Source organism: Vibrio sp. TRT 17S01 (assembly GCF_050113695.1).
GTDB lineage: Bacteria > Pseudomonadota > Gammaproteobacteria > Enterobacterales > Vibrionaceae > Vibrio.
Genome location: NZ_JBNJOG010000005.1, coordinates 115344 through 170759, shown reverse-complemented (window position 1 = coordinate 170759; position 55416 = coordinate 115344). Strand labels below are relative to the sequence as shown.

Below are 55416 nucleotides of genomic sequence, written 5' to 3'. Positions count from 1 at the left end.
AAGAATGCCTGTAACCACCTAGCACAAAAACTGTCGAAACGTGGTATTACGGCTGAAGTTTTCCATGGTGATAAAGGGCAAGGTGCTCGTACTCGTGTTCTTGACGGTTTTAAATCTGGAGAGATTCAAGTCCTTATCGCTACCGATATTGCAGCGCGCGGTCTTGATATCGAAAAATTGCCGGTCGTTATCAACTTTGATCTTCCACGTAGCCCTGCCGACTATATGCATCGAATCGGACGAAGTGGTCGTGCTGGTGAAGTTGGTCTGGGATTATCTCTTATCGATTACGATGACTATCACCATTTTAAAGTGATAGAAAAGAAAAATAAGTTCCAGCTTGAGCGTGAGCAAGTTGAAGGTTTTGAAGTAGAAGACGACCAAAGTGAAGCTTACTTTTTACCGATGAAACCACGAGCAAAACCAGCCGGTACAGGAAAAAAGAAGAAAAAGCGTAATCAGTAATGTATGTAGGCCTTAAGTTGTTCAGTTTGAGAAAACGTCGGGAATTAAGCTAGTCAGTTGGTGTGCTCGCTTCCTCCGTTTTCTATAAAACGTAATAGAGCCTAGTTTGATCCCTCAAGCTAGGCTCTATTGTCATTTAGGGTGTCGTCTTAGCGGCGTGGAGAGCGACCGCGAGGTGAGCGGTTCTTAAATGCAGATGCCGCTTTGGCTTGTGACTTCAAAATCGAGTCAACCGTTAGCGCCATTGGCTCTTTTGGTTTAAGACCATGAGGGAAAGTGCGTGCTCTCGGTGGCAAATTGTACTCTTCTGCACTTGCACGTGGCATACGCTTAAATCGATAAAGGTAAAAGTTTTCTAACTTCTCTCTCGCCCATTCAGTTTTCTTTAAATACTTCACACTACTCGCAATCGATGGCTTGGTATTAAAGCAATTAAAGCGCATTGCTGTATCAAGAATGTCCCAGCCATAAAAATCCACCAACTCTTGCAACATAGTTTCTAGTTTTAGCCCATGCAGTGGGTTGTTTCGTTGCAGCTCGATTTTTTCTTCGTCAGTCATCATTTTAAGGGCCTTACTCAGTAAAGGATGGAGTGTAGCAAAGTATACAATGCGGAGATATCTATTGTTAGGCCGCAATGGTTTGAAAAGAAGCTTTCAAAGAAAGCTGGCTTGGTAAGAAAGGTTTGTCTTTTGGAGAGTTCAGTGCATGGCATAAGGTTATATGCCTAGTCTTGAAAATTGAAGGTTTAGATAGTGTCGTCAAGCCCTTAAAACGAATGTGATTTATTAGAGCTGCTAAGTCTTGATTCGTTTGACCAAGAAGGTTTTGAGTCGGGTACTAGGTCCATTCTATCAAAGAGACCCAACGCTGAGTTAGAGTGCTGCGTTGGGAATCATACTTTAAGCCATTTATTGTCAACTTCAGTTATGCCTTAACCGTAAATTTCAATCGCTTTATTATAAATCACCTCAACGTTGAATCTAGCTAATCAGGTTTTTCACCAATGTATTTCCAACTGATCTCTCCATATAAGATTTATGTATTAGTTAGCTAAATTGAGCACATTGGGTACTATAGCTGACTGTGTCGACCTAGGGCTTGTTAGCCAGCGATTTATGAAAAATTCTGCAGAGGTTGAATTGAGGCATATCGATCGCTCAATGCAGACATAGACACTAAATGAATAAGATTTTGATCAATTGGATTACCGTCTTGGTCTGGTAGTGGTCGTGTTGCACAAGCGTCTTCACACACAATAACGTCATAACCCAACTCTACAGCTTTGATAGTTGTTGCGGTAACACACATGTGACTCATAAAGCCAAGAATAATTAGCTGTTTGCGTCCTGTTAAATGCAACATCTCTTCCAAGTCAGTATTGAAGAACGAATTAGGTAATGTCTTATGCACCACTGTTTCGTTGTCATTGGGTTTAACAACATCTATAGAGTCAGACAAAGGTGAATCGCAGTTAAATACTGGTGATGCCGAACTTGCTTTGTGAAGTATATGGAATACAGGGGAATTCTTGCTTCGAGCGATCTCTAATAACTTTTCCGCGTTCTTCAAAGCTATTTCCCCAGCCTTACCTAGAGACAAAATACCATCAATATATTCATTTTGGTAGTCAACAAAAAGAACAGCAGCATTATTCCAATCAACAATATGTTCTTGTAAACCAGAGATATTTCGAAGTGTATTTAATTGAGTCATGTTTTTTCTCCTATAAAAATCAATTTAAGTATAACTCGATACATTTATCAGATTGATTTCTATTTGTGCAAATGCCATGTGCATAAATTATTGTGGACAAATGTTAATTAAAATAAAGTGTTGTTGTTATTAGCTGCACATGCTATGTGTAAAATTTATTATATTAATATATGATTTTTTTATTTTACTTTTTCGCAAACCATGGAGGGAATATGAATAGCACATCATTACCAATATATAATTCATTACATAATGCGAATGAAAAACTTAAAGGAAGTTTTCATCATGGCATTTCAAATGAATTTATCTATATATCGACGAATATCCTTCTGTGTTAGATAGACAAAAATATAAAGGAAAAATATAGAGTTATAAATACAATATTAGTGATATACGTGTTTATATCTACATTAATTTCTGAATGAGGTGCAATAATAAATTAAATGAATTGTCTTGTATTTGATAAAATAAAAGCACCGTAATTCTTGATAAATTTTATAGATTAAAGAAATTGAAGAGGGCTTTGGTCTTTTATGCGTAACTTCCGTGTTCATTCCTGAACATTTTCACCAATTCTTCCATGACAAGCTTTTTTGGTGTGGACATCGAAGTCTTCTTCGAAGTCAGCATCCATATCTCTCGAGTAATAGGGATTTCTGGTTCTACCATAATCAATGAACTTGAACTAAGTGCAAGTCTCGGTATAAGTGCAATACCGTAACCATGTTCTGCCGCTTTCTTCTGAGCAGAGATTGTATCTGTTTGGAGTTTTATCGCTTTGGTACCGAACTTCTCAATCAGGAATTTGCACTCTGTAAGGTGACTGAATTCTGCAGTATATGTAATGATATTGATTGGCTCATCGTATTCCAATCGTTTCATCCAGTAGTCAGTACCGCATAATACATACTCTACCTCTCCTAACTTCCTACAGATAGACTCCCCTTTTTCAGGAAGATCCAAACGAAGTGCTATGTCAGCCTCTTGTTTAGCAATATTCACGTTTCGACTCGATGTATCAATTTCAAATCTCAGTTCGGGAAATCGCGCATGCAACTTCTTCAAGTTTTCGATGACGAAATGTTCTGCTAAAAACGGAACCATAGAAATTTTTGCATACTGGTTAAACTTTGCTTCGGGTGAAAGTGACTCTGATAGGCTGTTGATTTTATCTCTTAGATCTACCGAACGTTCGTATAGTAGCTTCCCTTCAATCGTTGAATCAAATCCGTCAGCGGTGCGGTTAAATAATTTGAGTTTTAGAGAGTCTTCCAATCGATCTATGCGCCTCGAAACGGTAGCATAATTTACGTTCAACCTATGAGCTGCCGTACTTACTTTACCCGTTTCATAAAGTACTAAGAAAAACTTCAAATCGTCCCAGTTACTGTTGTTCATTTATCGTCCTTTTATTGAACTAATTATCGAATCCATTCTGGAAATATACAATCTAACAACCCTTAAGAGTGACGCTGAAGAAGGCATATCAACTCGTATCTGGCCGTCAGGCTATTCCGTATAGTCAGTGATTTCAATTTAACCCAATATAACTTATTTGAATACAATGGATTAGAGCATATGCACTTAACAGATTTTGTCTAATAGTAAGTTGTAGCAATAGAGAAAAAGAAACTCTAGAAGAAAGTTGCTTTTAACGAAGTGATAGTATTTCTTCTGTTCTTAAGGTAAGCACTTCATATCCGGTTTCAGTTACCAAGATGGTGTGCTCAGATTGTGCTGAAAGTTTTTTATCGCGGGTTACGACCGTCCAGCCATCCCTCTTTGTTTTTACTTTTGCCGTTCCTTGATTCACCATGGGTTCAATCGTAAAGATCATGCCTTCTTCAAGCGTTAACCCTGTATTTGGTAAACCATAATGTAAAACTTGCGGAGACTCGTGCATTTCTCGGCCAATGCCATGGCCACAATATTCCCGAACAATATTGTAACCATAAGACTCTGCAAACGACTGAATCGCATAACCAATATCGCCTAATTTCGCCCCGGGTTTGACTTGTTTGATCCCTTGCCACATCGTTTGATAGGTCACATCGACCAGTTGTTTGGCCAAAGGAGAGGCATTTGGCATTACATACATCTTGCTTGAGTCGGCAATGAAACCATCTTTTTCCAACGTGATATCAACATTGACAATATCCGTTGGTTTGAGGATTTGGTCGACTTTAGGAATTCCATGACATACCACTTCATTTAGTGATGTGTTGAGGACATATGGGTAACCGTACTGGCCTTTGCTTGCGGGACGCGCATTGAGTTGATTAACAATGAAATGCTCAACGTGATTGTTGATGTCCATCGTTGATATCCCAGGGCGAATATAGTCATCTAACATGTGAAAAACACGTGCAAGCAGTTTCCCTGAGTTCCGCATTAATACCACTTCATCTAAGGTTTTTATGGTTACCTTATTGCTCAAGATTATGTGCCTCTTTTGTGGTGATGTTGGTCGGTGAAACATCTGCAGACTTCATCAGGTCGGAGACGATTTCATGAAAGGAGAGTTGTGGATGCAGCTCTGAGAGCATACCGATTTTAATCCAAAACTCTGCTTGAGAATTAATTGAGCGAGACATGACGGAGCTGGCTTTTCGCAGCTCTTCATGGAGGTCATCTGAAATTTTAACTATACCCATGAACTATGAATTGTGTATGAAACGTATATAAATGATATGCACGATGTTTCAATTGTCAAATGATGTAAAAAACATAGGAGTATAAACCCGCTGTTGTTGAGGTATTTGGTATGGATAACCGTTATTATTCGTTTCTGTTTCTTTGGTATTTCTTGCTATGAACAACTACTTTGAAAGCCCTTTCTCGGGCAAATCTCTTAAAGAACAAGTCACGAACTCTAATATTATTGTGGGCCGTTACAGTTATTACTCGGGTTATTACCATGGGCATGGTTTTGATGATTGCGCTCGTTATTTGTCCGATGAAAGGGATGACGTTGATAAACTGATCATTGGCAGCTTCTGCTCTATTGGTTCCGGTGCCGTCTTCATGATGGCAGGGAATCAAGGACATCGACATGACTGGGTAAGTACGTTTCCTTTCTTCTACCAGCAAGATGAGTTGTTTTCACAAGCTCGTGATGGTTTTCAGCCTGTTGGTGATACTGTTATTGGAAATGATGTGTGGATTGGTTCTGAAGCGATGATTATGCCCGGCGTTAAAGTGGGGGATGGGGCGATCATTGCAAGTCGTGCTGTAGTGACGAAAGACGTGGAACCCTATCAAGTTGTCGGGTCTAACCCTGCGAAGCATATCCGTTATCGCTTTTCACCGAAGCAAATTAACCAGTTGCTGGAAATGAAATGGTGGCAGTGGTCAGATAAAGCGCTTAAAGACGCGATGCCTATATTAACCTCCGGCGATATTGAGGCCTTGTACCAATACTGGCAAGGGGTAAAGTGAAACAATACTCAAATTTGCGACGGTTGGATTTGTAATATGGGGCTAATTATATAAATACTGAGAAAGTTTATTTGCTCAGATATAATCTCATATTATTGACTTTATCAATATTGCTAGGAAAGCAGATGAAAGCCAAGGACTTTGATAAATGGTCACTAACACGTCGTAGAGGGTTCCTCAGTTACATTCTCTCAAGGATCTTTATATTCAGTATGTTTGTGGCGGTTTTACGTATTGTTGCGTATTTTGCGCTCGGCAGTGAGATGCCCATGATCCGTTTTATCAACGAACATACGCGATTATTGGTTATGCTAACGCTTACGTTGCCACTACTGTGTTCTGGTTGCTGGCTTTTTCGAGAGTATGAATACAGAAAAGAGTTAATGCGACGACAAAGTGCGTAAGTCAATATAATAAAAAGCCCGCTTGCAACAGCGGGCTTTTTATTATCAGTGGCTCTTTCTCGGGCCGTTTTTCACCAAATCTTGGCCGGATTTGAATATTTCATCGGTCACCCAGCGAGCTAGCAACAGTTGATGCTTGTCATCTAATACGGCGACAAAATGACGACCATCAGCATTGTTGGTTGCCATCGCAACGCCAGCGACGCCTTCTAGCCCCAATCCACCGTTTTCTACGGCGACCAAGAAGTGCTCAAGTTCTTCCAGCGTTGCAATTATATTATTGGTATGGTTCATCTGTATTCACTTTACATCGTTCACTTTAATAGGGGGATTATTTCACGCTTAAGCGAAGTATCAAAGTGTTCACGTGAACTTACTTTGCATTCATAAACCATTCTGGAGGGATCCAAGTTCCTTCGATATGTTTGTTCCCCCAACGAGAAATTGCTTGAAGGATGGGCAATGTGTCTTCACCTTTTGGCGTCAGCTGGTATTTATATCGCTTGGGTTTGGTTTGATACAGCTCTTTACGCAGCATGCCATTGAGTTCAAGCATTTTTAATCGGTCTGCGAGACGGTTTGTGGGGATCGCTTCAGGTGAGTTAGCAAACTCACTGTATGTGGTTTTACCACAGAGTAAGTCTCTTAGAATGATTAATGTCCATTTATCCCCGAAAATGTCTAAGCCATTTGCAATAGGGCAACCAGAGCGCAGAAAGTCATTGGTAGGCTTCACGATAACCTCAATGTTGTACTGATAATGAATAATAATAAGCGACTAACTTGCGAAATTGAAGTGACAAGACTAAGCTTTAGTAACTTCAATTTTGTAAGTGACTAAACTCAATCCTAATGTGAGGTAAACAATGAAAGGGATCTCGGGAAGATGTTTATGCGGGGAAGTACGTTATACCTGCTCGAAACCTGTAGTGATGGCAGGGTATTGTCAGTGTAAAGACTGCCAGAAACTGAGTGGTACAGGGCACACTGCCAATATAGCGGTACCTAAAGGCAGTTTAAGTTTTGTTGGTGAACTCGCGTATCATCAAAAGCAAGCCGACAGTGGTAATACCATTACACGTGGTTTTTGCCCAAAGTGTGGCTCACATATCTACGCGTCAAACAACGGTATGTCAGAATTTGAGTTTATTAGGGCGGGCAGTCTGGATGATTTGGAGTTATTTAAACCGTCGATGGTGGTTTATGCATCCAGCGGAGCTTCATGGGATCACCTTTCACAGGAACTCCCTAAGTTTGACAAGATGCCCGAGCTTTAAACCTAGTTGTTAGTATGACCAAGGAGGTTACGATGAAAACCATGACATGTGTACAGCTTGGAGGAGCTTGCGATAAATCATTTAGCGCAGACACTTTCGAAGAAATTGTTGAAATGAGTAAGCAGCATGGTATGGAAATGTACCAACAACAAGATGCCAAGCACCTTGAAGCGATGGGTAAAATTCAGCAGCTCATGCAAGACCCACAAGCAATGCAAGCTTGGTTCCAGAGCAAGAAAAATGAATTTGAATCATTGGCAGACGATTAGAAATCAATAAAGCACTGATGGAAACCATCAGTGCTTTTGGCTAATTAGTCAGTGATATTCACTTTATGGCCCAAGTATTGAACATCGATCGACGCATAGCCTAAATTGACAGATTCAAATTGTTTGCTTAGCTCGCGAGCGTGTTGTGCATCTTTGGCCAAAAAAGCGACGGAATATATCGGTCTTTCAACGCCATTACTCATTTTTTGTGTGTTGATGTAGGCTGATGTCACTAGTCCGGCTTGGTTAAGGCTGATCACGCGCTGAAGATCAATACCTAATACACGATCAATTTCAAGCGGTTCAATCTCTTCTTTCCATGTAAAGGTCACGCCATAGTTGTTATACACGGGCGTATTATCCAGCCATTTTGCACCTAAGTTTTGGATTTTGTGGATTTTAACCAGCTCCTTTTCATACATAGGTAAGCGATGAAGCTTTTCTGTTACTTCTTTCTCGCTATCACCAGTGATGACAAATTTAAGCAGTTGTGCTGGCTTACCATCGATATTGCTTTTCACCAAAAACATATCTTTGATCTCGCCTTTTTTGACGAGTTTGTGGAATTCATCTTTTTGTTCTGGAAGTACCTTTAAGACTTCTTCTGCATCTGTGGTGTTCCAAACTAATTCAACGCCAAAGTCGTCTGCTGTTGCGTACGCTGATGTTGCAGCAAGAGTACTGGCAAGCAAATATTGAAGTGCTTTGTTCATAGTGTTTCCTTTTCAGTGTCTGTTGTGGAGAGTTACCATCGAGAACGGTAGGTTCGGTGGCAGTTACGGCATGTTTTCTGGGCAGCTTCTAGCCCTTGTTGTGACAATGTTTGGTTTTGATTTTGAGCGCCAAGATTGAGTTGCGTGAAGCCCAGAATCATCTGGTGGAGTAAATTGTGAAACTTTTCAGAGTCTTGCCATATTTCAATTTTTGCTTTGCTGTTGGAGTCACTCCCTGTTGGAAATAACCCGGATAAGGATTGGCTGTGTGCGACTAATTGTTCACTGGCTTTGGTGATCTCATCCCATTGCAGATCGTGATTATCGAGCAAGCTTTCCACTCGTTCACTTTGCTGCTCAATTGATTTGAAGGCTTGCTGACGTTGCTCTATTTGAGAGTCGAAGTTTTGCGCTTGGCTCCAAAGCGGGGCAAGCAGCAAAACGCCAAGAAAATACTTTTTCATTTGATCCTCGTTCTTATTGGTAGCTTTTGTGAGCAGAGGTTAATTTACACAACAATAGTTGCGCGCGCAACTGTTGTTGTGTAAATTAATTTGAAATGACAAATACAATGATTGATAGGTATTGAAATATGAAAGTGTGGGATTTGGCGACACGCCTTTATCATTGGCTTCAAGCTGTTTTATGCATTGCTTTGTTAGCCTCAGGGTTTTCTGGAAATGGGCCTCATGTCCAAATTGGTTTAGCCATATTTACGTTAGTCTTATGGCGACTGATCTGGGGAGTTACCGGAAGCCAAACCAGTCGATTCCGTGAATTTGTTCGTTCTCCAACCACTGTTATTCGCTATTTGCGTGGTAAAGAGTCATCGGGCGTTGGTCATAATCCCGCAGGGGGATGGATGGTTGTAATGATGATCACCGCGCTATTGTTGCAGTGTATTTCAGGGATGGCGATCGCGGGTTTTCTTGACAATATTCCAGTGATTAATTCTCTCATAACAGACAACGTTTTTTCAGTGCTTGAATCTATGCATATGGCTTTGGCTCGCATAATCCCTGCTCTAGTCCTTATTCACGTTGGCGCGATACTTGTTTACAAGCTTCGTTCTAAACCGCTTGTTCTGGCGATGTTTACTGGTGTACAGAATGAAGCGTCTGATCGCGAAACACTGTATTTCGCCTCGAACCTTAAGGCACTTTTCGTGCTAATGGCGGCTCTATTGGTTACTATACTTCTCGTAGCTATAGCATGAGAGAGTTAGATGAGAATTAATGAGTGTAACATTTGATAGGCAAACTAGTTTTGGATGGATGATTAATGTAATTGCAAACCAGGCATCAAAGAAGTTTGATTCTGAATTAAAGAAACATGGTCTTACAATCGCCCTATGGCCAACAATGATGTGCTTATGGGAAGAAGAGGGAGTAACACAGAAAGATATTGCTATCAAATCTAAAGTTGAAAGTTCAACGACAACCAGAACATTGGATAAACTGGAAAAACTAGGTTTAGTCATACGCCAAGATGACCCAAATAGCCGCCGTTCTTTCAGAATATTCTTGACGGATGAAGGCAAGCAATTGAAGGATGTGTTATTGCCAATCCCTGTCGCGGTAAATAAAGAACTCATGAGCTCATTGGAGCCTGATGAGCAAAAGCAAATGATCGCTCTTTTGCAAAAAATGGTCGCGGCGATTTGATTGTCTGCTCAGATAAAGCTTAAAAAGCCATCACTGACTCGGTGATGGCTTTTTTGTTTGTGCGGCTGACTCTAACATGTGAAATGGATGGGCACACACAAGGATAATGAACGAGATAAAACTGAGAATGAGGCCAGTTTTGTGTCAACGATTAGCAAATTGATAAGGTGATCATCCTTAACGTGTTCGAAAAATGGAACTATAGAAACCAGCGGCGGTGAATCAAACAAAAAGGAACTCATATCAATGCTTAGTCCAATTAAAAATGTGGTTTTTGATGTTGGCAATGTGCTGGTGCGCTGGGCACCAGAAGAGATTGTGCGATTGACGTTTGGTAATGATGTTGATGTACAAGTAAAAGCTAAAGCGATTTTTGGTCATGAACTTTGGTTGGCGCTCAATCGTGGAGAATTTACCGAAGAAGACGTCAAAAAGCAGTATCAAATCGAGCTAGGGCTATCTGAAGATGAGTTAGACACGTTGTTTTTCTACGTTAAGGAAAGCTTAATTCCTATCTATGGTTCATTAGCGCTTTTAAGAACTCTCAAAAGTCAGGGGTATAAAGTCTATGCGTTGACCGACAACGTGCATGAAATTGTTACGTTTCTTAAGCAGCGTTATGAGTTTTGGCATGAGTTTGATGGTGCGATTGTTTCTGCTGAAGTGGGTTGTTTAAAACCGGGAAAAGAGATCTATCATCACTTACTTGCGCAATATGATCTAAACCCAGAACAAACGGTTTTTCTCGATGATATGTCGCCAAACGTTGAAGGGGCTCAACATGTTGGTATTCATGCTATTCAGTTTTTAAATGCGCAGCAAGCGACACAAGCGCTGAACAAACTTGGCGTCACGGTTTAGCCCTGAGTGAACGTGACCCACATTAGCCATTGATACCAATAAACTTTTAAAAGTATAGCTTTCTGGTATGTTTAATTGAAACAGCAGTTTGTTCTTGTGGTTTAAGAGGTATTAATGGCGACCATTTCAGATGTGTCTCGCATGGCTGGCGTATCCAAAGCAACAGTATCACGCGTGATTAATGGCACAGGACAAGTCAAAGAGAGCACGCGTCTTTTAGTCGAATCGGTGATGAAGGAGCTGAATTACAAGCCCAGCTCGGTAGCACAGGCTTTGGCGACTCGCAGTGGTAATAGCATTGGTCTGGTGCTGTCTGACTTTACGGGGAGTTATTTTGGGCTGTTGCTCAAACAAGCTTCCGAGAGTGCAGAACAAATGGGTAAACAGCTGCTGATTGCTGATGGACACAATCAAGCAGAAAGTGAGCTACATGCAGTGCATTCTCTTGTCGAGAAAAAATGCGATGTGGTTATTTTGTATAGCCGAATGCTTTCTGAAGAGCAGGTGATAGCGCTTAACCAATCTATTGATGTGCCTTTGGTTAACGTAGGTCGACGATTACCGCAGTCTGCGGGATTTTCTGTCAGTTTTGATCAACAGCATGCGGTGGCTATGGCTGTTGAACACTTGGTTTTATTGGGGCACCAATCCATCACTTATGTTGGCCCTGCGCCTAAAACACCTACATCAGTTTCTCGTTTAGCTGGGTTTCAATCGGCTATCCAGAGTTACGCTTTGCAAAAGGTATCAGGTAACCACGTGCCTTGTAATTTTGGCTTTATCGAAGGTTATGCTGCGGGTAAGGTTCTGCTCAATGAAGGTGAGTTACCTCCTGCTATTGTGACTGCGTCAGACGATATTGCGGTGGGCTGCATTAAAGCTTTCGCAGAGCAAGGTATTGTTGTCCCTGACGATGTGTCTATTGTCAGTATTGATAATGATCCGTGCAGCGCTTTTGTCACGCCATCTTTGACAACCGTGGATCTTCCGATCCAAGCCATAACCGAACGAGCAATGGAAGTTGCTCAGCAATTGATTCAAGGCCAACCTATTCCTCCAGTGGAAGTCATCCAAGGCAGCTTGGTCCCACGCGATTCTGCAAAATCGATTTCCCTATAAATCTAACCTTAGTGCTTTGTATTTTTGCAGGGCACGTTTCTCTTTCTTCTTCGATCCTCATTCTTGTTCAACTAGACATAAATTTAATTCGCTTTGGATAAAAAGTAGACATATGTAACAAATTTTATATTCGCGTCAGTTATTTTATTCTCTCTGTTGTATATATGTAACCGGTTACTGAAACCGGTTACATTTTGGCTAAGGAAGCAGTCAAAGGAGAGACAGTATGAAAGTTTTTTTATGTTGTGCGGCTGGCATGTCTACCAGCATGCTAGTCAGTAAGATGGAACAAAGCGCGAAAGAGAAAGGGGTGGAGTGTGAAATCTCAGCCCACTCGATCGCTGAGTTTGAAGAGTGCTTAAAGTGGAGTGATGTTTGTTTGGTCGCCCCACAGGTACGATTCAAATACGAAGAATTTAAGCGTGCAGCCAATGAGCAAGGGAAGGGATGCGGGCTTATCGATATGATGAACTATGGCTTATTGAATGGTGAAGCAGTACTTGAGCAAGCGATAGCACTTTTTAATGCACACAGTACAACAACGGAGAGCTAAGCCATGGCGTTTTTCGATAAGGTATTAAGTTTTGTAGAAAATGTAGTTGCACCGGTGGCGGGTAAAATCTCTGCCCAGCGGCATGTTAATGCGATTAAAGATGGCTTTGTATCAACCATGCCATTTTTGATTGTGGGCTCTTTACTTTTGGTGCTCGCGTTCCCGCCCTCTGAAGGTAATTTCTTTTTTGATGGCTGGCACGGTTTAATTGCAGCAATCGGTAAAGATAACATCATGGCACCTTTCCAACTGAGTATGGGGATCTTTGCTCTTTACGCGACCTTTGGTATTGCTTTTAGCTTGGCAGAGTCATACAAACTTCGTGCAATGAACACCGGTATGTTGGCGATGTTCGCCTTTTTGCTCTCGGTTGCACCGATGGTGAATGTAGAAATTGGTGGTGTGTTACCCGGCGCATTTTTAGGTGGCACAGGGGCATTCACGGCCATTTTATGCGGTTTATTAGTGCCAGAAATGCAGCGTTTGCTGATCAAATACAACATTCGTATCAAAATGCCGGATGCGGTACCGCCAAAGATTTCAGCATCGTTCGATTTGCTGATCCCTATTGTGTTTATTTCTGTGATCATCATGTCGATCAACGTGTTCCTTGGTCAGTACGATTTGAAGATCCCAACAGCAATCATGCAGCTGTTCCAGCCTCTAGTTTTAGCTTCTGATAGCTACATTGCCTGTTTAATTGCGGTACTGATTGTCCAAATTCTTTGGTTCAGTGGTATTCACGGCGGATCGGTAGTCGGCGGTATTATTGGTCCAATGTTATTAATTAACCTTGGCTTGAACCAAGATGCATTAGCCGCTGGTGAGCCGCTTCCTGCGATTTTCATTAACCCTGTTATGGACTTCTTTATCTTCGTCGGTGGTGCTGGTGGTACATGGGGTCTAGTGGTGCTAATGATGCGCTCAAAAGCGACCCAACTGAAAACCATCGGTAAGATGTCGATTGTTCCGGGTACATTTAACATCAATGAGCCTGTGATCTTCGGTACACCGATTGTCATGAACCCAATCTACTTCATTCCTTGGTTGCTAGCGCCAACCATCAATACATCAATCGTTTGGCTGGCGTTTAAGACAGGTTTTGTTGCCAAGATCATTGCTATCCCACCATGGACAATGCCAGCACCAATTGGCGCAATCATTGCGACCAACTCAGGTACAGCGGCACTTGTAGTATTGAGCAGTATCATTATCAGCGCATTGGTGTTCTACCCATTCTTGAAAATTCATGAGAGACAACTGCTGAAAGAAGAGAATGCAATGAATGAAGCTACTGCGACACCAACTGGTGCCACCGAAGCACAAGGAGAGTTGGCGCGATGAGTTTTGAAATTAAAGCCCCCGAAGATATTACAGAAGAGTTCTTGATGATGCTGCTATGCCAAGTAGGAGAGGCACGTTCAGCTTGTATGGAAGCCATGTCTCTTGCTCGTCAGGACAAATTTCACAAGGCAAAAGAGTTACTTGCGGCGGCAGATGACGCACTGATTGCCGTACACAAGTCACAAACCTCTTTGATTGGTTTTGATGAGGGAGCAGGCAAAGTGCCGATGACCTTGATTTTGACCCACATACAAGATCACATCATGACAACCATGTTATGCCGTGAGATGGCAGAAGAAGTCATCGCTATTCATAAGAAACTGGAAAAGGTAATTCAACATGAAGAAGCGCATATTTGATTACACAGCCGAAGACCTTCGTCATGCGTCGCGCAAGCAAATCGTCAACAGTATTCGTAATTCTGAAGGGCGAACACTGATGGTTGAAAATGTAGTCGCGATTACGCCACCACTCGATGTGGTTTCGGGAGCTGAGATTGCGGCGGCGTTTGGTGCTGATATGATCACGCTAAATTGTCTCGATGTGATGAAACCAGCAATTAAAATTTTGTCCGAGAATCCAGATGAAACCATGTCTATTGCCGAAGTGAAAGCGGCCACAGGCCGGTTGATTGGGTGTAACCTCGAGCCTATCCCCGATGATGTCAAACACGTTGATGTCGGCCGGACCGTGACAAAGGAGACTGTTCAAAAAGCAGTAGAACTGGGATTGGATTATGTGATGTTGACCGGAAACCCGGGTAACTGTGTCACACAGGAAACAATCCTAGATGCGATTTCTTTAGTCCGTAGTGTGTCGCAAGAGTTGATCATCGTTGCCGGTAAAATGCATGCAGGGGGCGTCGGTAACGACTATAACCTCAGTATTGTTCCTGCCTTTGCTGAAGCGGGCGCTGACATCATGATGTTCCCAGCGCCCTATACCACTCCGGGGGTTGACCCAACATTAGCACGTGAAATGATGTCTGCAGTTCATAAAACGGGCATGCTTGGAATGTTGGCCATTGGCACTTCTCAAGAAGGTGCCGATGAATCCTATATTGAACAAGTCGCCATCGCGGCTAAGGCTGCTGGTGCGGACGTGGTGCATATTGGTGATGGTGGCTACAGTGGTATTGCACCACCAGAAAACATCATGAAGCTAGGCATTACCTTACGTGGTCGACGCCATCAATATAAGCGAATGGCCAATCGGCGATAGCGCTTCGTTTTCTCTAATTATCGGCGGGTAAACATTAAGCAGTTACCCGTCGTCAATAGCAGAGATTGATTTGCACTCATAGCAAGCAAACCCTTTGATACTAATTTTTTGCGTTAACGTTTGTTGGCGTGGCTTGCTACACCTTAAACAAAGGTATTTTCATCAATCGCTGTTATTCAATCCGTGTCTTTCTCGTATCTGTAGTTTAGATCGCGAGGGGTTTTCTCGTCTGTAATTTGCTATGGAATATACAATTATGAATAAGGTTAAATTTCCTCTTAAACTCTTAACCATTGCGTTGGCATCGCAGTTTGCATCAGCACCTTTGGTATTTGCTGACACCCCCCATCCTCAAGCCGATAAGCTCGATTTGTTATGGCAAGTGATTGACCATGATATCGGTGAAAATATATTTCTGGGTAGCCTAACAATCACAAATAATGGTAATGAAGCATTAGGTGATAAAAATTGGTCTCTGTATTTTAACTCTGTCCGTCCACCTGCATCGGTATTACCTGAAACCGACCCTAATGGGGAGAATGCTCGTCTGCAACTTGCACAACAAAATGTTTCTGTTCGAAATGCAGATACAGCAAAAAGTGGTGATTATTTTGTGCTTGAGCCTGTTGCTGGCTTTGAACCTATTTATCCGGGTGAGTCTCGTGAAATCATGATCACCGCGCAATATTGGCAAATGTTGAAAAACGACTCACCATCAGGTTTCCACATTTCGTTTGATGGTGCTGCACCACAAGCTGTGTCTGTCGATGTGTTTATGGACCCTGCGAATCCTAAACACACGCGTCAAAGCATTCATGATACGAAACCCGTCGAAACACCAGCTCTTCGTTTTGCGGGTAATAATTCTGCTCAGGTTACGTTGTCGGTTCAGCACCAAGTGGTCCCTCAATTGCAATCCGTTGAACCAACAAATGGCGCGTTCCTGACCTTACTAGGTTGGGTGGCTTCTATTCAAGCGCCTGAAAGCCTCAGCACAGAAGCGGCATATTTACAAAGTGCGCTTAAGGATTTGGTTCAAGGTGAGTTTCCTATTAATGCCACCAATCCTGATCCCGGCCATTTGATCACATTGAAGGTCAATCCAAATCTGGATACGGATGGTGATGGTGCTGCTGATAGTGAAGGGTATAAGCTCGATGTTGACCCTTTTAAAGGCATTACCATTGAAGGTAAGGACGCTGCGGGTGTGTTTTATGGCATTCAAACCTTACGTCAATTGATTCCCGAAGATGTTTATAAAGACTCTGTTGGTGCTAACAAGAAGCAACATGCGGTGATCCCAGCGTTTAGTGCTAAAGATGCTCCGCGTTTTGAGTACCGTGGCATGATGTTGGATGTGTCGCGTAACTTCCAAAGTAAGGAAACAGTACTGAAGCTGATTGACTTGCTTGCCTACTACAAAATCAACAAGTTTGAGATGAACGTGGCCAATGACGAAGGTTGGCGAATTGAAATTCCGGGCATTCCAGAATTGACTGAATTTGGCTCAAAACGAGGCTACGATGTCGAAGAGAAGCAAATGCTGCATACTTTTATGGGGGCCAGCAATGGTTTTGCAGCCGGTGATGGTATTGAAGGCAAGCCTGCGAATGCCACGGAAGCAAACAAAGGTGTACCGCCGCAATTCCAAGGGTTTGAAATTGCTCAGCAAAACTATCTGGGTGAAGGTTGGGGTTATTATACGGTTGAAGACTTTAAAGAAATATTGAAGTATGCCGCTGATCGCCATATTGATGTGATCTTGGAATATGATTTCCCTGCGCATGCACGAGCGGCAATTAAGGCTATGGAATATCGCTATAACAAATACAAAGACAGCGATCCGGTGGAGGCAAATCGTTATCGCTTGATTGATCCATTGAACGAATCCAAATTCTATACGCCTCAATTTTACACCGACAACATGGTTAACCCTGCGCTGGAAAGCACTTTTGCATTCTTAGAAAAGGTCATCAGTGAAACCAAGAAAATGTACGATGCGGTTCCTGAAGCCAAAATGACGCGATTGCATGGTGGTGGTGATGAACTTCCACACCTTGGACCTAATGAATGGTGGTCGAAATCACCTTTGGTTCAGGAAAACCCGGCAACAGCAGGTAAAACTGACCCAGAGTTATTCGATTACTTCTTTACTCGTTGGGCATCCATTATTCGTCAAAATGGATTCCAGATGGCAAGTTGGGGTGACGTATTAACCCATAATGGGACTGGTCAAGCGGACTACGGTGAGCTGTATCCATTATTCTGGAACAACGTATGGGGCTGGGGTAATGAGCATCAAGCGTATGTGTTTGCAAATAAAGGCTATAAGGTGGTGCTGTCTCATGCAACCAACTTATATTTCGATTTAGCCTACGCCAAGCATCCGGAAGAAGTCGGTTATCACTGGGCTGGTTACACCGATACTAAGAAAGCGTTTGAGTATCGCCCATTTAATATTTATGCCAATGGTAAAACCGACAAGCTGGGTAACCCGGTTCCTTGGAATCCGAATTGGGTGAACTTAAGTGAAGAAGGGAAAAAGAATGTGGTCGGTCTGCAAGGTCAGCTATTTGCTGAAAACTTAAAGTCGCCAGAGATCATGGAATATCTTACTTTTCCTAAATTATTGGGTGTTGCTGAGCGTGCTTGGGTGACCAATATGCCAGTAGAAGACGCACCTGATGCAACAGGGAAAACCTCGATGGATCGAGCGTGGGATACCTTCACGAATACGTTGGGTCAGTATGCATTAGACAAGTTGGAATACGTCCAGCCTGTTGATATTTACAACCAAATTCCAAGTCAACACGGTGTGAACTATCGAGTTCCTCTTCCTGGTGCGGTTGTAGAAGCAGGAGTGTTGAAAGTGAATAATCGATTCCCTGGCTTAGAAACCCAGTATTCGTTGGATGATGGTGAAACGTGGATTCCTTACTATGGACCTGTCGATGTCAGTCATGCCGAAAAGGTAAAAACTCGAACCATTACGGCCTCTGGTCGCAGTAGTCGAGTGGATTACGTCGCGCAATAAACACGTCTATCAGTAGGAATAAGCCAGCTTGGTTCCCCCTAGGCTGGCTTTTTTCATTTGGCACTTTCTAACCTTTTTGGGATCGGAGTATCTATCTAAAGGGTGATCTCCGTTTCAAGGTTTCGTTATCTAATGGATATAATATGACCACTCAAATATAAATTTTAAACATGTCAGTGGTAGTTATGGAAAACAATTCTCAAGAAGAGGCTAATCGCAGGCCGCTTGCGGTTCGTGACGTTGCATTAACCAAACGCATTGCGGTGTGGCTTAGCCAAAAAAATGTTACCCCAAATCAGATCTCTTTAATGAGTATTGTGTTTGCCGTGATTGGCTATGGGGCCGTATCAGGCTTCTATTTTTTCTCCTTTCCTTTTTTCCTTCTTCTGGCGGCGCTTTGTATTCAGTTGCGGCTGCTGTGTAATTTGTTTGATGGCATGGTCGCAGTTGAAGGGGGTAAGAAAACTCCGGCAGGTGAACTGTTTAATGACGTGCCAGATCGCATCGCGGATCCGCTTTTTATCATCGCTGCTGGGCTGGCGACAGAAAGTGTGTTTGGAATGCCATTGGCTTGGAGCTGCGCACTTGTTGCGGTCTTAACCGCGTATGTTCGAGTACTGGGTGTCAGTATGGGATGCCCAGCAGATTTTCGAGGCCCAATGGCCAAACAGCATCGTATGGCGCTGCTAACGGGTGTCTTTGTTGTGTTATTTGTACATTATCAATTTGAGCTATTACCTACCGTATTTAATTACTTGATGGACATTGCCCTTGTGGTGATGTTAATCGCAAGTGTCTACACCACATGGCGAAGACTTGCTGGTATCTATGCATTTAAAGCGGACAATTTTGCCAATGAGCAAAACGGAGAAGCAAAATGAGTCGTATTCCTTCCCATTCTCTGTACCTAATGATTGCCATTGTTGCGGCGTTATTGGTTGGTACCGCCGTTTACTTGTGGCTGTCACGTACGCATCGAGAACGAGATTACCTTGAACTAAAACTGCGCATCCGCTCATGGTGGTGGATGGTCGGTATTGTATTCGTGGTGTTAAATTTACCACTGCAATACACTTTGTTTTTTGTCGGCTTCCTAAGCTTTATGGCATTAAAAGAGTTCTTTTCTATTGTGCCAACGCGTATGGCAGATCGCCGAGTGATTTTCTGGGCTTACTTATCCATCCCATTTCAGTACTACTGGCTATCTCTAGGTTGGTATGGAATGTTTATCATCTTCATCCCAGTGTACATGTTCTTGTATTTGCCGATGGTCGCGGTGCTCATCGGTGAGACCAAAGGCTTTATTCGTTCTGCCGGTATTATCCATTGGTCGTTGATGTTAACGGTATTTTGCATCAGTCACATGGCGTATCTGTTGGTACTTCCAAGTTTGAATGAACAAGCGGGTTCAATGGGGATGCTGCTGTTTTTATTGGTATTCACTCAGCTCAATGATGTTTGTCAGTATGTGTGGGGTAAGTCTTTTGGTAAACATAAAATTGTGCCGAAAGTAAGCCCGAATAAGACTTGGGAAGGCTTTATTGGTGGCGGTGCAACCGTTATTCTTGCGTCTTATTTTGTTGCCCCTTATTTAACCCCACTTAGCTCGGAACAGGGATTAGTTGCCGGGATGATCATTGCGTTCAGTGGTTTCATTGGTGATTTGGTGATCTCGTCAGTTAAACGAGACTTAAAAATCAAAGATACCAGCCAATTTATTCCCGGCCATGGTGGCATACTCGATCGCGTGGACAGCTTGATGTTTACAGCACCACTGTTCTTCCATTACATCTACTACCTCTATTACTAAAGCAAACATGGAAAAGTTACTTAAAATATTGTTTGTCCTGCTTATCGTCAAACCATTGGTGTTTATTGGGCTGGGGCTTAACATCATTAATCGTCCGAACCTACCAAGCAAAGGACCGGTCATTGTTGCGGCAAACCACAACAGTCACCTCGATACGCTCGTATTATTGGCGCTGTTTCCAATCCGCTTGGTTGGTCGGGTTCGGCCGGTCGCCGCTGCTGATTACTTTTTAGCGAATCCGCTGATTTCTTGGATTTCTCTTAATGTGATCGGCATTATTCCCATTCGTCGCTCGCCTTCCAAAAGCCAACGTGATGCCATTTTCGATGAGTGCCATAAGGCGCTTCATAATGGTGATATTCTGATCATTTTCCCAGAAGGCAGTCGTGGTGATCCCGAAGTCATGAGTGGTCTAAAAAAGGGCATTTTCCATTTGGTGAAAGACCACGAGCAATGCCCGGTGGTTCCGATTGTTATGAGAGGGCTAGGACTTGCTCTGCCAAAAGGAACAGCGATGTTTGTACCGTTTAATTGCGATGTTGTTCTTGGCGAGCCCATTGCGCATTTTGAAGATGCGGATGAATTTGTTGAGGTGATGCAGAACCAATATCGGGAGCTAGCGGAGATGTGTATTGTTCAGGTAGCAGATGCTGACTGAGAGAGTAAGAAAGACCGGATTTAAACCAGATAAAGTAAGCTAATCGACTGAAATTTGGGGAATTGATCTTACTTTAGAGACATGAAATTCGAATTTCATTTTCTCGACAACGGATTCGGTTAAAATCTGCTCTCATACTTATTGGTCAGGGAAGTACACATGCATTCTGTTTATATTGGGGAAAAGCCAGTCAAACCTTCTAAGGTGGTTTGTGTTGGACGCAACTATCTTGAGCATATCCACGAGCTAAACAATGCAATCCCTGACGAAATGGTGGTTTTCAATAAGCCCAATGCGTCGGTTACTTCCCGTCTAACTTCCTTCCATCAAGAATCACTGCACTACGAAGGCGAAATTTGTTTTGTCGTACAAAAGGGTGAGCTTAGTGCGGTTGGCCTAGGGCTGGATCTGACGAAACGTGAGTTGCAAGCAAGCTTAAAAAATAAAGGGCTCCCATGGGAGCGAGCCAAGTCGTTTGATGGCTCTGCCGTGTTCAGTCGGTTTGTGCCAATAAAAGGTCTTGCCATTGAAGAGCTGCAACTAGAACTGTTTATCAACTGTGTTCGCGTCCAGTGTGGTGGAGTAAAACAAATGATTTTCTCACCGCAAGCCATTCTTTCTGAACTCAAGAGTTACACTACGTTGTTTGATGGCGACATCATTATGACAGGCACTCCGCAAGGCGTGGGGGAGGTGCATCAAGGCGATGTGTTTCTTGGGCGTCTAAAGTGCGCAGACAAGACCTTGATTGAAATTGAATGGGTTGCCGAGTAGCAAAAGTCTTTACCTTACCCTTTGGACAAGCTTTAACCTCTAGTTGTTGGGTCAACCGGAGGTTTTTTATGGGATGTTGTAATCAAGCGCCAAATGGCGGAAGTTCAAATTTAGGATTGCTGTGTAAAACCATCGCCGTGATTGGAGTAGTGTTGTTGGTATTGGTTGTGTTATTTGGTTAGGGTCAGTTGATCTTTCGAACAAAATTTAACCGCGAAAGATCAACAGACCCTAATGCAAACATGACAAAATTGTCATGTTAGTGAGCGGTATTTGTCAGAGCTGAAAGGGCATTATGGCCTCAACAAAACAACAGCTCTGCTAGAGGCAAATACGATGAACACACTGAAAAAACTAACACTTGTTACCACGCTCGCTGTCCTAAGTACGGGTGCATTTGCATCTCAAGGTGCCCAACTTTCAAGTGGTGGCTACATCAATCGCACGTCTTCAACGTCATTGTTTACACCGGCACAAGAGAGTAAACAAGCTGCATTTGATAGCGCATATCAGGAACTGCAAGACCTTCAGGCAAGCTCAACTCGTGACTTGCGCCGTGCTCTGAATATCTGGGTTACCACACCACGTGAAGCAAACAGTGTTCGCCTTAAAGATAACGCATACATTACCGTAGACGAGCGTATGAACGGCCAAGGTGAAATGGAATATGTCGGTAAAATTAATGTGACTTACCAGTACCTAGAGCGTGACGACAACAACTAAGGGTAGTCGTCGTTATACCGCTTTCATCATGTTTCATGCTCAACAATCTCAAGGAAATTACCTCTAGGAGGGAGCCTTGAGATTTGTTGAGGAGATTTTATGAGTCTGAAAAAGGCTCATTTGTTATATTCAACGCCTTGTAATGACCCCATCAGATAAGAGTGGCTCGCGATGAAATTGCTGGTTATAGAAGATGAATTGAAAGCAGGGCAATACCTTCAAAAAGGTTTGTCTGAGTCTGGCTATACGGTGGATTTATCTCGTGATGGAGTGGATGGTTTATATCAAGCGACAACGCTGCCATACGACCTGATCATTCTGGATGTGATGTTGCCAAAGCTCAATGGCTGGCAGGTATTACAAACATTAAGAAGCTCAGGGATCATGGTTCCAGTGATCATGCTGACAGCAAAAGATCAAATAGAAGAGCGGGTCAAAGGATTTGATTTGGGCGCTAATGACTATTTGATCAAACCTTACGCCTTCGCAGAATTGCTTGCACGAGTGCAAAATGCATTGCGGCACACATCGGCAACATCCTCCAATATACATGAAAGCAACACGTTGCAAGTGAGTGATTTGGAACTGGATTTACTTAAACGTACGGCTAAACGTCAGGGGCAGCCAATCGCTTTGACAGCAAAAGAGTTTGCGTTACTTGAGCTATTTATGCAGAAAGAGGGTGAAGTACTGACTCGCACCTCCATTGCCTCTTTAGTTTGGGATATGAATTTTGACAGCGATACCAATGTGATCGACGTTGCTGTGAAAAGGCTGAGAGCTAAAATTGATAAGCCTTTTGATATGCCGTTGCTACACACGGTGAGAGGAATGGGGTACAAACTGGAATCGCCAGTATGAAGGCATTAAAACAATCTTCGATGAAGCGTTCATTAATGCTGATGTTTTTTGTGACCTCTGTTCTGGTATTGAGCTTGATTGGCGTGGTTGCGCAATTGATGGTCAAGCAGCACTTTGTCAAAGAAGATACTCAGTTTCTTAATCAAAAGCACGATGTGTTAGTGGAACTGATGAAACAGCCAGTGAATACACGCCAAACGATGTTTGAACTGTTCGTGAAAAACAACGTAGTGATCTGGCTGGTGGATAATGAGGGGCTGATCTACCAAAACTCCACGGCATTGGTGTCAGACGCACTTCTGAATGATGCTCGCCGTGTTAACGATTGGAGCTATGAAGGGGTCACTTATCGTACCAAGCTGTATACATTGGATGACCCAAAATATAAAAAAGCCCTGCTTGGCTTGTCGATTGATCATCATCTTGAATTTTATCGTAGCCTTAAACGAATTTTGCTCACACTCATGTCGGCGGCAAGCCTTTTTATTGCATTCGCTTGTTACGCCATTGTTCGTCGAGGGTTTAAACCCATGTCGACATTGCAGTCTCATTTGGCCGAAATTAATACGGAAAACATGGATAATCGGCTAGATGACCACTCCTTGCCTGAAGAGCTCCAACAGCTTGTTATGAGCCACAACCAAATGCTCGATCGGTTAGAACAAGGGTTTCAGCGGCTAAGTGACTTCTCCTCTGACATTGCTCACGAACTGAAAACCCCTTTGGCGAACATCACCACGCAGTCGCAAGTGATTCTATCTCGAGAGCGCTCTGTCGCAGAGTATCAAGATGCGTTGTGCTCAAACCTTGAAGAAATTGAACGTCTAAGTAAAACCATTAATGACACACTTTATCTAGCAAAATCAGAAAACCGGCTGTTAAGTAAACAAGAACAGGTGTTTGAGCTCGGAGAGCTGATGGCACAAAGTGCCAGCTATTACGGCATTATGGCAGAAGAAGAGGCGATCCAAATTGAAGTTATCGGCCAAGCATGGGTGACGGCGGATAAAGCGATGATGGCTCGGGTAATCAATAATTTACTCTCAAACGCCATCCGTCACGCCGCACAAAGCAGTACTGTTTTTGTTAGTGTTGTAGAGTCTTGTGACGGGGTGATTTTGTCTTTTATCAACCAAGGCGAGACGATCAGCTCTGATGATCTCCCTTACATCTTTAATCGCTTTTATCGTGCTGATAAATCACGGCAACACAGTGGTAGCGTAGGGGCTGGACTTGGTTTGGCTATCGTGCGCTCCATTGTAGAAGCGCATCAAGGCTGGATACGCGTGGACTCAAAAGAGGGCATCACCGAGTTTAAGCTCTGGTTGCCTACCAAAGCTTAAAGATAAGAAATGCTGTCATACTGATGAGGGTAGTAAGCAACACATTTTTGGTTTTCCACGCAATTACCGCCGCAAGTATTGCTCCAAGTAGGTAAGGGTTATTCGGGCTAAGCCAAAGTTCGTTATCGTGTGGCAGAAACACAATCGGAGCCCAAATTGCTGTTAGAACGGCAGGGCCAGAATAGCTTAGCAGTCGTTGTGCCTGAGGATTGAGTTTGAGCGGCAGCTTCGGTTCCAAAAAGAGGTAGCGACTGAGAAAGACCAAAGCCGTCATGGCGAGGATGGATAGCATGATCATGGCTGACCTCCTTTCATGGTTTCGATGAAGTAGCCAGCGAACATGCCACCAAGAGCGGCAAACATCAGTCCTGACTCGATCTTAAGGTAAGCGCAGATCACAGAGATCAATAGAGCAACTATCACTGAAACTAAAACCGCACTGTTTTTGATGGTGGGGATGACAATGGCAATAAACGTTGCGGCGACAGCAAACTCCAACCCTAATTCGTTCATCGCGGGGATGTAACTTCCAGCGATGATCCCGACTAAAGTGGCTAAGTTCCAGCATAAATAAAAACTCAGCCCTGCACCAAGGGCATACCAGCGGTTAAATTGCTTTTCTGACTGTTGACCACAAATGGCAAACAGTTCATCAGTGAGTAAAAAACCTAAAGTTAAGCGCCACTTCAAAGGGAGTGGACTAATGGTCTTGCGCATTGAAATGCTGTAGAGCAAATGACGAGATGTAATAAAAAAGGTTGCGATAAGCATCGTGGTGATACTGGCACCAGCTTTGAGCATACCAGTAGCAACCAGTTGCGCTGAGCCTGCAAACAGAATGGCTGAAAGCGCTTGGCTCTCAAATGGATTTAATCCCGCATCTATCGCAAACGAGCCAGCCAGCAACCCCCAAGGAAGAACCGCAATACTCAAAGGAAGCATGGCTATCGTACCTTGCCAGAATAATTGCTTACGTCCGATGTGTGGTGAAGAAATAGTCATGGTATCCATAGTATTTAGATGATGTTGTTGTGTTTCGCTACAGAATGGCAAAACGTGATAGTTACCGCTTGTATAAAATTGCTTAGGCCAGACATTAAAGTGACTGGCGGTACTGTTTCGGTGTGACGCCCATAGCGCGTTTGAAGTGTCGGTGGAAATGGCTTTGATCGTGAAAGCCAGATTCCTGAGCGACATCAGAGATCTTCTTACCACTCTTCAATAATTGTTTTGAGAAACGCAGCCGTGCTTGAATTTGATAGGCGTGCGGCGGTAAACCGAACTCTTTTTGAAAGGTTCGAACCAAATAATACGGGCTAAGCCCAGCTAACTGGCTGAGTTCTTCCAAAGAGATGTCGGCCTGTGGAAAGTCATCAAGGAATTCTTTGACCAGCAGTAGTTGATGCTGGCCATTGTTTTTCGGTTGATAGTGCTGACGACGCTTGCCATGACGGCTGATAAGCTTGACTAAGGTTCCATACACCAAGGTTTCCCGGAGTAAGCGATTTTCAGAATGTTTTAGAGTATGAAAAACCAGCCTAAGCTGCTGGGCAAGCTCTGGGTCATATACGACTGGTTCTGGAAAATACGGGATACCAAGATCGGACCCTAAGCCTTCAGTAAGCGCTTGGAACTGCGCCGGTAGTGGGTACATGGCTCTGTATTCCCAACCGCCTTCGGTTGCGGTTTGACCATTATGCACTTCATCAGCATTAACCAGAATAATACTGTCTTGCGGGGCTATGTGATTGCCACCTGTGCGATAAAATCGTTGTGCGCCTTTGTCAATGACACCAATGGTATAACCTTCATGACTATGACGGGAAAAGTTCTGATGGGTGTACTTGGCATCGAGCAACTCAAGGCCACCAAACTCTTGCGCGATCTGGAAGCTGGCAGATTCTTTCGGATTGGAGGTTTTGCTCATGGTTACGCCTGATGTCCCTTGGTTTTGACAGTCTAGAGTAACCTGATGTAAAGATTTTGTACAAAATTGCGCTTTCTGCAAAATAAAGTTTTATAGAAAGCGCATGAGTGATTACAGACGTGAATTTGCTAGGCCCAAACCAAAACTAATAAACAGGGCACCACTGATGTAATTTAGCCATTTACTGGTTTTTGGCGTGGTCAGGAATGATTTCACTCGCGTCGCGAAGATGATCAGAAAGATAAACCAGCTTGCCACGATGACGGCTTGCAGTGCACCAAGCACTAAGCTCTGTTGCAGTAAATGCTCCGGGGGCACAAATTGCGGAAAGATCGAGAGGTAAAACAGTACGATCTTTGGGTTGAGCAAATTCGTTAATAACCCCTTGCGAAAGCTTTCACCGAGTTTACGCTGACGGACGTCAGGCGTTGGCTGGAACTGGGTTGTGGATAGTCGAAAGCCAGAGCGTAAATTAGTGATACCTAACCAAATCAGATAAAGCACTCCCACCCATTTAAAGATAGAAAAAGCCATTGTCGACTGGGCAAGTAGTAGGCTTAGTCCTTTCGCAGAGATAAAAGCATGAACAAGGAAGCCAACTGCCACACCAACAATATTCGCCAGTGCTTGAGATCGACCTTGAGTCAGTGCGGTAAAAAGGATCAATAGTGCATTAGGGCCAGGGATCACCGCCAAAAAGAAGACGATGCTGCCAAAGGCTAGCAGAGTGTCGATAGTCATAAAAAACTCCAATAAGAAACCGACGCGTAAAACACGCGCATGTTGTTATAGCGAGAAGCGTTATTTCTTATTGCGCTGGTGGGCAGCGGTTACAACACGTGCACATAACTTTTTCCTATCGTAGAGACAATCTCAATATACGCCGCTTATGTCATGATGCAATGATTTATAAAATTTATGTTAAGTCATCCACTGATTTTGTTGGAAATGGTGGCAACTTAATGAAATTACTAGATCTTAGTTGTTAATTTTGTGTGTTTGTTTTTTATTGGTAGGTATTGCTGGATTGGGTGTTTTCGTTGATATAAAATCTCGCCTCTTTTTTGTTCCAATAAATTATAACAATGATCGATATCTCTATTCTTCCGGTCTATTTAACCGCTGTCATCGCGCTGCTGTTACTCCCTGGGCCTGACATGTTACTGATCGCCAGCTCAAGCATGAGTTATGGCCGTCGCGTCGGGATTTTTGCCAGCTTAGGTAACGCCACTTCTGGTGTGATCTTAACTCTCCTTGCTGCGCTTGGTGTATCCGCACTGATTGCAATGAGCCCATTAGCCTTAAAAGCACTGCATTTATTAGGTGGTGCCTACTTATTGAAGATGGGGTGGGATTGTTTACGGGCCACGGCGGCGGAAACTCCTGAGCTTGGTTCTGAGGGGAAAATGGCGACCACATTTTACCAGCGAGCGTTGGTCAGTAATCTATTGAACCCTAAAGCTCTGGTATTCTTTGTGATGTTTTTGCCCCAGTTTGTTTCGGGCAATATTACGGCAACATCAGGTGAACAGATGCTTGCTTTGGGGTTGCTCCTCAATGTGCTTGGTTTGGCGTTTAACCTAGTATTAGTTGCGCTAGTGGGCACGCTTGGTAAACCGTTATTAGAAAATGCACGTTTTCGTACCTATCAGCATAAATTTATGGGGGCCATTTTTATTTTACTGGCGCTCTGGATGCTCAGTTCATTTGCCAGCTAACCATAGGGTCTGTTGATCTTTCGAGATGATTTTTGCAGCAATTTGTGGGTTCTTTATACAAGGCAGAGCTTATTCGGTGTAATTGCTCTACATCAATGAGTGATAACGCAGTAAAAATAAGCCACAAATGCTGCCCAAAGGGTTCGTTTCTATGCCTTTTACTCTTTGTTGCAAGGTATTTGCTTAGAATGACTAGGCGTCACACCTTGCGTCGCGATTAAAAGTCATAGAACTCGAACAAAATTTAACCGCGAAAGATCGACAGACCCTAGCTAAAGGCCAACATTGTTTGGCCTTTTTTGTGTGCTATTTTCGCTGAACATACCCACATATTGGCTCTAGCTCACTTTTCCTGTCTTTGAGATATTGAGCTTGGTCGATATTGTTTATACCCTCAACAGGAACTGACTCTCACCCCGAGCATAAGGAATTGATATGGCAATTCATTTTTTGGTCAACCCACCTAAAAACATCAAAGATACGATCTACAACGGTCTTAAAGCGTTTAACATGCGTCATTTCCCTGATGAAGATATTGAAAGCATTGCGTGTATAGCAACGGATGACAATGGTGACACCATCGGAGGCCTAACTGGGGAAGTCTTCACCAATACATTATTTGTCGAATTTTTCTGGATTGATGAGTCTGCGCGTCAATCTGGCTTAGGTCGTCAGATCATGCAGCATTTAGAACAAGAGGCGAAGGCTAAAGGGGTAACGCATTTGTACCTTGATACCTACACATTTCAGGCGCGTGATTTTTACCTCAAGCTGGGCTTTGAAGAAGTGGGGCGCTATACCGGATTTCCTACGAAAGGCATCGATAAAATCTTCTTACAAAAGGCGTTGTGATGATCGCAAGTAACCTCTTTTTTGGTTACTTGCGCATAGCTGTAGAGTGGAAAACTTATAGGTAGGTGCCCCGAATTGGGTAATTGTTTTCTGGATTACGGATAAATTCCAATCCAGCCAATAGCGTGGCTAAATCTGGCCTCACAAATGGGCCATTTGAAACATCGATAACTTGCACTTGGCCCTTGTCGTTCACAACAAAGATTCCCGGTTCAGAAAAAGGATGGTCAGTCTCTTGTTCAGAACGTGGGGATGAAATATAAAGCCCTAGCGTCTTCATTTGCTCAATACTAAGCCCATACGCAATCGGAAAATTGACAGACAGCTTCTCCATGTGCGCAGCAACTTGGGCTTGGCTATCGGCTGATACTGCAACGATATCAATACCGAGTTTGAGAAACCGTTCTTTCAATTCCTGTAGTTCATTCAAATAACGAGTGCAAAGTGGGCAATGCTTGCCGCGGTAGACAACCACTAGGCGCCAATCTGCTGGTTGTGATGGAGAGCCAAGCTCAATGCTGCCACCATTAAAGGTAGGAAGAGTGATTGATGGGAAAAGGCCACCGGCCTCAAATTTGTTTGTTGTCATTATTGAATCCTCAAGAGTACAACTCGAACTACTTATGTTGATGGGAATTAAGTTGTAGTTGATTAAGACCTTGGTTAGCCAGAAATGTATTCGCGAACCTTGTGCTGAACTGTTGTAGCTTGGAATGGATATTAGAGGTAAATAAAAACGACTAAAACTGATCAAAAACGACTAGTACCTATGCGTTTTTGGAATAACTGGCAGGATCATCAAGCAATTGAATTGAGAACACGCCACTCAAAGGGTGTTGTTTGGTTGATTTTCTATCGTAAAAGGTGCCTAATCTGGGCTTGTTTTCATGAAACTTTGCATCGATTTTACTTTTGTTTATGGGCAATTGTATTATCGTCTGCGCGTCCATTATTGAAAGTGACACATTAACCTCTTATGAAATTTGTCGACAGAGAAAAATCAGCACGATTGAGCCTTGCACTAGTTTGTTGGGTTGTGTTGTTGTGTCTGGGGCAAAATGTCGGTGCGGTTAGTGCCTGTGAGCTTAAATACCAAACTATTCAAAACGTTGCTCAGGATTCCGTCCAGAAAGTAAAGAGTGACCAAGATGGCGTGAGTAAAAAGTGCGATCTTTCAGAGCACCTGATTCAGGTACAGCAGCATCACCTTGATGATGTTGTTGTCACAGGCTTTATATTTGCGTTTGTACTTATCGCATGGTTACTCACTTACTATGTTTCTTTTCAACGTTTTACAGAGCCAATTCCCTATAAAGGCCGGCTTCATCTCACTTTCTGTGTCTTTAGAGAATAACAACGAAGCCACTGTTTGAAAGAGCAGTGATTAACCCTGTTTGTTATTTTTTGGAGTACATATGACTCATTTATTTAAATCTCTGCGTGGTACGACGCGCATTGTTCTTGCTCTCGTCCTTACATTCTATTCATTCGTGAGTATGGCCGATGTGGTTTCAACTGGATGGTTGAACCAACCTGAGCACCCGCCGGTGAAGACGCGTTTTGTTCTTACTGGACAGGTCGATAGCAGTAAAAAAACCGTTGAAGGCTTTTTGGAAGTCGAGTTGACGGGTGACTGGAAAACCTATTGGCGTTCGCCAGGAGAAGGAGGGATAGCACCCTCAATAGACTGGAAAAATTCACGCAATTTTACAGCCGAGAAATGGCACTGGCCATTTCCACAACGCTTTGAATTGCTAGGAATTGAAACCGTTGGTTATAAAGGGGATATCGTATTCCCAATGACGTTACAGGTGGAAGATTTTTCACAGCCTGTAGTGTTGGATGCGACGTTGACCTTATCGACCTGCACAACGGTCTGTGTACTGACAGATTATCCTATCAAGCTTGAGTTTACGCCAAACCAGCTGACGCTTTCTGGCAAGGAAGTGCATTTACATGCGCAAGCGATGAGCCATGTTCCTCAAGCATCGCCAAATATCAAGACCTTAGCGGCAGTGTGGGAGCCATCGACAAAGCAAATTCAACTCGTGGCTGAGCGCGCTACAGGATGGACGAATCCGGAAATATTGGTGGATGGGGACAGTGAAAAACTATTGGATTATCACTTTTCTAAGCCAGAAATACAGTTAGATGGTCAAAAACTGATAGCCACACTCACCGTGGACAGTTGGTTGGGAGATCCTGAGCTTGATAACGAGCAGCTCAATATGACCATCAAAGATGATAACTTCCTGGCAGAACAAAAAATTTCAGTGAGCAGTGGGGTGATTGTACCAAGGCTGTCGGGTGAAGATTCTTTGGCTTCGATGTTTCTCATTGCACTACTGGGCGGATTGATCCTCAATGTGATGCCCTGTGTCCTGCCTGTACTTGGCATGAAGTTGAGTGGCGTTATTTCTGCGCAGGGCTTAGCTCGCAAGCAGATTCGATGGCAGTTCCTTGCTTCATCAGCAGGTATTGTGACCTCATTTTGGTTACTTGCGCTGTTCTTAGTTTTGTTAAAACTCTCTGGTGGGATGGTCGGGTGGGGCATTCAATTCCAAAGCCCTTGGTTTATTGGCGTTATGGTCGCGATCACTGCGCTATTTGGTGCCAACATGCTCGGACTGTTTGAGATCCGCCTTTCATCAAATGCCAATACGTGGATGGCAGCGAAAGGGGACAGCTCTTACCTTGGTCACTTTACTCAGGGAATGTTTGCAACACTGTTGGCAACACCATGTTCGGCGCCCTTTTTAGGTACGGCGGTTGCATTCGCTTTGGGCGCTGATTCAGTCACAATTTTTGTGATTTTTACAGCGTTAGCGTTGGGGATGTCAATGCCTTGGTTATTGGTTGCTGCAATGCCATCGATTGCAAGCCTACTGCCTAAGCCGGGAAACTGGATGAACAAAGTGAAGTGGTTGTTTGGTGGCATGATGCTACTCACAAGTCTCTGGTTGTTGTCGTTACTTGCGAACCACCTACCAGTCTTCTGGGTTGTCGTCATTGCAGCAAGCTTGTTCATCTGGATGCTGCTTAGATCTCAACGGGTGTATGGCAACAAAGTCATGGCGGTGGCGGGTGGCAGCGCGTTATTGCTGACGGTGGGTGGTTTACTTTTGGGGAGCTTTACTGCTCAACATTGGGTGACACCACTCCCGCAAGAACCAGCATGGCAGCCACTGTCTAACGAAATAATTACAAAGTCTGTGGAACAAGGTAAGACTGTGTTTGTCAATGTAACAGCGGATTGGTGTGTTACCTGTAAAGCCAACAAGATTGGCGTGTTACTGCAAAACCCCGTGTACGACGCATTGAATCACCAAAATGTCGTGCCGATTGAAGCAGATTGGACACACCCAGAAGGTAAAGTGACAGATTTTCTTCAATCTCACGGTCGTTATGGTGTGCCCTTTAATATTGTCTATGGACCGAATGCGCCACAGGGGATTCCATTGCCTGTCATTTTGAGTGAGGAATCGGTTATGGATGCGCTAAGCCGAGCAGGAGGATAGCTTAGATGAAACGAAAAACAGCGACGCGCTGGCTAAAGGAAATCGCGGTGTGGGGGCTGTTTGCTTTAGTGATTTCTGTGGCAGTGGATTGGTATCGAGGACAAGATTTACCTTCCCAAACCGCGCCACCTCTTGCTGGTCATACTCAATATGAGTTGTCAGCAGACTTATTATCAATGAGTCATGAACGTCCGGTTATTGTGTATTTTTGGGCGACGTGGTGTGGGGCATGCAGATTCGTGAGCCCAACCGTGAACTGGTTAAGTCAGCATTATTCGGTGATTGGTGTATCCCTTTCATCGGGCGAAGACCTGCGTGTGAATCGGTATTTAGCAGCGAAAGAGTATCAGTTTGCCAATATTAATGATCGCCATGGTGAACATGCGAGAAATTGGCAGATTGGTGTTACTCCAACCATTTTTATCGTCAAAAATGGCGAGATCAAATCAGTAACGACCGGAGTGACGACTCCTATCGGACTGCTTGCTCGTCTTTGGTTAAGTTAATTGGAACTTATTATGAAACGTATTTTTGTCTTATTGCTGTCTGTGACGGCGTTATTTAGTACAGGTGCATTTGCACAAAATGATACAGACCAGAAAATTGAGCAGATCGTCACCATGTTAAAAGAAAATCCTGATGTGATTGATGGGTTATATGAAAGCTTGGCGATGTACATCAAACAGACTCAACAATTTGAAATGTTGCTTAAAAGCAGCCAGTCGTACATCAACGATGCATCTCATCCAACTCTGGGTGATGCCAATCCAAAACTCACTATCGTGAATATGACGGACTTCAGCTGCCCTTACTGCAAAAAACTCGACCCAGTACTAGAGCGTATTGTAAAAGACGTGAAGGGTGTGAAAGTGGTGAACTTATTAGTTCCGCTGAAAGAGCAGGGGAGCGACATCAGTTCAGCAAGTTATGCACTTAATGTTTGGAAGCATGATAAAGCGGCTTACGCAAAAGTATCTGAGTTATTGCTGAAAAAACCGGGCGCGCATAACAGCGCGTCATTGAAGAAAATCGCGAAAGCAACTGGCACCGAGCAATACTTGAAAGTTGAAGATGAGAGTGAATCTGTGGTTAAGCGAAACTACGGACTCTTTAGTGCGTTTGGCATGCGTGGAACACCGGCAATGATCATCGGAGATCAAGTACTGCCAGGTTATGTTCCTTACGAGCAGTTGGTTGAAGTAGTGAAAAGTAAACTGGAACAAAGCTAATCGTACTTCTCTAATCACTTTGTAGTGAGCAGAGAAACGAATTGTGTTGACTACTGATAAGCTAGGGCATTGCTATGCCCTAGCTTATTTTTTAGTAAAATGCGCGCTTCAATGCCATTTCAAGGCCGCGAACTTCTGCTAAACCTTTCAAGCGACCGATGGCTGAATAGCCGGGGTTGGTTTTTTTCTTTAAGTCATCCAGCATTTGGTGCCCATGATCTGGACGCATAGGAATTAAACGGTGATCGCCCGCGTCTGCACGGCGTTTTTCTTCATCCAAAATTGCCATCACCACGTTGTACATGTCCACATCGCCATCAAGATGTGCGGCTTCATGGAATGTCATCGGGTTGCTTTCTTCACGTTTGGTTGAACGTAAGTGGGTGAAATAAATCCGCTCGCCATGCTTTTTGATCATCTTGACGAGATCATTATCACCGCGGACGCCGTAGGAGCCAGTACACATAGTCAAACCATTCATTTTGCTTGGCACTTTTTCAGTTAGCCAATCAATGTCTTCGATGGTTGAAACAATGCGAGGCAAGCCAAGAATAGGGCGAGGAGGATCGTCTGGGTGTACCGCAAGCTTCAGGCCATTTGCTTCGCACACTGGCATCAGTTCCGCGAGGAAATAAGCCATATGCTCACGTAGCTTGTCTTTGCTGATCGCTGCATAACGGTCTAGCTGGGCTTGGAACTCTGCTAATGTGTAACCTTCTTCTGCGCCCGGTAACCCCGCAATAATATTGCTGGTGAGTTGTTGGATTTGCGCTTCAGACATGTTGTTGAAGTATGCTAATGCCTGTGTTTGTTCTGCTTCGGTGTAATCCGCTGTTGCGCCCGGGCGCTTAAGGATGTGTAACTCAAAGGCAGCGAAGGCAATTTGGTCAAATCGCAATGCTTTCGAACCGTCTGGCAGTTCAAATTCAAGATCGGTACGTGTCCAGTCTAAAACTGGCATAAAGTTATAGCAGACCGTATCAATGCCGCATTCGGCAAGGTTACGCAGTGTTTGTTTGTAGTTATCAATCCATTGCTGGAAGTGGCCAGTCTGAGTTTTGATTTCCTCGTGAACGGGGACACTTTCAACCACTGACCACGTTAAGCCTTTCTCTTCAATGATCGCTTTTCGTTTTAAAATCTCTTCTTTTGACCACACCTCACCATTAGGAATGTGGTGTAAGGCATTCACGATACCAGTTGCGCCAGCTTGACGAATATCGTCTAGCGACACAGGGTCATTTGGGCCGTACCAACGCCAAGTTTGTTCCATGACACTCACCTTAATTGAGGCGCACTCAACCTGCTCAGCTTTCTCAAGCTAAGTACGCACCAGTTGTTTTAATATGCAATTACTGCAGTGTAGTTGCGCTGACTAAATACACCGACCGAAGTCGGCTATGAGGCTAGCTGTGTTCTACACCCTGAAGTACCACGGGGTTGGAACTAAACAGATAGCCATCAAAATCTGGGTCATCGATGTCTGACAATGCCAATAGGCGTTGTTTGACGTTTTCAAGGTGTTGCCACATGGCATTTTTTGCAGCGATTGGATCTTTACGTTGCAATGCGGCGAGGATTTTGGCGTGATCGTCTAACCACTCTTTACGGTAGTCTTGACCCGAGATGTGGGAATGAAGCTTTTTCCACATCGGGCTGCTCTCGCGTCGTGCCCAAGATTGCTTCAGCATGTCCACCAACACGGAGTTTTGGGTTGCCTCTGCAATGCACAGATGAAACCTCTCATCACCGTTGTAATCTGCGGTGCCATGAGCCAGTTCATCACGTTCTAGCTCAAGGGCGGCTCGCATTTTTACGATGTCGCTTGGAGTCACTTGCATCGCTGCAAACTCAGCAATGTTGCTTTCAAGTAGCTGACGCGCTTGGAGCATTTCGAACGGACCAGCATCATCACTGATCACGTTCTCACGAGAGTTCGGTTGAGATGGAATATTGATCACGTATACGCCAGACCCTTTTTTTACTTCGACAAGGTTTTCCAGCTCCAGCATGATGATTGCCTCACGCACCACTGTGCGGCTCACGTCAAGACGCTCTGAGATATCGCGCTCAGGTGGGAGCCTGTCACCAACCTGATATTGGCCGCTGATTAGCTCTTGTCTAAGGACTAAACCGATCTCTTGATACGGTCTTTTCGGTTCAAAAGGCATCATGCTGATATTGTCACTATATTCCATCTAACTTCTCACGCCATCATAACGACCAATAGAAATTGGTCAACCTCTATGTTCCACTTCGTGGTAACACCTTGTTTTCGATGGTTTACTACTACTTATCCTATGAATTATTGAACGGCTTTGATTTCTTTAATGAGTTCATTTAATTCAGGTTTTGTTTTCTCTATATCGGTATACATTGGTTGAACTGCTTCAACGAAAGCCGCTTTATTTGGTTCAACAAACGTTACCCCCATTTTCTCTGCTTTTGCTCGCTCTTTCGCTTCCGATTCAGCCCATAGCTTCTTCATGTATTCCGAAGAGTCTGCTGCGGCTTTCATCAATGCTTTTTGCTGCTCTGGTGTTAGCTTGTCATAGGTCTTAGTAGAGATAACCAATACGTCTGGCACCATGGTGTGCTCATCCAAGCTGAAGTATTTTGCGACTTCGCTGTGACGGCTCAAGCTAAATGATGGGATGTTGTTTTCCGCAGCATCCACCACGCCTTGTTGTAATGCGGTGTATAGCTCGCCATATGCGAGTGGTGTTGGGTTTCCGCCTAGTGCTTTAACCATTGCAATGGCTGAAGGGCTCGGCTGTACACGCACTTTTAGGCCTTTGAGATCTGCTGGTGTATTGATGGGTTTGTTGGTGTAGAAGCTACGAGCACCAGCGTCATAGTAAGTCACACCAATAAAGCCACTATCTGCAGAAGAGTTGAGGATTTCACGACCGACTTCGCCATCTGTCACTTTGTAGTAGTGGTCTTTATCGCGGAATAGATAAGGCATGTTGAACGCCGAATATGCCGGAGAGAATGCTTCCAATTCAGCCGCGTTGCTCTTCACCATATCTAATGCACCATTTTGCATCAGTTCCATTGACTCGCGCTGTGTGCCTAATTGTGCGTCTGGGTAAATCCGGATGCGCACTTCTCCATCAGTCATTTCACGAACTTCTTTTGCCATAAAGTCCATCGCTTTATGTACTGCATGGTCGCGTGGGTGGTTATGGCTCAGCTTTAAGGTAGTCGCAGCATAAGCAGAAGCAGTGGCGCCAACGGTCATAGCAACAACGACTACTGCGTTTAAAAGAGTCTTACGCGTCTTCATTCTTCTGTTCTCCTTGGATTGGTTGTCCAATATGTAGGGTAGCATTATTTTTCTTTCGAAATATTTTGTTTCTAGGCCATTGTTGGCGATAAAAAAACCAGTTGTCAAAATTAAAAATTAAATTGATTGACCAAAATCACAGTAAAATGGCTAATTTTGGTTGACCAGTTCGTTTGTGAGTCTGCTCACGTGACAACCAAAGCGGCTAACTTATAATCGACTCAGAAAGATTGGCGTATATTGCGACTCTGCATAAAAACACCTATGAGTATTGGCATGCCAATTTTGCAAGATACGTATTTATTTACTTTGAAAGGAAATAAAAATGAATAAATTGGTCAACTGCATCAACAGGGGATTGGCCGCTTTTACCATCTCCTTATCGACCTTCCTCGTTTTTTGCGTGATCTGGCAGGTGCTCTCTCGCTATGTGATTGGAAAACCAAGCACGGTAACTGATGAGTTGGCTCGTTATCTTTTTATGTGGGTAGCACTTATTGGGGCGGCTTATACCACTGGTCTAAAACGCCACCTTGCGATCGATTTGCTGACGATGAAACTGCAAGGAAAACGCAAGCTTATCAATGAAATCGTTATCCAAATTGCCATTGCACTGTTCTCTTATGTGGTTTTGGTTCATGGCGGTACGCAACTGGCTCTGAAAACGTTGGCGACAGGCCAAGTCACACCAGCACTTGGTTTAGAAATGGGCTATATCTATTTCTGCTTACCTATTAGTGGTGCCTTGATGATCTTCTACTCGGTGCTATTTGCTTTCGACCGCATCAAACAACTGACGTCTGGTGAAGCCCTACTCACCGACACCCAACTTGACCAATAGAGGGTTTCACAATGGAATGGCAATTAATTCTTACGTTGTTCGGTAGTTTCGCAGTTCTACTTGCGATTGGTGTGCCGGTCTCTTTTGCAATCGGCTTGTCGTCATTAGCGACTATTTTGATGAGCTTACCGTTAGAGCCTGCCATCGCCGTTGTGGCGCAGCGTATGGCAGCAGGCCTTGATAACTTTGCTCTATTGGCAATCCCGTTCTTTATCTTGGCGGGCAACATCATGAACCAAGGTGGTATCGCACTGCGCCTTATTAATTTTGCAAAAGTGCTAGGCGGTCGTCTTCCGGGATCACTGGCACACGTGAACGTCATGGCAAACATGATGTTTGGTTCTATTTCTGGTTCGGCAGTAGCCTCGGCGGCTGCCGTGGGTGGCACCATGTCACCACTACAAAAAAGAGACGGTTATGACGAGAATTACTCTGCAGCGGTCAACATTACTTCTTGTCCATCTGGTTTGTTGATCCCACCAAGCAACACACTGATCGTGTTCTCATTAGTGTCTGGTGGTACGTCTATCGCAGCGCTGTTCCTAGCGGGTTACATTCCTGGGATTTTGATGGGACTTAGCATCATGATAGTGGCGGGTATTATCGCCAAACGCCGTGGTTATCCGGTGGCAGCGCGTCCTTCACTAGCGATGATTTGGGATACTTTTTTGAAAGCGGCTCCTTCATTAGCGCTGATAGTAATCATCATGGGTGGCATCATCGGTGGCGTATTCACCGCTACGGAGGCATCCGCCATTGCGGTGATGTATACCTTTACCTTAGCAGTATTGATTTATCGTGAAGTGAAGTGGCGTGATCTGCCGAAGATCATCTTAGAATCTGCGGTAACCACATCCATCGTTTTACTGCTTGTTGGAGCGTCGATGGGGATGTCTTGGGCAATGGCGAACGCAGACATTCCTTATATGATTGCAGATGGTTTATTAGCTATCTCAGATAACCCATTAATGATTCTGCTGATTATCAACATCATTCTGTTGATTGTCGGTATCTTCATGGATATGACACCAGCGGTACTTATCTTTACGCCTATCTTCCTGCCAATCGCACTAGATATGGGTATCGACCCTGTACACTTCGGCATCATGATGACCTTCAACTTGGCGATTGGTATCTGTACCCCACCAGTAGGTAGCGCGTTATTCATCGGTTGTTCTGTGGCGAATGTTGCCATCGACAAAGTGATTAAACCTCTACTTCCATTCTACGTTGCACTGATTGCAGCACTAATGGCGGTGACTTTTATTCCTCAGCTAAGTCTGTTCCTACCTAACCTTGTTCTTGGCTACTAATAATTCGTAAGATAAACCATCCCGCAGGGTCGCCTGCGGGAAAAGGAATACCACAATGAAGACTATTTCGAATTCCACTCTGAATGAACACGTTCTGCTTCCGGACTACGACCGCTCAACGCTTAAAAGCCGTATTGTTCACCTTGGTTTTGGTGCTTTCCACCGAGCGCACCAAGCCTTATTTACCAATGAAATGCTGAGCAAAACAGGCTCGGATTGGGGCATTTGTGAAATCAACCTATTTGGGGGTGAAGACTTAATTCAATCGCTGCGTGCGCAAGATCACCTCTACACAGTGGCAGAAAAAGGCGCAGAATCGAATGAGGTAAAGGTGATTGGTTCAGTCACCGAGTCACTGCATCCAAAACTAGACAGCATTCAAGCGGTGTTAGAAAAAATGGCAGAACCACAAGTGGCGATCGTTTCAATGACGATTACCGAGAAAGGCTACTGCGTCGACCCAGCGACGGGCACGCTTGATAAAAACAACCCGCTAGTTATTGCTGACCTTGCCAACCTAACGGAGCCAAAATCAGCACTGGGTTACATCGTGCAAGCACTGAAGATGCGTCGTGAACGCGGACTGACGCCATTTACCGTGATGTCTTGCGATAACGTGCAAGAGAACGGGCACGTAGCAAAAGCAGCGGTACTTAAGTTCGCTCAACTGCTCGACCCAGAGTTGCGCGACTGGATCGAAACCAACGTTACCTTCCCTTGCACCATGGTTGACCGCATTGTGCCAGCAGCAACAGAAGAAACGCTGACCGAAATCGCTGAGCTACTTGGCTGTGAAGACCCGTGTGGCATTGCTTGTGAACCTTTCCGCCAATGGGTTATCGAGGACAACTTCGTGGCTGGTCGTCCTGATTGGAGCGTGGCTGGCGCAGAATTTGTTGCCGACGTTGTGCCTTACGAAGAAATGAAGCTGCGCATGCTAAATGGTAGCCACTCGTTCCTAGCCTACCTAGGTTACCTTGGCGGTTACGCGCACATCTCTGACACCATGACAGATGAAGGCTACCGCAAAGCGGCATTCGACATGATGATGCAAGCGCAAGCCCCTTCGCTGACCATGCCAGAAGGCACCGATTTAGAAGGCTACGCCAAGCTGCTTATCGAGCGCTTCACTAACCCAAGCTTAAAACACAAAACATGGCAAATCGCGATGGATGGCAGCCAGAAGATCCCACAACGCATGGGTGGCAGCTTACGATTCCACCTTGCTCAAGGTTCTAACTTCTCATGGTTGGCAACGGCGATTGCAGGTTGGATGCGCTACGTATCCGGTGTGGATGAGCAAGGCAACGACATTGATGTTCGCGATCCAATGGCAGAGACACTACGTCAGATCTGCGACCAACACGGCTTGAACGTTTCTGTTGTGCCTGCGTTGCTCGCGGTTGAAGCCATCTTCCCTGCAGAACTTGGTCAAAACCCACAAGTGATTGATGCGGTGAGCAGTGCTTACCAGTCGCTGATTGATAACGGTGCTCGTGCCACTGTCGCTGCGTTGTAATAGGAGTTAACGATGAAGAATTTCTTGTGTGAAGACTTTTTACTCTCAAACGAAACTGCACGTCGCTTGTACCATGAGCATGCGTTCCACCAGCCAATTTATGATTACCACTGCCACCTAAACCCAGCGGAAGTGGCGCAAAATCGTCAGTTCGATAACTTGGGTCAAATCTGGCTTGAAGGCGATCACTACAAATGGCGTGGCATGCGCTCGGCAGGCATTGAAGAGCGCTTGATTACGGGTGATGCGAGCGATTACGACAAATACATGGCGTGGGCGAAGACGGTTCCTCAAACCTTGGGCAACCCGCTTTACCACTGGACGCACCTAGAACTGCGTCGCCCATTCGGCATTACCAATACGCTGTTTAGCCCAGACACAGCAGACCAAATTTGGCATCAATGTAATGAGCTGCTTGCGACACCTGAATTTACAGCTCGCGGCATCATGCAGCAAATGAACGTCGTAATGGCGGGCACAACCGATGACCCTATTGATTCACTGGAACACCATAAAGCGATCGCAGAAGACGACACCTTTAACGTCAAAGTGCTACCGAGCTGGCGTCCGGATAAAGCATTCAAGATTGAATTGGACGTGTTTGCGGATTACATGCACAAACTGGGCGAAGTAGCAGACATTGAGATCCGCCGCTTTGATGATTTATTAAGTGCGCTTGATAAACGTTTGGCACACTTCGATGCACATGGCTGTCGTGCGGCAGACCACGGCATTGAGATCGTCCGTTACGCGCCGATCCCAAGCGAGGCTGATTTAGATGCGTTGCTGGCCCGTCGTTTGAATGGCGAAGTGTTGTCCGAGCTTGAATGTGCGCAGTTCTCTACCGCAGTTCAAGTTTGGCTCGGCAAACGCTACGCGCAATTGGGCTGGGTCATGCAGCTTCATATTGGCGCACAACGCAACAACAGCACACGCATGTTCCAACTACTAGGTGCTGATGCTGGCTTTGACTCGATTGGCGATCGCCCATTTGCTTTTGAACTGGCACATCTATTGGATGAAATGGACCAAACCAATGAGCTGCCCCGCACCATTCTTTACTGTTTGAACCCTCGTGATAACGAAATGATGGCGACCATGATTGGTAACTTCCAAGGTGGCGGCATCGCGGGCAAAGTGCAGTTTGGCTCGGGTTGGTGGTTCAACGATCAGAAAGACGGTATGCAACGCCAAATGGAACAGCTTTCTCAACTTGGTTTGCTCAGCCAATTCGTCGGCATGTTAACCGACTCGCGCAGCTTCTTGTCTTACACTCGTCACGAATACTTCCGCCGCATCTTGTGTGACATGGTCGGTCGTTGGGCTGAGAACGGCGAAGTTCCGAATGACCTATCGTTGCTTGGCCCTATGGTCGAAGACATCTGTTTTGGTAACGCAAAACGCTACTTTGAAGAGAGGGCGTAACCAATGAAGCACATCGCCATTATTGGTGAATGTATGATTGAGCTGAATGGCAAACCGTTCGGCTCAATGCATCAAACATTTGGTGGGGATACGCTCAACGCTGCGGTTTATTTGAGCCGCGGCTGCGAAGCCAATAGCAAACCTGATGAAGTTAAAATCTCTTACGTTACCGCACTTGGCAATGACCCAATCAGTACGGGAATGCTGACTCGCTGGGAAGACGAAGGCGTATCAACAGACTTAGTGCTGCGCGATGAGACTCGCACGCCGGGTTTGTACTTGATTCAGCTTGATGACCAAGGCGAGCGTACGTTCCTATATTGGCGCAATCAATCAGCAGCACGTTACCTACTTCAACATCCTAACTTTGGGCTGGTTAAGCAAGCATTAACTCAAGTGGATGCGGTGTTCCTCAGCGGTATCTCTTTGGCCATCTTGCCAGAAGAAGACCGAATTTCACTGCTCAACTTATTGGTCGAACTTAAAGCCCAAGGCGTTGAAATCGCGTTTGATAGTAACTTCCGTCCAGCACTATGGCCTCAAGACGATAATCAAACCGTCAAAAACGTTTACCAAGCCATGTATCAACTGACGGACGTTGCCTTGGTGACTTTTGATGATGAGCAATTGATCTGGGGTGACGATACACCAGAGCAAACCATTAAACGCCTTACCTCTCTTGGCGTAGGCAAATGCATCGTCAAGCTCGGTGCAGATGGCTGCTTAGTTCAAGACTCAACAAATCAGGGTTCGAGCGCGGCTCTGGCTCCACAAGCCGTGCCAACCCAACCTGTCGCTCAAGTGGTGGACACCACATCGGCGGGCGACTCATTCAATGGTGGCTTTTTATCGGCATACCTTACTGGCGCAGATCTCGCGACTTCATGTCAAAGAGGCAACGCGCTGGCAGGTGCTGTGATTCAACATCGCGGTGCCATCATTCCCAAAGCATTCACACAACCGGCGCTTGGCGTCGTTTAAGGAACACTCATGTCTAGCATTAAAGAACAATTGAAAGCTCTGAAAGTCATCCCTGTAATCGCCATTGATAAAGCAGAAGACATTATCCCACTGGGTAAAGTACTGGCAGAAAACGGACTACCAGCGGCTGAAATCACCTTCCGTTCAGCAGCGGCTGCAGAAGCGATTCGCCTACTGCGTGAAACCCAGCCAGACATGCTGATTGGCGCAGGTACGGTGCTAAACCGCGAGCAAGCAATTGCAGCAAAAGAAGCAGGCGCAACCTTTATCGTATCGCCTGGCTTTAACCCAAATACCGTTAAAGCGTGCCAAGAAATCGGGATTGATATCGTACCGGGTGTGAACAACCCAAGCACAGTTGAAGCCGCACTGGAAATGGGACTAACCACCTTGAAGTTCTTCCCTGCCGAAGCTTCTGGCGGCATCAATATGGTGAAATCACTACTTGCGCCATACACCGACATCGAACTGATGCCTACTGGTGGCATTAACCCTACGAACATCAAAGATTACTTAGCTATCCCACGCGTATTGGCATGTGGTGGTACGTGGATGGTAGACAAGAAACTGATCGAAGCGGGCAACTGGGAAGAGCTTGCACGCCTAACTCGCGAAGCGGTTGCTTTGGTCAATGATTAAAGCGCCATATAAAAACACAAAAGCCCCGCATTCGCGGGGCTTTTTTAATTGTAGAATTATAGCGAAGCCTGATGCGCTTCGATGAGCGTATCCATCGCCTTTTGAGCTCGTTGTTGTGCTTGTTCAAAGCTGTCTTGAGTTTCAAAGCTTTCTACGACTTCGTAGTAACACTTGAGTTTTGGCTCAGTGCCAGAAGGACGAACGATCACGCGCGCGCCGCCTTCAAGGTGGTAGATGAGTACATCACTGGCAGGTAGGTTGATTGCTTCGGTATCGCCACCACTGACAAAACGCAAAGATGTTTTAAGATCTTCAATAACTTTCACTTTGCGCCCTGCAATTTCTTGTGGTGGTGAAGCGCGCAGTTTATCACCAACTGGTGGAGCGGATGGATCCAGCGCCATGCTAAGTTGGGTATTAATATACATACCATGCTCACGGTAAAGCGCTTCGAGTTGATCCAAAATGGTTTTGCCTTGGCTATAGAGCTCTGCCGCTAATTGCGCGAATGCGACCATTGCAGATAAACCATCTTTGTCCCACACAGCATTGCCTACGGTGTAACCCAGCGCTTCTTCATAGGCAAATAGGAACGATTTGGACTCGTCTTGTTGCTGCATGGCGATGTTGGTTAACCATTTAAATCCCGTTAGGGTCTGGTAGTAATGAGCACCATGAGACTGAGCAATTTTGTTGAGTAGGCTCGAAGAGACAATGGTATTACCAACCAACTGTTCATCTGGACGAGTGCGATTGAGTAAGTAATGCCCAAATAAGCAACCGACTTGGTCACCTGTCAGCATTTGGTATTTGCCATCAGGTTTACGAACGGCAACCGCGAACCGGTCTGCATCAGGATCATTTGCGCAAGCCAGTTGAGCTTCAACGGAATCTGCGAGGCTGATAACCATGTCCATGGCGCCCGCTTCCTCCGGGTTAGGGAAGTTAACCGTAGGGAAACTGCCATCTGGCTCTCTTTGCTCTGCCACGCTTATGACGTTGTTAAACCCAGCATCTTTTAAAAGCGTTTCAGCCATCTCAGCTCCCACACCATGCATGGCAGTATAGGCAATTGTGATAGACAGCGGATCAGTATGGTTGGTTAATAATGGGCTGGCATTAATGGTTTGGCGATACGTTTCGTAATAGTCATCTTTAAGCCAAACCAGAAGATCATGAGCCTGCGCATCATCCAGTGACATCAATGGGATAGGCTTGGTTGCAGCGAGGTCAATTTCAGCTGCGATACCGGAATCATGCGGCGGAATGATCTGCGCGCCATTTTCCCAGTACACTTTAAAGCCATTGTATTCTGGTGGGTTGTGACTTGCGGTGACTACCACGGCTGCTGCTGCATTGAAATGTTTCACACCAAAAGCAGCAACTGGAGTCGGGGCGACTTTATGAGTGAGATAAACTTTGATCCCAAGTGCTGTTAACACCGCAGCGGTATCATGAGCGAATTGCTCGGAATCTGGACGGCCATCGTAACCAATGACCACTCCGCGTTGGCATGCATTGTCGACGTTGTCGATCAAGTAGTGGCCAAGACCCGTTGCGGTTTCTTGTATCACCAAGCGGTTCATTCGGTTAGGGCCGCAACCAACTTTACCGCGCAAGCCTGCTGTACCAAATTCCAGTCGAGTCGAAAATCGGTCGTCTAACTCTTCGTGCATTTTCTCATCGATAAGGTATTGCAGTTCTTCGCGTGTTCTTGGGTCAGGGTCCCTTTGAAACCAATGAGTTACTTGTTCCATCATAGTGATAACCTTTGTTCATTTGATAGGTTTATTCTAAATGATATTAATTATCATTGCTGATAGCGCAATCGCTAAAATTCACCAAACTCTTTAAATTTTGGCAGCTAATTAGCCTGTAAGTCCAGTTAAGGACAGGCACGCTGTGAATTATGGCCGGAAAGAGGTGACTAATACGGCTTCGCTCTCTGTTGTTTGAGATCGGATCTTCACGGTTTAGTCTTTGTACTTTCTTGCACATTCAATCATCGTCAACTAGTTTCTATTAACATAAATATAACAAATTGTGTCGAATTTGCTGTTTATACAGACTTTTTCTCAACCTTTCATGGTAGGACTTTTTTAGCCTTTGAATGAGTAAAGCACTCAAAGTAAGTGCAATGCACAGAGGAGAAATCTTTTGAAAAGATTACTGATCAATCTGTGGCTGTTGACTGATTTGATGTTCGTAGGATATTCCGCACCTGCGATTTCTGCCGAGCAGTCTCTGAATATGACCAGAGGTGTGACCGCAATCAGTAATGAGGTTTATGACCTGCATATGCTGATTTTCTATATCTGCTGCGCGATTGCGTTTGTGGTTTTTGGTGCCATGTTTTATTCCATTTGGCGTCACCGGAAATCAAAAGGCGCAGTGGCCGCGCATTTTCATGAGAGCACCAAAGTTGAAATCATCTGGACGGTAATTCCCATCATTATTTTGGTGGCGATGGCGATTCCGGCGACCAAAACATTGGTGGCGATGGAAGATGCGTCCCAGTCTGATCTCACGGTTAAAGTGACGGGTTCACAATGGAAATGGCATTACAGTTACTTCGAAGAAGACGTTGAGTTTTTTAGTCTATTGGCAACCTCGCAAAAGCAGATTGATGGCATAGAAGAGAAGGGCGCGCATTACTTACTTGAAGTGGATAACCCGCTAGTGTTACCGATCAATCGTAAAGTTCGATTTCTTTTTACCTCTGATGACGTTATTCACTCTTGGTGGGTACCGGATTTTGCGGTTAAAAAGGACACCATCCCCGGTTTTATTAATGAAGCTTGGACCCGTATCGATAAACCCGGTGTGTATCGAGGGCAGTGTGCCGAGCTATGTGGGCGAGCCCACGGTTTTATGCCGATAGTGGTTCATGCCATGGAAGAAGCGCAGTACGACGATTGGTTAGCAAATAAAAAAGCTGAGCTTGAGCAAGCGAAACAACAAGCGGCAGCTGCACTCACGGCAAGCTTGTCAATGGAAGAGCTGATGGCGCAAGGCGAGAAAGTTTATGTCGATCGTTGTGCGGTGTGTCATCAGGTCAGTGGTTTGGGTATTCCCGGAGCTTTTCCTGCTATTAAAGGCAGCCCAATTGCAACGGGAGAGGTGGCAGAACATATCGATATTGTCGTAAACGGCAAAGCAGGCACTGCCATGCAAGCATTTGCGAATCAGCTAACGGAACAAGAAATCGCCGCTGTGGTGACTTACCAACGGAATGCGTTTGGCAATGAGAGTGGTGACACAGTACAAGCTTCAGATATCAATGCATTCAAAGTGCAAGGGCAAGCGTCCAAGGAGGGAGAATGAAAACGTCTAAACCTCACCATGTGAAATCTTCACCAGCGACCGATGCCGAGATGAGTAGCGCACAGTCTGCCACTGTGGCTGAAGAGCATGATCATCATGATGCGCCCAGTGGGGTATTTCGCTGGCTCTATTCCACCAACCACAAAGACATAGGGACACTTTACCTATGGTTTAGCTTCATCATGTTTTTAGTGGGTGGAGCGATGGCGATGATCATCCGTGCTGAGCTTTTTCAGCCCGGATTGCAGTTGGTTGAGCCGCAGTTTTTTAACCAGATGACCACGGTACACGGCTTGATCATGGTATTTGGCGCGGTAATGCCTGCCTTTACTGGTCTAGCAAACTGGATGATACCGATGATGATCGGTGCGCCTGATATGGCGTTACCAAGGATGAACAATCTCAGCTTCTGGATTTTACCATTTGCATTTTTAATCTTATTGGCGTCTCTGTTTACGGAAGGGGGCGGCCCCGATTTTGGCTGGACATTTTATGCGCCGCTCTCGACAACTTACGGGCCGGATAGTACCGCATTGTTTGTTTTTTCTGTGCATATTATGGGGATCAGCTCCATCATGGGGGCGATTAATGTGATCGTTACCATCGTCAATATGCGAGCGCCGGGCATGACTTGGTTCAAGATGCCACTGTTTGTCTGGACTTGGCTCATCACCGCTTTTTTACTTATCGCTGTTATGCCTGTGTTGGCGGGTGCCGTCACGATGATCTTGACTGACAAGTATTTTGGAACCAGCTTTTTTGATGCGGCTGGCGGTGGTGACCCGGTTATGTTCCAACATATTTTCTGGTTCTTTGGTCACCCGGAAGTGTACATCATGATCCTCCCTTCCTTTGGCATTATCTCTGCGATTGTGCCGGCCTTCAGTGGTAAGAAATTGTTTGGCTATCACTCGATGGTGTATGCGACCTGCAGTATTGCGCTATTGTCATTCTTAGTTTGGGCACACCACATGTTTACCACCGGCATGCCTGTATTTGCTGAGCTGTTTTTTATGTATTGCACCATGTTAATTGCTGTGCCAACAGGGGTGAAAGTATTTAACTGGGTAGCAACCATGTGGCGCGGGGCATTAACGTTTGAGACGCCGATGCTGTTTGCCATTGCCTTCATTATTCTTTTCACCATCGGTGGTTTCTCTGGTTTGATGCTGGCGATTGCACCAGCTGATTTCCAATACCACGACACCTATTTTGTGGTGGCTCACTTCCATTATGTGTTGGTGTCTGGAGCGGTCTTTTCAATTATGGCGGCGGCTTACTATTGGTTACCGAAGTGGACTGGGCACATGTACGATCATCGGTTGAGCTTGTGGCATTTCTGGTGCTCTGTGATCTCCGTTAATGTGTTGTTCTTCCCAATGCACTTTCTGGGGCTGGCTGGTATGCCGCGACGAATTCCAGATTACGCGATTCAGTTTGCTGATGTTAACCAGATTGTTTCTATTGGCGGTTTTGCCTTTGGTTTATCTCAACTGATTTTCCTTTGGTTGGTGATCAAATGCATTAAGGGTGGAGAAAAAGCGCAAGCCAAACCATGGGAGAGAGCTGAGGGGCTGGAATGGACCGTACCAAGCCCAGCACCGCACCATACCTTCACCACACCACCTAAATTGCATGATGAATGAGGTGGGGTATGAGTGGGCAAAGCAGTGCAAATAACACTCTGACGTTGAAGCTTGTTGCCGCGGTGATTGCGATGTTTGGCTTTGGTTTTGCACTGGTGCCCCTTTATGATGTGATGTGCGATGCGCTGGGAATAAACGGCAAAACCAATACAGAATCCGCGATACAGCCACAAGGTATGGTACCAGACACATCACGCACGGTACGCGTTGAGTTTATGACGCATCAAAATGCTGAGATGCCATGGGAGTTTGCACCCAAACAAACGTGGATGGATGTGCATCCGGGGCAAGTGATCCAAACGGCCTATTTTGCCAAAAACCAATCCGATCGAGACATCATTGGGCAGGCCGTACCTTCTGTATCGCCGGGAATGGGAGCATCTTACTTCAACAAAATTGAATGTTTCTGTTTCAACCATCAGCCATTAAAGAGCTTACAAAGTACGGAAATGGCACTGATTTTTTATATCGAACCTGATATTCCAGACGCGATACATACCCTGACGTTGTCTTACACTTTATATGACATTACAGACAAGGTAGAGAAGCCTGTGGAATTAGCTCAGGCTGCTAAATCGACAACGGATGATCGCTTAACGCAAGGAGCGAAGCCATGAGTTCAAAACGTCCTTCTTATTATGTTCCACCACAAAGTAGCTGGCCTATTGTTGGTGCTGTGGCCTTATTTCTGGTTGCCGTTGGGGCGGGTTTGACGGTCCAGAATATGGGAAACGATGGTGCTGGCGGGGTGTTTGGTAAGGTTATTTTGGTCTCGGGGTTTGTCTTCTTGCTTTATATGTTTGCAGGTTGGTTTAGCAATGTGATTACCGAGTCGATGTCGGGTTTATATTCTGATCAGATCAATCGGTCATTTCGTCAGGGCATGAGTTGGTTTATTTTCTCTGAAATCATGTTTTTTGGTGCTTTCTTTGGTGCGTTGTGCTACGCACGAATGATTGCGGTACCTTGGTTGGGGGGGGATAGCAACAATGCGATGACACATAGTGTGCTTTGGCCGACGTTTGAAGCCATGTGGCCACTCACAACAACACCGGATGGCGGAACCACTCAAGCAATGGGTTGGCAAGGGGTCCCATTGGTGAATACCATTATTCTTCTAACTTCTTCGGTGACGTTGCATTTAGCGCATACCAGTTTGGAAAAAAACAAGCGAATAGCGCTCATTGTTTGGCTGGAGATCACGATCGTTCTTGCCGGATTTTTCCTATACTACCAAGGGGTTGAGTACGCTCACGCGTATAAAGATTTGGATTTGACGTTGCAATCGGGGATCTACGGTAACACCTTCTTTATGCTAACGGGTTTCCACGGCATGCATGTGTTATTAGGGACAATTATTCTCACGGTTCTGCTATTTCGGATTGCGAAAGACCATTTCTCACCTAAAGACCATTTTGCTTTTCAGGCGGGAAGTTGGTATTGGCATTTTGTTGATGTGGTCTGGCTATGTTTGTTTGTTTTCGTCTACGTCTTGTAACAACACCAGCCTAATATGGCCGTGTATTAGGCTCAATGAAACCACTGAGTAACGCCACAATTAAGAGGACAACCGCCAAAGCTGACAACGTAACCCTGCGACCCAAAAAGTGGCTCATCGATCTATCTTCTTCAGAGTCAGAATCGGAGCCTTTGACCATTGCAAACATCGCTCTAGCGAGGTTAAAGATGATAAATAGCAATAGTAGAACCAGCAGCGTTTTAAATATGAATACCATTAGCCACTCCCTCAGTCGGTTGGTACATACGGTGTCATTTTGGTTATGTTTGTTATTAACTGTGGGTGCGTTTTCAGTATTGGTCAAATTGGGTTTTTGGCAGCTTTCAAGGGCCGATGAAAAACAGGCAATGGAAGCACAATTGCTTGCGCGCTCTCAACAACCAGCTATCTCTTTCCAACAGCTTGCTCAGCAAAGAAATACATCGCTGACAGGAGTCAAAATCAGGGCTACGTTACGCCCTGTTGCTGATAAATATGTGTTGCTGGATAACCAGACTTACCAAGGTGATGTCGGCTATTTGGCTTATCAGTTGGTGCAAAGTAAAGAAGGGATCTACTTTCTATTAGAGCGCGGATTTGTTCCAGCGGCGGATACGCGCAATCAACTTCCTGAAGTGGCGTGGTTGGCTCAAAGCTCTCCCTTAACGGGACGCTTATATCAGCGTTTAGAGAACCCATTAAGCCATCAATTGTATCTTGAACCAGGGATACCACACCGTATTCAAAATCTTAACTTTGCAGAACTAGGGCATTTTTGGGGCGTTGATTTGGCACCATTTGCTTTTCAACCAGTACAAACAGAATGGCCGTACCCACAGCCATGGAAACCGGTACCGCTTGGCTCGCAGAAGCATCTTGGGTACGCCTTTCAATGGTTTTCAATGGCGTTTGCATTGTTTGTGCTGAGTTTGTGGTTACTCATTCGGGCATGTAAGCAAGGAGAGAAAAATGAATAATCCGGTATTTAGGGGGAGAATCATTTTATTGGCGCTTATCTTGATGTTCGCGCTGCCAGCCATCATTGCGAAAACGGTGCTTTCTAATCACTGGTATAACTCTGGTGTCACAAATAAAGGTGTACTGCTTGATCCCAAAATTGATTTTGATGGACTAGGCTTAAAGAATCCATACCAGAATAGCCAATGGCAGTTGGGATATTTCGTGCCAGAACAATGCGATACGCTATGTATTGAACAAATACATTTGTTAGGTCAAAGCCATGTCGCATTAGGAAAATATCAAGGACGAGTGGCTCCTGTCGTATGGGTTAGTGAACGTAGTGACAAGAATGTGCTGCAACAACATGCGTTTCAGGTGGTGATGGTCAACAACGAGTTCAGTAAAGTGATTTCGCCTTATGACTTTGTCATAGTGGATCCCCTTGGCCAGCTAGTGATGCGTTATCCCAAATCCGCATCCCAGCAGGAGCTCGTTGCGCAAGCAAAAGGATTGCTGTCTGATTTACGCAAACTACTAAAGCTATCCAGAGTAGGTTGAGCGTATGAAACTAAAGAACTTGGTTAGAGTCGCATTAATACTCACATTTATTGTGATTATGCTTGGTGCTTATACTCGGCTTGCTGATGCTGGCTTAGGGTGCCCAGATTGGCCCGGTTGCTATGGCCAATTGACCGTACCGGTGCAACAGCATGAGTTAGAGCGAGCGAGTTCTTTATATCCGGACTTAAAAGTAGAGGCAGATAAAGCGTGGTTGGAAATGATCCATCGCTATTTTGCTGGAACGCTAGGGCTGGTGGTTTTTGCTATTACGGCGCTTAGTATTAAGAGCAGGGCGGTGCCGTCTTTCTTACCCATTTCTATTTCTCTAGTTGTTGTCTTTCAAGCTTTATTGGGAATGTGGACTGTCACCATGAAGTTGATGCCAATTATCGTCATGGGGCATTTATTGGGTGGTTTTACTTTGTTTGCTTTGCTCGCTTTGTTGTATTGGCGATTGACGCATGCCCAAGATCAAATTGATCATCTCACCATCCCTCCAATGCTGCGTCTGCTTGCCCTCACTAGCTTATTCTTTCTCTTGGTTCAGATTGCATTGGGCGGATGGACGTCATCCAACTACGCTGCGCTGATGTGCACGAGCTTGCCCTTGTGTGAGGGAGATTGGCGTAGTCACTTGGATTTTGTGAACGCCTTTACCTTAATTCAGCCCGAGCGAGAAACTTATGAATTTGGCACGCTTGATTACGGTGCCCGTATGACGATTCATGTGGTGCATCGTATCGGTGCGTTGGTCGTGGCGGTGTCAACGCTGTGCTTAATTTATCAAATGCTCGCTGAGTCGGATTCGGTGCTCAATCGTTTGGCATGGCGTGTGTTTTCTCTACTATGTCTGCAAATTGGTTTAGGGATCAGCAATGTTGTTTTGAGCCTTCCGCTCGCAGTTGCTGTCGCACATAACCTCGGGGCAGCATTGCTTATGTTGTCACTGCTGTATGTCAATTTTCTGCTTTGGTATCCATCAGAGTCGGTTGTGCTGAACAAGGAGCGAGTTCATGAGTAAATCCATTGCGATCACTTCGGCTAAGGAAAAGCCACTTTGGAAAGTCTATTTCACGCTTACCAAGCCCAAAGTAGTGGCGTTAATGTTACTGACCGCTTTGGTGGGGATGTGTTTGGCTGTACCGGGGACATTACCAATTCAAAATGTTGTGCTTGGTCTTTTAGGTATTGGGTTAATGGCAGGCTCCGCAGCGGCCTTCAACCACCTCATTGATCGACGCATCGATGCTGTGATGGCCAGAACATATCGTCGTCCACTGCCGTCTGGTGAAATCAACGCCTTGTCTGTGTTGTTGTTTTCAAGCGCGATTGGCCTTGCTGGCTTTGTCATCTTGTACATTGGAGTGAATGGACTAACGGCTTGGCTCACCTTTGCAAGCCTACTTGGCTACGCGGTGATTTATACCTTGTATCTAAAACGTGCGACGCCGCAAAATATCGTTATTGCTGGGATTGCAGGTGCAATGCCACCTTTGCTTGGTTGGACCGCGGTAACAGGCGAGTTACACGCGAATGCGTGGCTATTAGTGATGGTGATTTTTATATGGACCCCCCCTCATTTTTGGGCATTGGCGATACACCGTAAGGAAGACTATGCCAAGGCAGACATTCCAATGCTGCCTGTAACACATGGTGTGGAATACACCAAAACATCGATTCTTCTTTATACGGTGTTATTGGCGTTAGTATGCCTATTTCCAGTGTTAGTCGGGATGAGTAGTTGGCTATATCTGCTTTGTTCATCCGTGCTCAGTGCTGGGTTTATCGGCTATGCATGGAAGCTGAAATATTATGCCGATGAGAAAACAGCGATCAAAACATTCGTTTTTTCTATCTACCATTTGATGTTGCTGTTTGTCGCATTATTGCTCGATCATTATCTGCTTTAGCGATGGAATACCTATGGTTGTAAGTGCTTCAGGTTTCGCTTTTCTAAACGTTTAAATAACAATGAAAGTGACAAGCAAAGCAGTAAGTAGAATCCGCCCACAATTAGCCATATTTCGAAGATAAGGCCAGACGAGTTAGCGATTTCGGTGCCGACAAAAGTCATCTCTTGAATCGATATCAAAGACACAATGGAAGAGTCTTTAATTAATGAGATGGATTGACCCGCCAGTGCAGGTGTAATGGCAGCCAATACTTGCGGTGCAATGACGTAACGATACTTGCTCCATCGTGACAGGCCCAATGAATCTGCCGCTTCCCACTGTCCTTTGGCAATACCAGCTAACCCAGAACGGACTACTTCCGCAATGTATGCAGAGGAAAGCAGCCCGATGCATAAAATACCTGACAGCAAATTTTCCCACAAATTCGCCGGTCCAAAGAGCCAATATTGCAATGTATTGATGTGGCCATCATGCTCTCGTAATAATGATTCCAGACCTAACGCGGGTATCAACTGGTTCGAGATAAAGAAATAGAAAATAAAGATGAACACCAATGGCGGTATATTTCGCACCAATTGGATAAAGGCATTAGCCGGAACACGTAATACCGTTAGGTTAGAGTATCGGGCGAGGCCTAATAACGTACCAAGTGTTAGGGCTAAAACCATGCCCCAAACGCTAAGACGAATGGTGGAGATTAGCCCTTGAAAGAAGTAGGGAAGACTGCCGTCGGAGCGAGGCGTAAAAATAAGTTCAAACGCGTCTGACCAACGCCAATGGTAGTGCACACCAATATCCGCTCGGTAATACAACCAAGCGCAGAAAAGGCCCACAACAATAAGTAAGATAACATCCAGTTTATTGAATGAAATCGAACCTTCTGATTTGATGTCTTGGCGGTTCAATGCGCTTTCTTTACTCACACTCGCTCCGTTGTTTCTATTTTACTGACCGGTGGCAATCTGATCTTGCCAGTCTAATGTGGAGAACCAGTACTCATAACGCTCTTCTAGCCAGCCATCGTCAGTTCGAGCTTGGATCCATTGGTTAAAGAATGCCTTTTTATCGTCATCTCCCAAGCGAACAGCGAATGCTTCGTTGCCTTTTGATAGACGCTCGGTAAATGGAATAAACAGCTTATCGCTGTTTTTCACCGTTTCATGTTCTGGCTTTGGACTAGACGCAATCACAGCATGAGCATTGCCGTTAATCACTTCTTGAAATGCTTGTGCATCATCATCAAATTGAAGAATTTTTGCTTTCGGGAAAGTTTCGCGTGCCACTTGCACAGTATAAGCACCTCGGCGGGCAGCGATTTTAACGCGTCGGGAATTGAAATCACTGAATTCGCTAAAGCCTTCAGCAAGCTTTTTACTGGCCGCTACCTGCACACCAGAATGTGAGTAAGGCGCAGTAAATAAAACGCTTTTTGAGCGCTCTGGTGTGATTGACATACCACCAATGATCACATCAAACTTCTGGGCAAGCAGCGCAGGAATGATGCCATCCCATGCTGTTGGTACAAATTCAACATTCCAGCCAGAGTCTTTGGCCAAGCGTTTTGCAACATCAATTTCAAACCCAATCAGATCGCCTTGTTTATTTCGCATTGCCCAAGGGACAAAAGTCGACATACCAACGCGCAGCGTGCCGCGTTCGTTGATCTTATCTAGGTTGGGGGTATCTGATGCAAAGGTAGGCAGCGCGATAGCTAAGCCCAATAGCGCCGTGATTGCAGATTTAAAACAACGTCTAACCAAATCTCGTCTTGAGTTTTTCATAATTGTTTCCTTGTTATCGAGCGCGCCATCCTGCGCCCAGTTTATGTTCCATCCAAGCTGATAAGCCAGACAGAGAAAGGGTGAGCAACAAGTAGATTGCTGCGACGGTAAACCATATTTCAAATGGCATTGCGGTTTCAGATACGATGTTTCGACCTTCAGTCGTTAAATCAAAAATTGCCATCACGCTGACGATGGATGAGTTTTTGATTAACGAGACCACCTCATTGGTGAG

63 protein-coding genes (2 of these 63 running past the window's edge) are annotated in these 55416 nt (G+C 44.9%); 41 read left to right on the top strand and 22 right to left on the bottom strand.

Going from position 1 to position 55416, the window contains the following annotated elements; genetic code table 11:
* Window positions 1-465 carry the end of a DEAD/DEAH box helicase gene (locus ACQEXS_RS10255; RefSeq protein WP_427013753.1) on the top strand. It extends 786 nt beyond the left edge of the window, so only the last 465 of its 1251 coding nucleotides appear in the window; its start codon lies off the left edge, out of view; its stop codon occupies window positions 463-465.
* A 149-nt stretch (window positions 466-614) separates the two neighbouring features.
* Here ACQEXS_RS10255 and ACQEXS_RS10250 read toward each other — a convergent pair whose 3' ends face one another.
* From ACQEXS_RS10250 to ACQEXS_RS10230, 5 genes are all read right to left on the bottom strand, one after another.
* Entirely contained in the window at window positions 615-1028 is a 414-nt protein-coding gene (locus ACQEXS_RS10250; RefSeq protein WP_427013752.1) for a VF530 family DNA-binding protein, read from the bottom strand.
* 553 nt (window positions 1029-1581) lie between these two features.
* Complete coding sequence (locus ACQEXS_RS10245; protein ID WP_427013751.1) at window positions 1582-2181, bottom strand: isochorismatase family protein; 600 nt, start codon at window positions 2179-2181, stop codon at window positions 1582-1584.
* A gap of 531 nt (window positions 2182-2712) precedes the next feature.
* On the bottom strand, window positions 2713-3579 hold the full coding sequence (locus ACQEXS_RS10240; RefSeq protein ID WP_427013750.1) for a LysR family transcriptional regulator: 867 nt from the start codon (window positions 3577-3579) through the stop codon (window positions 2713-2715).
* 253 nt (window positions 3580-3832) lie between these two features.
* Window positions 3833-4618 (bottom strand): type I methionyl aminopeptidase, encoded by a 786-nt coding sequence (gene map / locus ACQEXS_RS10235; RefSeq protein WP_427013749.1) that lies wholly within the window; start codon window positions 4616-4618, stop codon window positions 3833-3835.
* Window positions 4608-4835, bottom strand: a complete 228-nt coding sequence (locus ACQEXS_RS10230; protein WP_427013748.1) for a ParD-like family protein — start codon at window positions 4833-4835, stop codon at window positions 4608-4610. Before ACQEXS_RS10230 ends, map begins: the two co-directional genes overlap by 11 nt.
* 157 nt (window positions 4836-4992) lie before the next feature.
* Here ACQEXS_RS10230 and catB point away from each other — a divergent pair, with 157 nt between their 5' ends.
* Both catB and ACQEXS_RS10220 read left to right on the top strand, forming a co-directional pair.
* The gene (catB, locus tag ACQEXS_RS10225) at window positions 4993-5619 is read left to right on the top strand and encodes a type B chloramphenicol O-acetyltransferase (RefSeq protein WP_427013747.1); all 627 of its coding nucleotides are present in this window, start codon (window positions 4993-4995) and stop codon (window positions 5617-5619) included.
* Window positions 5620-5744: 125 nt separating this feature from the next.
* Complete coding sequence (locus ACQEXS_RS10220; protein WP_427010711.1) at window positions 5745-6023, top strand: hypothetical protein; 279 nt, start codon at window positions 5745-5747, stop codon at window positions 6021-6023.
* 45 nt (window positions 6024-6068) lie between these two features.
* On the opposite strand, the gene ACQEXS_RS10215 is transcribed toward ACQEXS_RS10220, so the two are convergent.
* Together ACQEXS_RS10215 and ACQEXS_RS10210 are read right to left on the bottom strand one after the other, a co-directional pair.
* The gene (locus tag ACQEXS_RS10215; RefSeq protein WP_427013746.1) at window positions 6069-6317 is read right to left on the bottom strand and encodes a hypothetical protein; all 249 of its coding nucleotides are present in this window, start codon (window positions 6315-6317) and stop codon (window positions 6069-6071) included.
* A 79-nt stretch (window positions 6318-6396) separates the two neighbouring features.
* A complete protein-coding gene (locus tag ACQEXS_RS10210; protein ID WP_427013745.1) occupies window positions 6397-6759 on the bottom strand; it encodes a winged helix-turn-helix transcriptional regulator in 363 nt (120 codons plus the stop codon).
* Between the two features lie 130 nt (window positions 6760-6889).
* Between ACQEXS_RS10210 and ACQEXS_RS10205 the strand changes: the two genes are divergently transcribed.
* Both ACQEXS_RS10205 and ACQEXS_RS10200 read left to right on the top strand, forming a co-directional pair.
* The gene (locus ACQEXS_RS10205; protein ID WP_367990262.1) at window positions 6890-7300 is read left to right on the top strand and encodes a GFA family protein; all 411 of its coding nucleotides are present in this window, start codon (window positions 6890-6892) and stop codon (window positions 7298-7300) included.
* Window positions 7301-7332: 32 nt separating this feature from the next.
* On the top strand, window positions 7333-7569 hold the full coding sequence (locus ACQEXS_RS10200) for a DUF1059 domain-containing protein (RefSeq protein WP_367990261.1): 237 nt from the start codon (window positions 7333-7335) through the stop codon (window positions 7567-7569).
* 44 nt (window positions 7570-7613) lie between these two features.
* Here ACQEXS_RS10200 and ACQEXS_RS10195 read toward each other — a convergent pair whose 3' ends face one another.
* Window positions 7614-8282, bottom strand: coding sequence for a hypothetical protein (locus tag ACQEXS_RS10195; protein ID WP_427010709.1), 669 nt, complete (start codon window positions 8280-8282; stop codon window positions 7614-7616).
* Between the two features lie 32 nt (window positions 8283-8314).
* Entirely contained in the window at window positions 8315-8746 is a 432-nt protein-coding gene (locus ACQEXS_RS10190) for a c-type cytochrome (protein WP_427013744.1), read from the bottom strand.
* 128 nt (window positions 8747-8874) lie between these two features.
* On the opposite strand from ACQEXS_RS10190, the gene ACQEXS_RS10185 reads away from it, so the two are divergent.
* From ACQEXS_RS10185 to ACQEXS_RS10110, 16 genes are all read left to right on the top strand, one after another.
* Window positions 8875-9498, top strand: coding sequence for a cytochrome b/b6 domain-containing protein (locus tag ACQEXS_RS10185; protein WP_367990258.1), 624 nt, complete (start codon window positions 8875-8877; stop codon window positions 9496-9498).
* Window positions 9499-9517: 19 nt separating this feature from the next.
* Window positions 9518-9946 carry a MarR family winged helix-turn-helix transcriptional regulator gene (locus tag ACQEXS_RS10180; RefSeq protein WP_367990257.1) on the top strand — a complete coding sequence of 143 codons (429 nt, stop codon included), beginning with the start codon at window positions 9518-9520 and terminating at the stop codon, window positions 9944-9946.
* A 246-nt stretch (window positions 9947-10192) separates the two neighbouring features.
* On the top strand, window positions 10193-10807 hold the full coding sequence (locus ACQEXS_RS10175; protein WP_427013743.1) for an HAD family hydrolase: 615 nt from the start codon (window positions 10193-10195) through the stop codon (window positions 10805-10807).
* A 114-nt stretch (window positions 10808-10921) separates the two neighbouring features.
* Window positions 10922-11926 carry a LacI family DNA-binding transcriptional regulator gene (locus tag ACQEXS_RS10170; RefSeq protein ID WP_427013742.1) on the top strand — a complete coding sequence of 335 codons (1005 nt, stop codon included), beginning with the start codon at window positions 10922-10924 and terminating at the stop codon, window positions 11924-11926.
* A 226-nt stretch (window positions 11927-12152) separates the two neighbouring features.
* Entirely contained in the window at window positions 12153-12479 is a 327-nt protein-coding gene (locus ACQEXS_RS10165) for a PTS sugar transporter subunit IIB (RefSeq protein WP_367990254.1), read from the top strand.
* Window positions 12480-12482: 3 nt separating this feature from the next.
* Complete coding sequence (locus tag ACQEXS_RS10160; protein WP_367990253.1) at window positions 12483-13823, top strand: PTS sugar transporter subunit IIC; 1341 nt, start codon at window positions 12483-12485, stop codon at window positions 13821-13823.
* Window positions 13820-14182 (top strand): PTS lactose/cellobiose transporter subunit IIA, encoded by a 363-nt coding sequence (locus ACQEXS_RS10155; protein ID WP_427010704.1) that lies wholly within the window; start codon window positions 13820-13822, stop codon window positions 14180-14182. The genes ACQEXS_RS10160 and ACQEXS_RS10155 overlap by 4 nt, the downstream gene beginning before the upstream one ends.
* Window positions 14163-15044 carry a dihydrodipicolinate synthase gene (locus ACQEXS_RS10150; protein ID WP_427013741.1) on the top strand — a complete coding sequence of 294 codons (882 nt, stop codon included), beginning with the start codon at window positions 14163-14165 and terminating at the stop codon, window positions 15042-15044. The genes ACQEXS_RS10155 and ACQEXS_RS10150 overlap by 20 nt, the downstream gene beginning before the upstream one ends.
* A 256-nt stretch (window positions 15045-15300) precedes the next feature.
* Window positions 15301-18078: a family 20 glycosylhydrolase gene (locus ACQEXS_RS10145; protein WP_427013740.1), complete on the top strand. Its 2778-nt coding sequence runs from the start codon at window positions 15301-15303 to the stop codon at window positions 18076-18078.
* Between the two features lie 185 nt (window positions 18079-18263).
* Entirely contained in the window at window positions 18264-18959 is a 696-nt protein-coding gene (locus tag ACQEXS_RS10140; RefSeq protein ID WP_427013739.1) for a CDP-alcohol phosphatidyltransferase family protein, read from the top strand.
* Window positions 18956-19888 carry a phosphatidate cytidylyltransferase gene (locus ACQEXS_RS10135; RefSeq protein ID WP_367990248.1) on the top strand — a complete coding sequence of 311 codons (933 nt, stop codon included), beginning with the start codon at window positions 18956-18958 and terminating at the stop codon, window positions 19886-19888. Before ACQEXS_RS10140 ends, ACQEXS_RS10135 begins: the two co-directional genes overlap by 4 nt.
* A gap of 7 nt (window positions 19889-19895) precedes the next feature.
* Window positions 19896-20546, top strand: a complete 651-nt coding sequence (locus ACQEXS_RS10130; RefSeq protein WP_427013738.1) for a lysophospholipid acyltransferase family protein — start codon at window positions 19896-19898, stop codon at window positions 20544-20546.
* A gap of 159 nt (window positions 20547-20705) precedes the next feature.
* Window positions 20706-21320: a fumarylacetoacetate hydrolase family protein gene (locus ACQEXS_RS10125; protein ID WP_427013737.1), complete on the top strand. Its 615-nt coding sequence runs from the start codon at window positions 20706-20708 to the stop codon at window positions 21318-21320.
* 336 nt (window positions 21321-21656) lie between these two features.
* Entirely contained in the window at window positions 21657-22043 is a 387-nt protein-coding gene (locus ACQEXS_RS10120) for a DUF3316 domain-containing protein (RefSeq protein WP_427013736.1), read from the top strand.
* Window positions 22044-22214: 171 nt separating this feature from the next.
* Complete coding sequence (locus ACQEXS_RS10115; protein ID WP_367990244.1) at window positions 22215-22904, top strand: heavy metal response regulator transcription factor; 690 nt, start codon at window positions 22215-22217, stop codon at window positions 22902-22904.
* Window positions 22901-24247 (top strand): heavy metal sensor histidine kinase, encoded by a 1347-nt coding sequence (locus tag ACQEXS_RS10110; protein ID WP_427013735.1) that lies wholly within the window; start codon window positions 22901-22903, stop codon window positions 24245-24247. Before ACQEXS_RS10115 ends, ACQEXS_RS10110 begins: the two co-directional genes overlap by 4 nt.
* On the opposite strand, the gene ACQEXS_RS10105 is transcribed toward ACQEXS_RS10110, so the two are convergent.
* The 4 genes from ACQEXS_RS10105 to ACQEXS_RS10090 form a co-directional block, all read right to left on the bottom strand.
* A complete protein-coding gene (locus ACQEXS_RS10105) occupies window positions 24234-24545 on the bottom strand; it encodes an AzlD domain-containing protein (RefSeq protein WP_367990242.1) in 312 nt (103 codons plus the stop codon). The two genes, ACQEXS_RS10110 and ACQEXS_RS10105, sit on opposite strands and share 14 nt — an antisense overlap.
* Window positions 24542-25258, bottom strand: a complete 717-nt coding sequence (locus tag ACQEXS_RS10100) for an AzlC family ABC transporter permease (protein WP_427013846.1) — start codon at window positions 25256-25258, stop codon at window positions 24542-24544. The genes ACQEXS_RS10105 and ACQEXS_RS10100 overlap by 4 nt, the downstream gene beginning before the upstream one ends.
* An 85-nt stretch (window positions 25259-25343) precedes the next feature.
* Entirely contained in the window at window positions 25344-26174 is an 831-nt protein-coding gene (locus ACQEXS_RS10095) for an AraC family ligand binding domain-containing protein (RefSeq protein WP_427013734.1), read from the bottom strand.
* Window positions 26175-26285: 111 nt separating this feature from the next.
* Window positions 26286-26915 carry a LysE family translocator gene (locus tag ACQEXS_RS10090; RefSeq protein WP_427013733.1) on the bottom strand — a complete coding sequence of 210 codons (630 nt, stop codon included), beginning with the start codon at window positions 26913-26915 and terminating at the stop codon, window positions 26286-26288.
* Window positions 26916-27259: 344 nt separating this feature from the next.
* Here ACQEXS_RS10090 and ACQEXS_RS10085 point away from each other — a divergent pair, with 344 nt between their 5' ends.
* Window positions 27260-27892: a LysE family translocator gene (locus tag ACQEXS_RS10085; protein WP_427013732.1), complete on the top strand. Its 633-nt coding sequence runs from the start codon at window positions 27260-27262 to the stop codon at window positions 27890-27892.
* Between the two features lie 435 nt (window positions 27893-28327).
* Window positions 28328-28744 (top strand): GNAT family N-acetyltransferase, encoded by a 417-nt coding sequence (locus tag ACQEXS_RS10080; protein WP_427013731.1) that lies wholly within the window; start codon window positions 28328-28330, stop codon window positions 28742-28744.
* A 55-nt stretch (window positions 28745-28799) separates the two neighbouring features.
* Here the strand turns inward: ACQEXS_RS10080 and ACQEXS_RS10075 are convergent, their stop codons facing one another.
* Window positions 28800-29333, bottom strand: a complete 534-nt coding sequence (locus ACQEXS_RS10075; RefSeq protein WP_427013730.1) for a peroxiredoxin-like family protein — start codon at window positions 29331-29333, stop codon at window positions 28800-28802.
* A gap of 387 nt (window positions 29334-29720) precedes the next feature.
* Here ACQEXS_RS10075 and ACQEXS_RS10070 point away from each other — a divergent pair, with 387 nt between their 5' ends.
* The 4 genes from ACQEXS_RS10070 (at window position 29721) to ACQEXS_RS10055 (ending at window position 33491) form a co-directional block, all read left to right on the top strand.
* Window positions 29721-30098, top strand: coding sequence for a hypothetical protein (locus tag ACQEXS_RS10070; RefSeq protein ID WP_427013729.1), 378 nt, complete (start codon window positions 29721-29723; stop codon window positions 30096-30098).
* Window positions 30099-30159: 61 nt separating this feature from the next.
* The gene (locus ACQEXS_RS10065; protein ID WP_427013728.1) at window positions 30160-32262 is read left to right on the top strand and encodes a protein-disulfide reductase DsbD family protein; all 2103 of its coding nucleotides are present in this window, start codon (window positions 30160-30162) and stop codon (window positions 32260-32262) included.
* Window positions 32263-32267: 5 nt separating this feature from the next.
* A complete protein-coding gene (locus tag ACQEXS_RS10060) occupies window positions 32268-32768 on the top strand; it encodes a protein disulfide oxidoreductase (protein WP_427013727.1) in 501 nt (166 codons plus the stop codon).
* Window positions 32769-32780: 12 nt separating this feature from the next.
* A complete protein-coding gene (locus tag ACQEXS_RS10055; RefSeq protein ID WP_427013726.1) occupies window positions 32781-33491 on the top strand; it encodes a DsbA family protein in 711 nt (236 codons plus the stop codon).
* 91 nt (window positions 33492-33582) lie between these two features.
* Here ACQEXS_RS10055 and uxuA read toward each other — a convergent pair whose 3' ends face one another.
* From uxuA to ACQEXS_RS10040, 3 genes are all read right to left on the bottom strand, one after another.
* Window positions 33583-34764, bottom strand: a complete 1182-nt coding sequence (gene uxuA, locus ACQEXS_RS10050) for a mannonate dehydratase (RefSeq protein ID WP_427013725.1) — start codon at window positions 34762-34764, stop codon at window positions 33583-33585.
* 133 nt (window positions 34765-34897) lie between these two features.
* Complete coding sequence (locus tag ACQEXS_RS10045) at window positions 34898-35689, bottom strand: FCD domain-containing protein (protein WP_367990231.1); 792 nt, start codon at window positions 35687-35689, stop codon at window positions 34898-34900.
* Window positions 35690-35796: 107 nt separating this feature from the next.
* A complete protein-coding gene (locus tag ACQEXS_RS10040; RefSeq protein WP_427013724.1) occupies window positions 35797-36780 on the bottom strand; it encodes a TRAP transporter substrate-binding protein in 984 nt (327 codons plus the stop codon).
* A 325-nt stretch (window positions 36781-37105) separates the two neighbouring features.
* Here ACQEXS_RS10040 and ACQEXS_RS10035 point away from each other — a divergent pair, with 325 nt between their 5' ends.
* The 6 genes from ACQEXS_RS10035 to ACQEXS_RS10010 are packed head-to-tail and all read left to right on the top strand — an operon-like array spanning window position 37106 to window position 43498.
* Complete coding sequence (locus ACQEXS_RS10035; RefSeq protein ID WP_367990229.1) at window positions 37106-37621, top strand: TRAP transporter small permease; 516 nt, start codon at window positions 37106-37108, stop codon at window positions 37619-37621.
* Between the two features lie 11 nt (window positions 37622-37632).
* On the top strand, window positions 37633-38934 hold the full coding sequence (locus ACQEXS_RS10030) for a TRAP transporter large permease (RefSeq protein ID WP_427013723.1): 1302 nt from the start codon (window positions 37633-37635) through the stop codon (window positions 38932-38934).
* A gap of 55 nt (window positions 38935-38989) precedes the next feature.
* Complete coding sequence (locus ACQEXS_RS10025) at window positions 38990-40453, top strand: mannitol dehydrogenase family protein (RefSeq protein WP_427013722.1); 1464 nt, start codon at window positions 38990-38992, stop codon at window positions 40451-40453.
* A 12-nt stretch (window positions 40454-40465) separates the two neighbouring features.
* Window positions 40466-41878, top strand: a complete 1413-nt coding sequence (gene uxaC, locus ACQEXS_RS10020; RefSeq protein WP_208444783.1) for a glucuronate isomerase — start codon at window positions 40466-40468, stop codon at window positions 41876-41878.
* A gap of 3 nt (window positions 41879-41881) precedes the next feature.
* On the top strand, window positions 41882-42859 hold the full coding sequence (locus ACQEXS_RS10015; RefSeq protein WP_427013721.1) for a sugar kinase: 978 nt from the start codon (window positions 41882-41884) through the stop codon (window positions 42857-42859).
* A 9-nt stretch (window positions 42860-42868) separates the two neighbouring features.
* Entirely contained in the window at window positions 42869-43498 is a 630-nt protein-coding gene (locus tag ACQEXS_RS10010; RefSeq protein WP_427013720.1) for a bifunctional 4-hydroxy-2-oxoglutarate aldolase/2-dehydro-3-deoxy-phosphogluconate aldolase, read from the top strand.
* A 56-nt stretch (window positions 43499-43554) separates the two neighbouring features.
* Here ACQEXS_RS10010 and ACQEXS_RS10005 read toward each other — a convergent pair whose 3' ends face one another.
* Complete coding sequence (locus tag ACQEXS_RS10005; protein WP_427013719.1) at window positions 43555-45258, bottom strand: phospho-sugar mutase; 1704 nt, start codon at window positions 45256-45258, stop codon at window positions 43555-43557.
* A gap of 439 nt (window positions 45259-45697) precedes the next feature.
* On the opposite strand from ACQEXS_RS10005, the gene coxB reads away from it, so the two are divergent.
* Genes coxB through ACQEXS_RS09985 form a run of 4 tightly spaced genes read left to right on the top strand, consistent with a single transcriptional unit; the run spans window position 45698 to window position 49966 of the window.
* On the top strand, window positions 45698-46822 hold the full coding sequence (coxB, locus tag ACQEXS_RS10000) for a cytochrome c oxidase subunit II (RefSeq protein ID WP_427013845.1): 1125 nt from the start codon (window positions 45698-45700) through the stop codon (window positions 46820-46822).
* Entirely contained in the window at window positions 46819-48468 is a 1650-nt protein-coding gene (ctaD, locus tag ACQEXS_RS09995; protein WP_427013718.1) for a cytochrome c oxidase subunit I, read from the top strand. Before coxB ends, ctaD begins: the two co-directional genes overlap by 4 nt.
* A gap of 8 nt (window positions 48469-48476) precedes the next feature.
* Window positions 48477-49085: a cytochrome c oxidase assembly protein gene (locus tag ACQEXS_RS09990; RefSeq protein WP_367990221.1), complete on the top strand. Its 609-nt coding sequence runs from the start codon at window positions 48477-48479 to the stop codon at window positions 49083-49085.
* Complete coding sequence (locus ACQEXS_RS09985) at window positions 49082-49966, top strand: cytochrome c oxidase subunit 3 (protein ID WP_427013717.1); 885 nt, start codon at window positions 49082-49084, stop codon at window positions 49964-49966. The genes ACQEXS_RS09990 and ACQEXS_RS09985 overlap by 4 nt, the downstream gene beginning before the upstream one ends.
* A 10-nt stretch (window positions 49967-49976) precedes the next feature.
* Here the strand turns inward: ACQEXS_RS09985 and ACQEXS_RS09980 are convergent, their stop codons facing one another.
* Complete coding sequence (locus ACQEXS_RS09980) at window positions 49977-50204, bottom strand: DUF2909 domain-containing protein (RefSeq protein ID WP_367990219.1); 228 nt, start codon at window positions 50202-50204, stop codon at window positions 49977-49979.
* Between the two features lie 31 nt (window positions 50205-50235).
* Between ACQEXS_RS09980 and ACQEXS_RS09975 the strand changes: the two genes are divergently transcribed.
* Genes ACQEXS_RS09975 through cyoE form a run of 4 tightly spaced genes read left to right on the top strand, consistent with a single transcriptional unit; the run spans window position 50236 to window position 53397 of the window.
* Window positions 50236-50943 (top strand): SURF1 family protein, encoded by a 708-nt coding sequence (locus ACQEXS_RS09975; protein WP_427013716.1) that lies wholly within the window; start codon window positions 50236-50238, stop codon window positions 50941-50943.
* A complete protein-coding gene (locus ACQEXS_RS09970; RefSeq protein ID WP_427010676.1) occupies window positions 50936-51484 on the top strand; it encodes a hypothetical protein in 549 nt (182 codons plus the stop codon). The genes ACQEXS_RS09975 and ACQEXS_RS09970 overlap by 8 nt, the downstream gene beginning before the upstream one ends.
* Window positions 51485-51488: 4 nt before the next feature.
* Window positions 51489-52508: a COX15/CtaA family protein gene (locus ACQEXS_RS09965; protein ID WP_427013715.1), complete on the top strand. Its 1020-nt coding sequence runs from the start codon at window positions 51489-51491 to the stop codon at window positions 52506-52508.
* Window positions 52501-53397, top strand: coding sequence for a heme o synthase (cyoE, locus tag ACQEXS_RS09960; protein ID WP_427013714.1), 897 nt, complete (start codon window positions 52501-52503; stop codon window positions 53395-53397). Before ACQEXS_RS09965 ends, cyoE begins: the two co-directional genes overlap by 8 nt.
* 11 nt (window positions 53398-53408) lie before the next feature.
* Here cyoE and ACQEXS_RS09955 read toward each other — a convergent pair whose 3' ends face one another.
* The 3 genes in view from ACQEXS_RS09955 to ACQEXS_RS09945 are tightly spaced (at most 21 nt apart) and all read right to left on the bottom strand, a layout consistent with a single transcriptional unit that may run on beyond the window.
* Entirely contained in the window at window positions 53409-54323 is a 915-nt protein-coding gene (locus tag ACQEXS_RS09955) for an amino acid ABC transporter permease (protein WP_427013713.1), read from the bottom strand.
* A 21-nt stretch (window positions 54324-54344) separates the two neighbouring features.
* Window positions 54345-55181 carry a transporter substrate-binding domain-containing protein gene (locus tag ACQEXS_RS09950; RefSeq protein WP_367990213.1) on the bottom strand — a complete coding sequence of 279 codons (837 nt, stop codon included), beginning with the start codon at window positions 55179-55181 and terminating at the stop codon, window positions 54345-54347.
* A 13-nt stretch (window positions 55182-55194) separates the two neighbouring features.
* Window positions 55195-55416 carry the 3' portion of an amino acid ABC transporter permease gene (locus tag ACQEXS_RS09945; protein WP_427013712.1) on the bottom strand. The gene runs 576 nt beyond the window's last position, so the window shows 222 of its 798 coding nt (coding positions 577-798); its start codon lies off the right edge, out of view; the stop codon is at window positions 55195-55197.

Coding starts and splice junctions, on each gene's coding strand:
- ACQEXS_RS10110 (WP_427013735.1), top strand. CDS start 22,901: ATGAAGGCATTAAAACAATCTTCGATGAAGCGTTCATTAATGCTGATG.
- coxB (WP_427013845.1), top strand. CDS start 45,698: ATGTTCGTAGGATATTCCGCACCTGCGATTTCTGCCGAGCAGTCTCTG.
- ACQEXS_RS10120 (WP_427013736.1), top strand. CDS start 21,657: ATGAACACACTGAAAAAACTAACACTTGTTACCACGCTCGCTGTCCTA.
- ACQEXS_RS10095 (WP_427013734.1), bottom strand. CDS start 26,174: ATGAGCAAAACCTCCAATCCGAAAGAATCTGCCAGCTTCCAGATCGCG.
- ACQEXS_RS10130 (WP_427013738.1), top strand. CDS start 19,896: ATGGAAAAGTTACTTAAAATATTGTTTGTCCTGCTTATCGTCAAACCA.
- ACQEXS_RS10035 (WP_367990229.1), top strand. CDS start 37,106: ATGAATAAATTGGTCAACTGCATCAACAGGGGATTGGCCGCTTTTACC.
- ACQEXS_RS10175 (WP_427013743.1), top strand. CDS start 10,193: ATGCTTAGTCCAATTAAAAATGTGGTTTTTGATGTTGGCAATGTGCTG.
- uxuA (WP_427013725.1), bottom strand. CDS start 34,764: ATGGAACAAACTTGGCGTTGGTACGGCCCAAATGACCCTGTGTCGCTA.
- ACQEXS_RS09980 (WP_367990219.1), bottom strand. CDS start 50,204: ATGGTATTCATATTTAAAACGCTGCTGGTTCTACTATTGCTATTTATC.
- ACQEXS_RS10085 (WP_427013732.1), top strand. CDS start 27,260: ATGATCGATATCTCTATTCTTCCGGTCTATTTAACCGCTGTCATCGCG.
- ACQEXS_RS10070 (WP_427013729.1), top strand. CDS start 29,721: ATGAAATTTGTCGACAGAGAAAAATCAGCACGATTGAGCCTTGCACTA.
- ACQEXS_RS10015 (WP_427013721.1), top strand. CDS start 41,882: ATGAAGCACATCGCCATTATTGGTGAATGTATGATTGAGCTGAATGGC.
- ACQEXS_RS10100 (WP_427013846.1), bottom strand. CDS start 25,258: ATGGATACCATGACTATTTCTTCACCACACATCGGACGTAAGCAATTA.
- ACQEXS_RS10180 (WP_367990257.1), top strand. CDS start 9,518: ATGAGTGTAACATTTGATAGGCAAACTAGTTTTGGATGGATGATTAAT.
- ACQEXS_RS10080 (WP_427013731.1), top strand. CDS start 28,328: ATGGCAATTCATTTTTTGGTCAACCCACCTAAAAACATCAAAGATACG.
- ACQEXS_RS10125 (WP_427013737.1), top strand. CDS start 20,706: ATGCATTCTGTTTATATTGGGGAAAAGCCAGTCAAACCTTCTAAGGTG.
- ACQEXS_RS10185 (WP_367990258.1), top strand. CDS start 8,875: ATGAAAGTGTGGGATTTGGCGACACGCCTTTATCATTGGCTTCAAGCT.
- ACQEXS_RS10040 (WP_427013724.1), bottom strand. CDS start 36,780: ATGAAGACGCGTAAGACTCTTTTAAACGCAGTAGTCGTTGTTGCTATG.
- ACQEXS_RS10195 (WP_427010709.1), bottom strand. CDS start 8,282: ATGAACAAAGCACTTCAATATTTGCTTGCCAGTACTCTTGCTGCAACA.
- ACQEXS_RS10005 (WP_427013719.1), bottom strand. CDS start 45,258: ATGATGGAACAAGTAACTCATTGGTTTCAAAGGGACCCTGACCCAAGA.
- ACQEXS_RS10230 (WP_427013748.1), bottom strand. CDS start 4,835: ATGGGTATAGTTAAAATTTCAGATGACCTCCATGAAGAGCTGCGAAAA.
- ACQEXS_RS10075 (WP_427013730.1), bottom strand. CDS start 29,333: ATGACAACAAACAAATTTGAGGCCGGTGGCCTTTTCCCATCAATCACT.
- ACQEXS_RS09990 (WP_367990221.1), top strand. CDS start 48,477: ATGAGTGGGCAAAGCAGTGCAAATAACACTCTGACGTTGAAGCTTGTT.
- ACQEXS_RS09950 (WP_367990213.1), bottom strand. CDS start 55,181: ATGAAAAACTCAAGACGAGATTTGGTTAGACGTTGTTTTAAATCTGCA.
- ACQEXS_RS10190 (WP_427013744.1), bottom strand. CDS start 8,746: ATGAAAAAGTATTTTCTTGGCGTTTTGCTGCTTGCCCCGCTTTGGAGC.
- ACQEXS_RS09970 (WP_427010676.1), top strand. CDS start 50,936: ATGAATAATCCGGTATTTAGGGGGAGAATCATTTTATTGGCGCTTATC.
- ACQEXS_RS10160 (WP_367990253.1), top strand. CDS start 12,483: ATGGCGTTTTTCGATAAGGTATTAAGTTTTGTAGAAAATGTAGTTGCA.
- ACQEXS_RS10155 (WP_427010704.1), top strand. CDS start 13,820: ATGAGTTTTGAAATTAAAGCCCCCGAAGATATTACAGAAGAGTTCTTG.
- ACQEXS_RS10135 (WP_367990248.1), top strand. CDS start 18,956: ATGAGTCGTATTCCTTCCCATTCTCTGTACCTAATGATTGCCATTGTT.
- ACQEXS_RS10165 (WP_367990254.1), top strand. CDS start 12,153: ATGAAAGTTTTTTTATGTTGTGCGGCTGGCATGTCTACCAGCATGCTA.
- cyoE (WP_427013714.1), top strand. CDS start 52,501: ATGAGTAAATCCATTGCGATCACTTCGGCTAAGGAAAAGCCACTTTGG.
- ACQEXS_RS10145 (WP_427013740.1), top strand. CDS start 15,301: ATGAATAAGGTTAAATTTCCTCTTAAACTCTTAACCATTGCGTTGGCA.
- ACQEXS_RS10090 (WP_427013733.1), bottom strand. CDS start 26,915: ATGACTATCGACACTCTGCTAGCCTTTGGCAGCATCGTCTTCTTTTTG.
- ctaD (WP_427013718.1), top strand. CDS start 46,819: ATGAAAACGTCTAAACCTCACCATGTGAAATCTTCACCAGCGACCGAT.
- ACQEXS_RS10205 (WP_367990262.1), top strand. CDS start 6,890: ATGAAAGGGATCTCGGGAAGATGTTTATGCGGGGAAGTACGTTATACC.
- ACQEXS_RS10105 (WP_367990242.1), bottom strand. CDS start 24,545: ATGATCATGCTATCCATCCTCGCCATGACGGCTTTGGTCTTTCTCAGT.
- ACQEXS_RS10030 (WP_427013723.1), top strand. CDS start 37,633: ATGGAATGGCAATTAATTCTTACGTTGTTCGGTAGTTTCGCAGTTCTA.
- ACQEXS_RS10060 (WP_427013727.1), top strand. CDS start 32,268: ATGAAACGAAAAACAGCGACGCGCTGGCTAAAGGAAATCGCGGTGTGG.
- catB (WP_427013747.1), top strand. CDS start 4,993: ATGAACAACTACTTTGAAAGCCCTTTCTCGGGCAAATCTCTTAAAGAA.
- ACQEXS_RS10220 (WP_427010711.1), top strand. CDS start 5,745: ATGAAAGCCAAGGACTTTGATAAATGGTCACTAACACGTCGTAGAGGG.
- ACQEXS_RS09985 (WP_427013717.1), top strand. CDS start 49,082: ATGAGTTCAAAACGTCCTTCTTATTATGTTCCACCACAAAGTAGCTGG.
- ACQEXS_RS10065 (WP_427013728.1), top strand. CDS start 30,160: ATGACTCATTTATTTAAATCTCTGCGTGGTACGACGCGCATTGTTCTT.
- ACQEXS_RS10045 (WP_367990231.1), bottom strand. CDS start 35,689: ATGGAATATAGTGACAATATCAGCATGATGCCTTTTGAACCGAAAAGA.
- ACQEXS_RS10245 (WP_427013751.1), bottom strand. CDS start 2,181: ATGACTCAATTAAATACACTTCGAAATATCTCTGGTTTACAAGAACAT.
- ACQEXS_RS10115 (WP_367990244.1), top strand. CDS start 22,215: ATGAAATTGCTGGTTATAGAAGATGAATTGAAAGCAGGGCAATACCTT.
- ACQEXS_RS10240 (WP_427013750.1), bottom strand. CDS start 3,579: ATGAACAACAGTAACTGGGACGATTTGAAGTTTTTCTTAGTACTTTAT.
- ACQEXS_RS10150 (WP_427013741.1), top strand. CDS start 14,163: ATGAAGAAGCGCATATTTGATTACACAGCCGAAGACCTTCGTCATGCG.
- ACQEXS_RS10010 (WP_427013720.1), top strand. CDS start 42,869: ATGTCTAGCATTAAAGAACAATTGAAAGCTCTGAAAGTCATCCCTGTA.
- ACQEXS_RS10140 (WP_427013739.1), top strand. CDS start 18,264: ATGGAAAACAATTCTCAAGAAGAGGCTAATCGCAGGCCGCTTGCGGTT.
- ACQEXS_RS09965 (WP_427013715.1), top strand. CDS start 51,489: ATGAAACTAAAGAACTTGGTTAGAGTCGCATTAATACTCACATTTATT.
- ACQEXS_RS10215 (WP_427013746.1), bottom strand. CDS start 6,317: ATGAACCATACCAATAATATAATTGCAACGCTGGAAGAACTTGAGCAC.
- ACQEXS_RS10250 (WP_427013752.1), bottom strand. CDS start 1,028: ATGATGACTGACGAAGAAAAAATCGAGCTGCAACGAAACAACCCACTG.
- ACQEXS_RS10170 (WP_427013742.1), top strand. CDS start 10,922: ATGGCGACCATTTCAGATGTGTCTCGCATGGCTGGCGTATCCAAAGCA.
- ACQEXS_RS10055 (WP_427013726.1), top strand. CDS start 32,781: ATGAAACGTATTTTTGTCTTATTGCTGTCTGTGACGGCGTTATTTAGT.
- ACQEXS_RS10200 (WP_367990261.1), top strand. CDS start 7,333: ATGAAAACCATGACATGTGTACAGCTTGGAGGAGCTTGCGATAAATCA.
- uxaC (WP_208444783.1), top strand. CDS start 40,466: ATGAAGAATTTCTTGTGTGAAGACTTTTTACTCTCAAACGAAACTGCA.
- ACQEXS_RS10025 (WP_427013722.1), top strand. CDS start 38,990: ATGAAGACTATTTCGAATTCCACTCTGAATGAACACGTTCTGCTTCCG.